We start from the raw sequence: 57671 nt of genomic DNA, 5'->3' as shown, positions 1-57671 counted from the left end.
AGGTTGGTGGCGGCGATGAGGTTATTCCGGCGATCAACCGGTATCACCCGGATGTGGTGCTTCTCGATATCGAAATGCCCGGTTCTGAGCTTTCCAGCGGTATTGATGTGGCGGCCGCGATTCGGGATGCGAAACTGGTGACGCTTACCGGCGAGCCGGTGCGTTCACTCATTGTGACGACCTTCGGCAGACCGGGGTACTTGCGGCGTGCTCTCGCCGCCGGGGCGAGCGGGTTTATGGTGAAGGATACGAGCGCATCCCAGCTTGCGGAAGGCATTCGGCGTGTTCATGCGGGTATGCATGTGGTGGATCCGGCGCTTGCGGCAGAGTCTTTGGCGTATGGGGAGTCTCCACTGACCGAGCGCGAAACCGAGATTCTGCGGGTTGCCGGTCATGGCGCTACGGCGCGCGCTATTGGTGAGCAGCTGTTCCTCTCCCCCGGTACGGTGCGCAACCATCTGTCTTCTGCGATGGCGAAGCTTAACGCCTCGAACCGGCAGGAGGCGATACGTATAGCCGCCGATAACGGTTGGCTTTAGGGCTTCCTGCGGTTGTACCGCTAATCCGGGAGCGTTTTCTTCATTCGGGAGCAGTTTAACTGCTCCCGAATGAAGAAAACGCTCCCGGAATCGTAAGTTCGTGTAAGGCGCGAACTATCGCGTGGGTTTTGCCCCGCGGCCTCCCAGCTGGCGGCCCGTGTTTTCGTCATTTTTCAGGGCGGCACGCAGCTCTTTGGGCAGGGAGAAGAGAATGTCTTCCTTCGCGGTTTCTACCTCTTCGATGTTCTCGTACCCGTATTCAGCCAGTAGCGTCAGCACCTCTTGCACCAGCACCTCGGGCACCGATGCACCAGAAGTTAGCCCTACGGTCGCCACACCTTCAAACCAGGATTCGTCCACCTGATGCGCGAAGTCCACACGTTCGGCACGCTTGGCACCGTACTCAAGCGCGACTTCTTTGAGCCGCACAGAGTTTGAAGAGTTCGCAGACCCGACCACGATCACCAAATCTGACTGCGGGGCGATCTCCTTGATAGCGCCCTGACGGTTTGAGGTTGCGTAGCAAATATCGTCTGAGGGCGGGTCTTGAAGGGAGGGGAACCGTTCGCGCAGCCGCGCCACGGTTTCTAGGGTTTCGTCCACGGAGAGGGTAGTCTGTGAAATCCACACGACCTTCTCTGGGTCGCGCACGGTAACCGAATCCACTTCGTCAGGCGAATTCACAATCTGAATATGTTCGGGTGCTTCACCGGCGGTACCTTCTACTTCTTCATGCCCGGTATGCCCGATGAGCAGAATATCGTAGTCCTGTTTTGCGAAACGAACAGCCTCACGGTGCACTTTATTCACCAGCGGGCAGGTCGCATCAATCGTGTTCAGCTGCCTGTCCCCTGCGGCAGATACAACCGCTGGAGAAACTCCATGCGCCGAAAATACGGTCACGGACCCTTCGGGCACTTCGTCCACTTCATCCACAAAAATAGCACCCTGCTGTTCGAGGGTTTCCACCACATGACGGTTGTGCACAATCTGTTTGCGCACGTACACCGGGGCACCGTAGTGTTCGAGAGCCTTTTCAACGGCGATCACGGCACGATCAACGCCAGCGCAGTACCCGCGTGGGGTGGCCAGCAGTACCTTTTTGGCACTCGTGACGGGGGTTGCAGCCTCAATATCGGCGCGGCTTCGGCGGGTGCGCGGCAGCGGCGGCAGACCGAGGGAAATGGTTTCAGTGGACATGACTACTATCCTACGTTGTTTGTTCCTCTAGTGTGTGCGTACTGTGGTGCCGCTCGCAGTGAGCGCAATGAGTTTGGCAAGAATACCGCCCAAAAGCGAGACCACGGCTGCCCATGCACTGTAACTTGCGAGCGAATTGAGATGACCTGTCAGCATGGGGCGCGCCGTATTGACTAGGCCGTCCAAGAAAACAGTTCCCACCGTGCTGTCGGTACTGAGCCCAAGTGTCTGCGGGGTTTGCTGCGCCATGACCGCACTCAGAATCCACAAGCCCGCCGCAAGAATCAAGAACGTACAGGTCAGAAGTACAAAGCGTCCGCGCGGAAGCAGAATCAGGGCGATCACTAGACCGATAATACTTGCTGCGATCAGTGCTCCGGACATACTTCCAACCCACTGCGCCCGCTGCACCGCATGCTGCACGGGGTTTCCGTCACGGTCAATAGGTATCAGGTGTTTTCCCCAGGATGAAATATCGGGGTCGTATATGCCGATGCTGCCCACACGCGCATCAAGCTCACGGTAGAAGGCGCTGATGTCGAGTGCTGCGGGGTCGTCAGGATGCGCCAGGTTGTAGGTGTGCGTATCCGCCGCAACCTGCCGCCACATGGTGCGGTATTCGGAGGTTCCAGTGAGCCTCTGTGCATTCTCGCTCAGGCGTTTTTTCACCTCGCCGCGGCTTGTGCTCAGAATCTGTGTGAGAAAGTTATTGCCGGATTCGGGGAAGACTCGTTTGACCGCATCAGAGTTCATAACATCGATGACGGCGGCATCGGCAATTCGTTTTTGAAAGTCTTGGTCTTCCACCAGCTGGGTGCTGAGCTGGTTGAACCCGGATTGGCTGATGAGGTTTTGATTGACCCAGCTGGCAACCGAACCCGCTAGCGCGCACAGAATACTCAAGGATGCAGCAAGAATCGCCAGAGCGTACCGCAGCTTTGAGACGCTGGTGGGCTCCAGTACGTGCCGCTGCGGTTTCTGATTCGTCAGGTTCGCCACGGGGGCACCCGTCGGTTCCGGGGTTTCGCTGTGCGGGCGCGGCACGTCCGAGGACTCGTTGAGCACTCGCGTCTGCTGGTTTATCTCGGGGGCAGATAAGAGCGTGGTGGTTTCATCCGCGCCCTCAAGATCATGCGGTTCGCTGGAGATAACCCGGTAGTCATCGCGCGGAGGTTCGGGCAATACGCGGGTGGTGTCTGGTGAGTCCTCTGGAACCTCAAGTTTAATCGTACGCTTGGGTTCGTGGGGTTGGGGGTCGTCATGTGCACCCATAGGTTACAGATTACCGGGTTCGGCAGAAAAGGTTGAATGAGTGTGCCCTCAGCGGAAACTGTGACGTGAAGAGTACGCGCATGACCGAAAGATGGGCAAAATCGCAGGCTGTGGGAGAGAATGGGGTTATGACTGATTTTTCGGCAGCGCACCATGAATACCCGCACTCGGCTCCCCCGATTGTGCCGCCTGCGGCTGAGCGGCAGCTTCCTGCAAAGTCGCAGGAGACCACACCGCAGAATCCTTGGCCTCTGGCACTTTTGGCTCAGAATATGAAGAACTATATCGATAAGGTTCCGCAGCTGTGGGTTGAGGCGCAGGTTGCTTCCCTCAACGGGCGCGGCGGGAACGTTTTTATCGAGCTGAAGGATCTACAGGAAGATTTTTCGTTTACGCTCGCCCTGTTCGGTCAGGCGGGGCGCGGCCTGGGTTCGGATGTGAAGGTTGGCGCGCGGGTGGTGACCTTAGCGAAGCCCAGCCTGTGGAAGAACGGTCGGCTCTCCCTGATTGGGCGGCGTATCTATGCGGTGGGCACGGGTAACCTGCACGAACAGCTGCAAATACTGCGTGAAAAGCTGGCCGCCGAAGGGTTGTTTGCGGATGCTCGCAAGAAGCCGCTCCCGTTGCTGCCGCATCGTGTGGGACTGATTACCGGGCGTGATTCCGATGCCGAAAAAGACGTGATTCGCAATGCTTCGCTGCGTTGGCCCGGAGTGCAGTTTGAGGTACGGAACGTGAAAGTGCAGGGCGAAGGCTCGGCGAGCGAGGTGATGGCGGCGCTGAGTGAGTTGGATGCGCATCCTGAGGTTGATGTGATTGTGATTGCCCGCGGCGGCGGTTCGTTTGAGGATTTGCTCTCGTTCTCGGATGAGGCTCTAGTACGTGCCGTGGCGGCGGCGCAGACTCCGGTCGTTTCGGCAATTGGGCATGAGGCAGACAGTCCGATTCTGGATGCCGTCGCGGATGTTCGCGCCTCTACCCCCACCGATGCGGGTAAGCGTATTGTGCCCGATGTCGCCGAGGAACTAGCGGTTATTCGTGAGGCGCGAGCGCGTGCCGACCGCGCGGTTTTGGGTTACCTGAACTATCAGGAGCAGTATATTCGGCAGCTGCATGAGCGCCCGGTGCTGACCCAGCCGGAAACGGATTTAGGGTGGCGCAGTGAGGATATTTTTCGGCTGCGGGAGCGAGCCGCCCGTTCGGTGGAGTACCGTGTGGCGCGCGAACGGGACGCGATTTCGCATACGATTGCTCGGGTGCGGGCACTCTCGCCTATGGAAACGCTCAAGCGGGGGTACACGATTGTGCAGCGTGCCGATGGTGAACTGGTACGCGATGCCACGACTCTATCGGCCCATGACAAGCTGACAATGCGCGCGGCGGTGGGCGGCGCCGAGGTCAGCGTGGTCAAAACATACGACTCAAATCTTGATCTATAACTCTCTGGTGGAAGGTACATCATTGTCTGAGAATATTAGTTTTCATACGGAAGAGCTGGGCGCTCCCGTCGAGACCCTAAGCTATGAACAGGCGCGCTCCGAGCTTGAGAATGTGGTGCGGCAGCTGGAATCTGGCACCTCAAATTTGGAGTCTTCGATAGCCCTGTGGGAACGCGGTGAGGCGTTAGCTTCCCGGTGCGAAGCCTGGCTTGAGGGCGCCCGAGAACGCCTGCACGCGGTGCGTAACACTCAAGATACAACGGATGAAGAAGCTGAGTCTGAGGGTTCCGGGTCCGAAGACTAAGGCGTAAAAAGCTCTTGATGTGTTACCAGACGTGAAAAAATCCGTTTGATAACACATCAAGAGCAGTAGGAGTGGGCGTGAACTAGCGAGGGAAACCGCCTAGCAAACCCCGCTAATTCTTTTGTTTATAATCCGCCATGAAGTTACCCAGCCGCTCAAGTGCGCTCTTGAGGGTCTGCACATCCGGCAGGAAAACCAGGCGGAAGTGGTCGGGCTTATGCCAGTTAAAGGCGCTGCCGTGGCTGAAGAGAATCTTCTGATCTTTGAGCAGGTCAAGCATGAACTGTTCGTCGCTCTTAATGTTGAACTTTTCGGTATCAATTTTGGGGAACAGGTAGAGCGCGCCATCGGCCTGTTCACAGGTAATACCGTCGATTTCGTTGAGCATACGATACGCCAGGGTGCGCTGCTCGTAGAGACGCCCGCCGGGAGCAACAAGCTCGTCAATGGACTGGTAGCCGCCGAGTGCGGTCTGAATTGCATGCTGGGCGGGCACGTTGGAACACAAGCGCATCGACGCAAGCAGGGTAATGCCCTCGATATAGTTTTTAGCATCCTCTTTCGGCCCGGTAATGGCGAGCCATCCGGCGCGGTAGCCGCATACGCGGTATGCTTTGGAAAGCCCCGAGAAGGTCATGCAAAGCACATCATCACCGGTGATGGTGGCCATGTTGATAGCCTCGGCGCCTTCGTAGGTGATCTTCTCATAGATTTCGTCGGCAAAGACCACGAGCTCATGTTCGCGCGCCACATCAGCAATCTGCTGCAGAATCTCGCGGGAGTACACGGCACCGGTGGGATTGTTGGGGTTAATAATCACAATGCCCCTGGTGCGCTCGGTAATCTTCGACTTGATGTCTTCAATATCCGGGTACCAGTTGTTCTCTTCGTCGCACAGGTAATGCACGGGGTTGCCGCCTGCGAGCGTGGTGGAGGCGGTCCACAGCGGGTAGTCGGGCATTGGAACCAGAATTTCATCGCCCGGTTCGCATAGCGCCTGCAAGGTCATAGGAATCAGTTCCGAAACGCCGTTGCCCAGATATATGTCGTTGGTGTCAAGGTCAAGAATCCCGCGATTCTGGTAGTACTGCACAATAGCGGTACGCGCCGAGTACAGGCCGTGGGAATCAGAGTACCCCTGTGTTACGGGCAGGTGGCGGATGATATCCATCATGATCGCATCCGGCGCTTCAAATCCGAAGGGGGCAGGGTTACCAATATTGAGTTTGAGGATGCGGTGGCCAAGCGCTTCCATGCGGTTGGCTTCTTCGAGAATAGGTCCGCGAATATCGTAGAGGACGTTGTTCAGCTTTGAGGACTGACGGTACTTCGTCATAGTTACATTACTTCCTTGGATGCTCTAATAAGAATTTCGCGGCCTCGTCGTCAGCGATGGGGTTAGTACCGCTCGTAAGACGAAGCAAGAACGATAGGTTTCCCGTATCTAATGTAGATGATACGCGGTTTATAGCTTCGCGTGCACTATCTGGCAGGTTACGACGTGCAATCGGAAGAAGTTGCTGGTTCAGCTGCGTAGTCTGTGGGTCTTCGAGAGTTGTGAAGCGGTTATCCTCAATCGCCGGGTCTGCGCTGTGCAAAAGGACCACCTGCGCGGTGTCTTTGCTGAGCATACTCACGCGTTCTGCCGAATTTTCGTTGAGAATAGGGTTTTCGACCGTGTATTTGTAGACAGTTTTGAGGCTTGCAACGCCGTAGTTGCTGCTGGTGTATCCGCTGGTAAGAGCAAAACTCAGGGTAGCTTTTACATCCGCAAGGTTGGCGAGACTGCGAAGTTTATGCTGCACTTCATTTTGGCGAGTGGTTACGAGAACATCGCGGTTTTGGGCATTAGCAACGTCTAGAAGTTCCAGGTGTTCGGGAAGCACACGGTTAATAGCGGCAACGGTATCGGTAATATTCAGTGCGCGCGCGTTAATGGCTCCACTGGGGCTTGCGGTTGCGCCTTCGGAGGCAGACGCATCATGCGAAGGCGTGTTGGTGGGGGTTGGCGGTAGTGTGACCCCGGCACTCGCCGCGGATGCGCTGGCACTGGCGGCCTGGCGTTCCGCCTGAATTTGTGCGGGGCTAAGTTTGCCGTCGTTCGTAAGATGCAGAAGCAAATCGCCGCTGTAATCGATGACAAGGTCCAGCGTGTCTGGTTCGGGGGTGTTCGCTTCGGTCTGTTTGAGCGCATCCAGAAATTTGCTGCGGCTGTCTTCGTTGGTGACAACCTCAACGTTATATCCCACGTTGCGAAGCGCCTGAGCGTACAGGTATGCGACCGCCCGCATCTCGCGCAGGGCACCGATGCCCACGCGCAGGGTTCCGTAGCTTGATGCTGAAGGATCAACTTTCGGTTTATCGTCCTCTGACGAGCAGGCGGCAAGAAGCGGAGCTAGGGCTAAGGCGCTTATCATGGTGCGGCGGGTAGGTGCGGGGCGGTTTGGGTAATGCACTAGATTTTCCTCGCGTTCTCATCGGCAAGAAATTCTTGGTATTCACGCGACCAAGCGGCGGCATTTTGAAAGCCCATCATGGATGCGACCTCATCGATGAGGGTGCCGTAGCGCAGGGTATCGAGTTCGGCGATAGGCACCCAGCAGGCGCTGTCGGAAGAACCGTTCTCTTCGGCGCGCAGCTCGCCGGTGACCACGTGGGCGCGGTAGACGATGCGCAGGGCGCAGAACGGCAGCGTGCTGTCGGAGAGCCCGTTACGTGCGGGAAAATGCCCGGCGTGCACTCCCAAAATATCTTCGATGGCAACGCTGTACCCGGTTTCTTCGAGGGTTTCTCGCAGGGCGGTTTCATCGGCCTGCTCGCCCGGTTCCATGCCTCCGCCGGGCAGCGACCAGAGCGGGCTTTGGGCGCGGTCCTCGGGCACCCAGCGGGTCATGAGCAGTTTGCCCTGCTCGATAATGACCGCGTAGGCTGCGGGACGGGTTTCCATTACCAATGCCATGATGTTAAGTTTACCGCTTTAGCGTTTCTTTCCGGCACGCCGCGCACGGGCGGCTTGAGCGTTGTGACGGGCATATTCTCGGAGATTTCCGCTCTTTTTGGCGTTCGATTTCTTCCGATCACGAGCCTCACGGCGGGCATTGGCGGCACGGTTTTTCGCTTTCGTCTTTGCTTTCTCATCAGCAATGCGCTTAGCGCGGCTCTGTTTCGTCTCACTTCCTCGCTCACTGGATGCGGTTCGCCCGCGCACAATACCGATAAAGTCCTGGATCAGGGTTTCTTCTCTTTCGGGGCGCGGATGCGCCCCCGGTGCGCGCCTCCAAGTGAGGGTCACAGGGTAGGGTTCAAGGCCGCGCATCGGGCGATAGGTGAGATCTTTGCGATGGTAGAACCGCGCCACGGACATGGGGGCAATGTACAGGCCAATTCCTGCGGCAACGAGCTCGATAGCCTCACGATCGCCGGTAAATTCGGGCAGGAACCTTGGGTTTTCGGCCCGCCATGTGCTGGAGGCTTCAGCCCAGGCGGGGTAATCGGCGGGGTCGTGAAGCAGAAATTCTTCGGCAAGGTCTGCAAAACTCACCTCATCAAGCACTGTGAGCACGTGGTCGCTGGGCATGATCAGCACGGGTACTTCCTCGTACAGTCTGATGCTGTGGTACTCGTCTGTGTCTCTGCTGCGCGGTTCGTGGTTGGGGCGCACAATCGCCATGTGTGCAAGCGGTTCTGCACTTTGGGAGGTGGAAAGCTCTGTGGTAAGGGCCTGAATTCCCAGGCCCTCCCCCACCGGAATTTCAGCTAGGGGCGCGCGGTCGCCGTAGCGCTCATGCCAGCGGGTGAACCATTTTCCGGGCATAATTCCCGGCACATAGGCAATGCGCAGCTCAGAGCGTTCAAGCACCTGGGCGGGTAGGGCCTGCGGAGTGTAGAGAAGATTTGCGATATGGTGCGGAAGCTCGTTGGTTCTTGCTTCTTCCTCTGCCCGTGCGGTGGTGCTGTTTTCACTCATGCCACCACGCTAGCACAGCTGGCGGGTACGCGGGGTGTATCCGTGGAATATAGGGTAAAAACGGGCTAAGACTGCCGCTTATCAGCGATATAGGTGCGAATCTTTGAGGCTGTCAGGCTGATCAGAATAAGCGCGACAAAGATGAGCGGCACCATCCACGGCTCAAATCCGAAGGCGGCAAGGAGGGTAAACCCGATAGTGACGTAGATAATCGCCCATATCAGGGTGCCCAGAAGCATGCCGGGCAGCCAGCGGCGCATCGGCATTTTCGTGAACCCCGTGGTAATGATGACGGCGGTCTGCAATCCGACCGTCAGGAAACAGAGCGGCACGGCGTAGGCTCCCCACCGGTTGATCATGGCGGTGGCTCGTGTGTAGAGCGGGGTCTGCATGGCGTTACGGATGCGCTCTAGGCGCGCGCTTCCCGTGGCGGCAAGGTAGCCTAGGGCGTAGACGATGCTGGTGCGCAAAATACCGATGCCCCACATGATGACGACAGCAAGTTCGAGAGGCAGAGCCGCAAACCATTCTTTCACCCCCTCATTCTCTCATGTTTTGGGTATGGTACTCATCAGCTGAGGGTGTACATATGTTGCTTTGAGGTTCTGCGTAGTGCACATGGTCCCGCCATCAAAAAAATTTAAATTTTTTTCTGCACCCTATTATTTGAGGTCTATCCCCGTAAACACGGGGTTTTCGGTTAGGTAACCCTAAATATACTGACGGAGTGTCGTTATTTTTCCGGGATTTGCAGTTGGCAGACACCTAGAAATTAGGTTATATTTTTATTACCAAATAGGATACGCCTTGTGGGAAGGCCTCCTAGATACGGTTTTGAAGACTTTTCTTCCTGTGTGTGATGCGAAGGAGGAGGTTCCATCTGGGACCTCCTCCTTTCCCTATGCGCGCATCCTTACTGAATTACTCACTTCATTCTTTTCCCAAGGCACGTAAAAAGGCTCCCCATATATCTGGGGAGCCTTTTTACTCTGGTGCAGAAATAATCTAGAGATCCAACGACCCGTTACTTCTGCTCGCCGTTCTTCGGGCCGCCATCGCTTCCATTGGGCTTCTTCTGATGCAAAGAGCTCAGCGGCTTCGGAAGCTGCGTGGGGGTCCATGTTTTCTGTGATACCCCGGTGAAAGATGCTCCCGTCCCCGGCATGTTCCCCCGCTTATAGGACGCGGATGCGTTCGAGGAGGAGCCCGAACGCTCGCCGGATTCATCCACGACCGGAATAATATCAAGAGGCTCGAACTCAGAATCATCGAGATCAAGCGGAACCGGAACATCGAATTGGCTCGTATTCGTAAACCCAGACCCGCCTCCTACCGGAACAGAACCGGTCGCCGGCCCCTGCTGGAAGCGTGTATTCTGCGCACCTGAGCCTGTGGTGGTTCCCATCGGACGCTGCGACCGCGGAGGTTCCTGGTTCATGGGGCGGATAGCTCCCTGCGGGGTGAACCCTGCAGGAGGAAGATTCTTCTCCTCCGCTACAGAGCGCGAAGGCGCAAATCCAGGCCCGGAATTCTGAGCGCTCGTATGCTGAGCCGTGGAGGTCTGGTGCTTCTGGTTTTGCGGTGCAAAGTTGCGCTGACCGTATCCCTGCTGCTCGCCGAGACTCTGCTGTCCTAAGCCTGTCTGAGCCGCCTGCCGGTTCTGGCCTGCGTTTTGGTTTTGCTGCATACCCTGATGCTGCCCCACACCCTGGCCCTGGTGCGTACCGTAGCCCTGAGCTGGCGCAGCATACGGATTTTGCGCGGTATTCTGCGGTTGCGCAAGGTATGGATTATGCGCTGCACCACGATACGGTGCGGAACGTGCAGAGTCATCCGCGCGATCCTGCATGCCGGGGCCGAACGCCGCATCCTGAGCAGAAGTATTGCTCATACCGGAGGGTGCGGAATGACCCTGAGTCTGGTTTGTATTCGCAGGAGCCGATTCTAAGAATCCGTTCCTAGGCACAGCACCTTCGCGTTGTGGAGCATCCGCAGTATTTCCGGGTGCGGGAGTCACCGGAATTTGCCCGGTTGGAGTGGTCTGAACTTCCTGGTCGAAAAGTTCGCTCGTGCGTTCCAGCGGGCGCAGATGCGTTCCCGGAATGCGTGCCGGACGGCGCGGGGTCTGCCCCTGAGCAGATGCAGACCCGACAAAACGGGTTTCGTGCCGCTGCGCCTCGGGCTGAGGTGCGGGCGCGCGGTGCAGGTTCTTCGGCTGCACAAAAACATCCTGTGCGGGAGCCTCCTCTGCCGATACTGAAAACGTGTGCGCGGAAGGAGCTGATTCGTATGAAGCTTCGTGACCTGCATCCTGGTCATCGTCGTACAGGACGGGTTCGGGGGCCTGCTGCGGAGGGTACTTAGGGTGCAGCTGCGCCGGAAGCCTGCGGGCGTGCGAAGTACCGGAAAAGTGCTGCTGCGCGTCCTCAGCTGAGTACGATTCAGCGTATTCGACGTATTCCTCATGCACCGGCTCTTCGCTCAGTTCATGAGGCTCTGGTGCGAATTCATCGGCACCGATCTGTGGCGCATGGTCTGCGGGAACACCCTGTTCTGAAGACTCTTCCTCCAGCGTAGATTTGCGGGCACGCCCCGAGTTCCAGCGCAGCGAGCCCCACCTGCTGGCCTTGGAAGAACGACTCGGTGAGGTTTCTTCTGGTTCCTCGGCGTCTAACTCGTGTGCCTCATCCTGCGCGAATTCCTCTTCGGCAGCCTCACCCTCGATGGGCAGCGCATTATGCCCGGAGGTTTCGGGATACGCCGCATCAGGTTCTTCGTGCCCATCCTTGGGCTGCCCCAGGTAGTAGAGGGCACCACCGATCCCCGCGAGCGCCACGAAGGAAACTGTGGGTGCGCTCCACGGCAGCCACCCCATGAGGGAGAGAATCAGCGAGAAAATCAGAATAAGTGCCACCAGCGCGCCGATACCGAGCAGAGTCAGACGCAGGGTTCCTAGGCGATGCAGGCGTTCCGGCAGCCAGGGTTTCTGTTCTAAAACGGGCACAGGGCTGGTAAAAGGTTCGACCGGCGAGGCTTCGCGCAGATCGGAGAGCGCGGCGCTCGTCTCTTCTTCACTGAGCGGGGGCACGTTTCCGCTCGCGGCGTTGGATTTCTTGGGGTCAGAACCGGGCACTGCGGACTCCTCAGAAAAAAGAATGGAATGCGAAGTCAGAACATCATCAGTCATGGAATGCGGGTTTACAACCGTCTGTTCGGGGGTGTCTGCGGCGGATGCACGACGCATATTCCGCGGTATAAACCACAACAGCATGACGACCGCTAAAACTACGAGAACACCCGACGTGCTCAAAATCGTCATGTGTATCTATCCCTTCAAGCTAACATTTATAAAACCTAGGACTTTTCATCTTACCTAGTACAGGACAGTGTTCGCATTCATCTACGTATACCGTGCGAAAATATACCAAAGAAACCTGGATTATTCAGGGCTCTTCTAGAAAATATGCGCTCAGCACATTTCCCGTGCATGTATAAATACTATCGAACACAGTCGAACATTACGTAAATGAATCAGGGGCGACAGCAGGTCATAAAACCGAACTATCGCCCCTGATAGGACTAGAGATTATGCAAAGAGTGATTAGCAGTTCTTATCGGCAAATTCTTTCAGCCATTCACGAAGTTCAGGGCCGAGATCTTCGCGTTCGGAAGCAAGAATAACGTTTGCCTTCAGATACGAGAGCTTATCCCCCGTATCGAAGCGACGCCCCTTGAAGACCACACCGTATACGCCCTCACCTTCGCCGGTGCCGACTGCCAAAGTCTGCAGTGCATCGGTCAGCTGAATTTCGTTGCCGCGACCCGGAGCCGTGTTTTCCAGCACCTCGAATACCTTCGAGCTGAGCACGTAGCGACCAATCACCGCATAGTTGGAGGGTGCTTCCTCGGGGGCGGGCTTCTCAACAAGACCGGTGACCTTCACGTAGCCGTCCTGACCTTCAACCGCCTCAATAGCGGCAGCACCGTAGGCTGAGATAGACTCGCGGGGAACCTCCATAAGAGCGATCACGGAACCGCCGGTAGCCTGCTGAACCTCGACCATTCGCGAGAGCAAATCCTCTTTTTCGTCAATCAGATCATCACCCAGCAGAACCGCGAAAGGTTCATCCCCTACATGTACCTTGCCGCGCAAAACTGCATGGCCCAGACCTTTAGGGTCGCCCTGGCGTACATAGTGCAGTTCGCCCAACTCATTCGTTGCTTCAACAGCCTTCAGAAGGGCGTCTTTACCCTGCTCGGCCAGCTGACTTTCTAGAACCGGAACACGGTCAAAATGGTCTTCAAGCGCACGCTTGTTACGGCCGGTAATCATAAGAACATCGTTCAGGCCGGCGCGGATTGCCTCTTCTACCACGTACTGAATTGCGGGGCGATCAACGACCGGAAGCATTTCCTTAGGAGTCGCCTTCGTTGCGGGCAAGAACCTGGTCCCCAGACCAGCCGCCGGAATAACAGCCTTAGTGACAGACTTAGATACTTTAGTCATACCAATAAGCATAACTCATGCACCCTCTTTCACAGCCTGTAATACTACAATTTGACACGTACCTTCGTGCAAGAATTTAAAAATACCCCGCTGCACCTTTGCAGGTTAGGCACTATAAGAACCCGCCGAGCATCACACTAGCCACACAGCATTATCGCAATGGTGAAAGTACTCACCCAGGAGAACCATGAAACCCGAGCCCAGCACCGTATCCGCCCCGCACGAGAGCAATGATGCACCCCACAGCAAAACTTCCGAAGATATCGCCCTCAACAAGCAGATACTGCGCTCCCAAATTCGCCCGCAGCGCCTAATCGCCAAAAACGCCCGCACAGCGGCGGAACACGAGCAGATGACACAGCAGTACCGCGACCATATTCTTTCGCTGATCCCCAAGGACGCGCAGGCGCAAACTATCGCGGCGTACCTGCCCACCGCCTCCGAACCTCCCATCACCGCAGCGCTTCACGACCTGCACGCGCGCGGGCACCGCATCCTGGTGCCCGTAGTACGCCCGGCACGCACTCTCGCTTGGGTTATTTGGGATCCGCACGTGGAGCATCCGCTCAATGGCTTGGGCATTGCCGAGCCCGAAGGCGAAGAGTATGACACCCAAGCTTTTGTTGCCGCCGATCTACGGTTAGTTCCGGCACTCGCCTATGCACGCAACGGCCGCCGTCTGGGGCAGGGCGGAGGCTACTATGACCGCATCATCCCTGCCCTTTCGGCAGATAAACTGCGTGAGAGCACCGTAGGCGTGGTGTTTTCCCATGAAGTGCTCGAAAGCATTCCCTACGATGAATGGGATGCCGTGCTCCCCCGCGTGCTGACCGAGACCGGTATAGAACCCCTCGGTAATTCCGCGCTCTAGACCGAGAACTCAAGAACATTTTGCCTGCGCTAAGCCCCGCGCGGCACGCCACCCAAGTCGAAACCGGGTGAGGTTCGCGGTACACTCTATACGCAACACACGGCAGCCGCCGCGCTCGCGGCTGCCCTAGGATCTGTCATTCAGGAGAACCATGCCGGTCTACGTTTACCAGTGCAAAAACTGTGGGCACGCTTTCGAGAAACGCCAGTCGTTCAGCGAGGACGCCCTGCGCACCTGCCCGCAATGCGGTGAAGACACACTTCGCAAACGCTTCAACACCGTGGGCGTCGTCTTCAAAGGATCCGGGTTCTACAGCACCGATAAAGGTTCCAGCTCAAGCTCGTCTCAAGCAGAGTAGTCACCCGAAGAATCGTTCCCGCCCCGTACTGCGGCATTAGCCCCAGTGCGGGGGTTTTTGTTCGCGCATCCACTCTAGGCGGGCGCGTTCTTCGGGGGTCAAATGCTCCTGCGCCGAGCCGCGGGCATGCCGTAGGTTTCCTCGATTCGCGGCTGACTTCCCGGAGGTCTCTTTGCGTGCAGGCGTTGGCGTATGTGCGTGAAGCGGTGCGTTCACGCCCGCGATGCGCGGCTCGTCCCCTGCTAATGCGCCTCCCCCGCTGGCGCGTCGATGGCCTCTGCGCGGTTTCGGTGTTGGAGAATACTCACCCATAGAGTCGTCCTTTCAACTCTGCGCTGCTGGGAGGGTGCAGAAGCTTCTAGTCTGCATATATGCCCAAATACCGTAGGATGCGCGCCACCACTGCCTCGGGATCGGCGAAAACCTCCAAGGTGTTGAGGGTTACGTAGTTCCAGCCCGTGCGGCTCAACCTTTCAGGAACCAGGCGAGTATGCTCACGCACGCTCTCGGTCGTGTAATCAAACAGCACATCCGACCCCACCATGAGCGGCATCCGCTGTGCGCTCTCCTGTTCAGATTTGGTGTGAATGAGCTGTTGCGGTGCCAGCGCGATAAAGGCGATCTCGTCTTCGCCGGGCCGCACCCGAACGCCGCGTTCGCGCAGGCGTGCTACTGCATCGTTAAGCAGCCAGTCCTGAGTTACCGGGTCGGTTGGCTCATCCTCAGTCTCTAACCAGGCGTTAGACGCAAGAACGTCCTCACGTGGAGTCTGTGCCGCAATCTGCTGCTGGTTCTCCTCATAGGCGAGCATCAACCGGTACAGATCCAGCGCACCCTCGTGGAGTTTCTGCGCGTTCATATCGGCTGGGCTCACGCAGCTGACAATATGCGTGGCGCGCCGTGCGCGAGTGAGCCCCACTACGAACCCTTCACGACCGTGCGGGCCCGACAGCAGCCCCAGATTATGGGAGCTCTGCCCCAGCCGGGCACGCCCCACACCCAGCGAAAAAATAACGGTATCGCGTTCCAGCGACCCCGCGCGGTTCACATCCACCACCCGGAAAGACTCGGTACCGGGCTTGAAAAACTCAGCAAGCTGCGGGTACGTATTCAAGGCTTGGCGCACCGCCCCGGCAATCCGCTGGGCGTGCTTCGGGCTCGCCGTCACCACCGCCAAAGAACGTTCGGGGCGGCGGTAGGCGTGCTCAAGCACCAAACGGGTTACACGGTCCACTTCAACGCTCGGGGATTCCAGGTTCGCGTTATCGCTCACCTTCCCGCGCGTATCAATATACTCAATACTCAGCGTGCTCACGGGCTTGCGGGATGCCGGGCTCACCGGAATTTCGCGCAAGTGAGACCCATAAAATTCCCGATTCAGGTAGTCGAAAAGCACGCGGTCAAAGGGACGGTGCATGAGCGAGAGCGTGCGGTTCGGAAGCAGACGTGAAAGCGCCCCAAAAGTGCTCTCCAACCGGTGAGAATCCGATGCTGGTGCACCCGAGGTTGGCGCCGAAACAATAAACGGCGCAGGGAACCCGGCATGAGGATCGCCCACAGCAATTACCTGATCCGCGCGCGTAATCGCTGGAAGGTTAGCCGCCAGCGGGGTGGACTCAGCATCCAGCAGGATAACCGTATCAAAACGCATCGACATGGGAACCCGGCGCGCCAGCGAAAACGGGCTGGCCGTCCATAACGGCAGCAAAGTACGCGCCATGACCGGGGCATTCACCAGAAGCGATTCGAGATCAAACTCACGGCCGCGCAGTTGACTCTTCAGATACGAAGCCTGCTCGGGGAATTCTTCGATACGTTCCGTCCACAACCGTGCCGTATGCGCCAGCAAACGCGCCTGGGCGCTCGACATATGGGCGTAGTCCGCACGGCGGAAACGAGCCTCAATATCGCGCAGCTCGTCGCCGTCAAGAATTTTTTCGGCGTGCTGCTCCAGAAGCTCTTCAAGCGCAGACTGCCACCACGCAAGTTCGAGTTCCGGTGTCACCTCGGATGCGTTTGCCTCACGCTCACCCAGCTCGTCCAGAAAATCGCTCAGACCCGCATTCGTGAGCCGCCCTAAGAGTACGTCACGTTCGGGCAGGCTCATGAGCACTTCGCGGTCGGTGAGCAGAGCATCCAGGCGGGCTTCGAGCTGGTCAAGATCCGTATGCACAAAGTCGACGCCTTCGGCGGTATCGGGGAGTATGATCTCAAGCCCCGAAAGCTCCGAGCCCAGCGAGTGCAGGGCGTTCGCCAAAGCATCCAGGTTCTCGGGAATCTTCGGGGTGCTGGGCGAATCAAGAAGCCGAATCCACTCGGCGCGCTCGGTCTGCACAACTTTGAGGTGTTCATGCAGATCGCCAATATGCACTCCCGGCAAAATATACTCTTTTGCCGCTCGACGCAGGCGCGAACGCTGCATACTGCTCATGTCGATACGGTTTTCCCGTCGCCATGAGCCGGATGCGGTAGCCGCAATCAGGTCGGTCACCGGGCGGTCGTACACCTCTGCCCGGAAGCGTTTGAGGGTTTCCCGAATGCGAATCAGAATAGCAAGCTGCGCATCCCAATCGGCTATAGTACGTGCCCGGCGCAGATGCAGATCCGCGTTCATGGCGTTCATCGCCTCGCGCAGGGAAAGAAGTGAGGAACGCAGGGTAATGACGAGGGCGTAGGCGTCCGCCGCCTCGTCTTCGTTGAGCAAACGGGCACGATGCCAGGGCGAGGTGCGAGTCGCGCGTGTGAACCCGTTCAGCTCCGCAAAACGCACAATATCGGCGGTAATGGCTTCGCGGTCTTGCAGGGTATCAAGTAGCTGACGGCTAAAACGCACCTGGGTCTGCGGCGCGCTCTCCTCAGAGGCGAGTTGGGCCACTCGCTGCAAGGCTTCACTGATAGAAATATGCCACAGCGGGTCGCGCGCCGTCAGTGCATGAGTGTGATCTGTGAGCGCCGTGCGGGTTTCGATCAGCTCACGATTAAGGTTTGTGGAATTAGGCTCTGCGGTATTCTCGTTACGCACGATAGCGCGAATAAACTCGGTTCGCTGATCTTCGGCAGTGTGTTCTGCCAGCAGATCGTAGCGCAGATCGTTAAGCCCGGTGCGTCCCAGAAGCTCGCTAAAGGATGCGAGGGTCGAACGTTTTTCTCCCACGACCAGAACCGATTTTCCGCGCCCCATCAGGGTTGAGGCAATATTTACGGCGGTGCGTAACGGTTCTGTTCCGGGCGCTGCGGTCACGGTCATCGAAAATCCGCTGGCGGCGGTATCAATAATATTCTGCGCTACGGGGTCTGCATCGAACAGCAGCGTTTCTTGGGCAGGATCGCGCTGGTTGAGGGGCTGCAGCAGGTTGTGCGCGTTCATCTCGCGCGGCTGCGCACCGGGAACTTTGAGCGCCGCAAGATCACGCACGAGCGGGGTAAGCGCGGTGTGCGGAAGCTCCCCCATGCTTTCCTTCAGGTCTGCAAAGGTTGAGATAAAATACTTTGATTCTATGGTCATCCCTGGAATACGCCCGGCGGAAGCACGCATCCGCTCGATCACGGGTTCAGGATCCAGGCGTGACATTGAGTTGGCGAGCTGCGCAACATCCATAGTGCCCAGGTCGATCTCATATTCCTGTTTGATTTGGCGCACCATCGCGGGGTTCAGGCGTGCAGAACCAGCTAGCTGCAGCTCAAAATCATCGCTCCTCGGATGCGGCGTCAGGTTCAGCGGTGCCATCAGAATTGGCGCGATAAACCGCTTTTCAGAGGCTTTGGCATCATCGCGCATCGCATGCGATAACCATGATGCGGTGCCCGCCACAAAATACCCGGCATCGAGCCCGTGCCCGGTCGAGAGCTCATAAATTTTGGTGCGCAGGGTACGCGCGGCACGCATCTCATGTCCCAGCAGAGACTTATCGCGAATCAGGGTGGAAAGACGTGTTTTGCGTCCGGCCAACAGCTGCGCAAGCCCGGAAGGGTTAGCGTCACTGAGATTGATGTGTACATAATCGACCTGGTTGAAGTCGAGCATCGCATCCGGCCCGGTATACACGTCCATCTGCTGCGCCCAGCGTTCAAGACCCGCCGAGGGGTCGAAAGCGGGTGAGCTGGGATCCAGGTATTCCGGCTGGAATTCGGCGCCGCGGGGTTCCTTGGCAGCGGTGTTCTCCAGTGTATCCGGGGTTTCGTTCACAGTGTGCTCGTCCTTGGATGATTCGTGGTGAGTGTGGGGATAATCTTACATAACATCATACGGAGGCTCTAGCTAATTCCCGTGTAGCCGGTGTACTTTTCCATGGGTTAGGCCAGGGAACGGGCGTTTCTCGCGTACCGTTATCATGCCGACCAGAGGCGTATATTTGCGAAAAGTACGAGAAGGGTTACCAGCCCGAGGAAAATCATCGAGGCGATAAAAACCCATCGATAATTGGGGGCGAAGGGTTCCTCAGGAGCCTCGCGCAGTGCCCACCAAAGGAAGAACGCAAGCAGGGCACCGGGCAGGTTCCCTGCAAACACCAGCATCACCAGGGTGTAGAAGGCAATCATGCGTTCGGTGTGTTCATTCTCGCTCGCAGCAAACTTGAGTAGTCCCGCGAATAGAATCGATAGGCACCCGTTCAAAAATGCTACAGCATAAAACGGAATATTGATCGCAGCTTTGAAATCCAAGCCGGAGTTGGCGGCGCCTAACAGAATCCACGCAAAGAGCGCCAGGGGCATGATAATGAGATACCAGAAAAGGTATCGACGCATTTTCTGCGGATTATTGATAAGTTCGAGGATTGCGATCACGGGCTAGGTCTCCGATGGGTCTGTGTGCTGCCGATCGATAGCTGCTGCACCAGCTTGGGCACGTATACCGGCGACGTCGAGTGCCCCGGTTTCGGCGCTAAATTCAGAACTTTCAAGAACCTGCGCTGTTTTGGTGGAGTTGCCGCGCTGTTGGGTTTCAACATGGTCTATATACCGGCGCACAATATAGTCCAAAAGCACTGAGAGCGCCACGAACGAGTGGTAAGGCTTGCGCTGGGTACTCAACTGGGTGGGGGTGGTTTGGTAGTGCAGTGAGTACTCGGCGTAGGAGGACATAAAGTTCACGCCAATAGCGGTAATTGCGATCATGGGGATTTTCCGCAGTGCTAGCATTTTGACGTGTTCGCGCATATTTTCAGTCTGTCCTGAGAAGGAGACAAGAATCACGACATCGTCCTGATTCATAGCGCTCATGGTGCTTTCAAATTCATTGCGTGCAGGAATCACATGGCAGAATTTGCCGCAGACCTGCATAGACTTAGCAAATTCTTGTACCGCGTTTCGTTGCGCGTACCCGGTTCCGAAACAGTAGATTGTGCGCGCCGTATGAAGTTTCCTCAAAAGACCGGAAAGCTCCATATGTTCCAGGTAATCATAGGTGCGCAAAATATCTTCGCGGCCGCTTTCGATAAAACGCGGGTTATAGGGTTCCGACTTCGTCAGGGAAGATTTAATGAAGTATTTCAGCTCGGCAAAACCCGAAAAATTGAGCTTCTTGGTGAGCCTGATAATGGAGCTGGTTGAAGTGTAGGTCTTGTGCGCGAGGGAGTTGATAGTCGCCTCCGCAACAAATTCTTCGTTTTCAAGCATGAACGCCAAAATATCGCGTTCGGTATCGCTGAACCTGTGTTGGTTCGCGTTCACCACATCTTGTAAATCCACTCAAAAGCTCCTGAATCGAAAACGCGCAATACATAAATATTACAACGTCTTCGATTCAGGAGCTCAGTAGGTTTCCCTAGAAGGTGAATATAACCTTACTCTTTGGTGTTCACCATGGTTTCAAAACGCTCGCGAACCTGCGGAACGTCCATACCCACAATCACCTGGAATGCCTTGCCCTTGCGCACAATACCGAGGGCTCCGGCATCCTTGAAGGCGGCATCCGAAGTATCAACCAGGGATTCATCCGCCACCGAGACACGCAGGCGAGTAGCACAGTTGTTCACCGTGGTGATGTTATCGGCACCGCCAAGCAGTTCGAGGAATCCTGCCGCACGCGGGGCATACAGATCTGCATCGCCAGCGTCATCTGCGGATGCGGCCCCCTTCTTCTCGGCTGCCTTCGCGGCCTTGTATTCGGCCTTCGAGTACAGCTTCGTTTCGCCGCCCTCAGCCTCGCGACCCGGGGTCTTGAAATCGAACTTCAGAATGAGGAATCGGAAGAGCAGGAAGTAGATGACGGTGAAGGACAGACCCACGCCGATCTGCATAAGGTAGGTAGGCCAGTGGTTCTGCCACAACGGAACCCAGTTGAGGAAGAGGAAGTTATCAAGCAAACCACCGCCCATGTTGCCTGAGAGGCCAAGCATGTACATGATCGACGCCATCGAAGCTGCCAGCACCGCGTGAACAGCAAACAGCGGGGGTGCCACGAACAAGAAGGTAAACTCCAGCGGCTCGGTAATACCGATCAGCATTGCGGTGAGGGTCACCGGGATCAGCAGGGCGAGAACTTCTTTACGCTTCTCACGGCGTGCCGTGGTGTAGAAGGCGGCCGAGATACCGAGGGGCGCGAAGATCTTCGAGTTACCGTGCAGTGCGAAACCGCCGCCGGGGAAGAGCTCGCGCAGAGGCTTATCGCTCTTGGCAAATTCACTGATGTGGGTCGGCCAATCCTTCACGATACCGTTCGGGGTCACAGCGTTACCGAACATGAACGGCGAGTAGATGAAGTGGTGCAGGCCGGTTGGAATCAGGATGCGCTCCAAGAAGGTGTAGATCCACACGCCTAACGCGCCGGAGGCGATGAAGAAGCCCTGCATGCTTGCGATACCATGCTGAGCGTAAGGCCACAGCCAAGCGAAGATAAAGGCGATGGGCATCATCAGGAAGAAGCAGATCGCGTAGACGAACTGGGTGCCCTGGAAAATACCGAGGAAGTCGGGCAGCTTCTTATCGAAGTATCGGTTATGGACCCACACCACGATCGCGGAAATGATGATAGCGCCGAAAATACCGGTATCGATTGTCTTAATACCGGCGATAATTTTCAGGCCGGTACCGTAAGAATCCGAGTTATCCAGAGAAATAGAGGTGTTGTAATCCAGCTGGAAGAATCCCGAACCGCCTTGGCCCCAGAAATTCAGCATACCGGCCACCAAATAGTTGAAGGTCAGATACACCATACCGGCTTCGAGGACGGCACGAGCGTTTGCGGTCTTTGCGAGCGCAATCGGCAGGCCCAGCACGAAAAGGAGCTCTATTTGCCGGAAAACGGTCCATGCGCCGTCAAGCCAAACAGTCCACGCTTGGTACCAGAAGGTATCTTCGTTCGCGAGATCGCCAACAATATTTGGGAGGGTGGCAACGGTGCCGATACCGACCGCTAGGCCAGCGAAGGCGAAAAGAAGCACGGGCGCCAACATGGCGGACCCGAACCTCTGAATTTTTTCCATCATAAGGCTGACGCCCTTTCTGGTTGAGAGTGAGCGGGCGCCTAGGTGTCTGCCGTGTGTTGGCTAGGAGTTACCGCGCGATGCGCCCGCGCGTGTTGTGTAATGTTTTATTTAATAGCAATATCATGTCATCTTTTACGACCTAAAACCTCCTTGAGCGGGGTTTTTGGCATAGTTTTTCAGAACCCGAAACATGTCCCAGTACCGGGTAAAAGTATTGGTGTTTCCGGTGGGTATTTTGCTGTGTTATTGACCATGCAAATGGTTAGCATATAAAAGTAGTTTTCCACCGACATTTTCACGAAGTGCAGAGGGCGATAGCCACGTGTTCCCCCTCGCCTTTATATTTCTAGAGACGATGCGTTTTCTTACTCTTAACACTCACAGCTGGTGTGAGCCTCACCAGATCGTTAAAATTCACGAGCTTGCCCGTTTCATCGCCCACCATCGGGTTGATGTTATTGCGTTGCAGGAGGTGAATCAGTACCTGCACTCCCCTATTGTGGATACGCCACTGGGGTACCAAGGCGGGGCCGGTATTCCTATCCGCGAGGATAATTATGCACTTCTGCTCGTGCGATTCCTGGCCGATTTAGGGGTTCAGTACGAATGGGCGCTGACCGAAACCCATATTGGATGGGAACGGTATGACGAATGCGTAGCTGTACTTTCTCGTATGCCTATCGAACGCATCGAACCTATTGTGATGAGCCCGCAGTATGACTACGATCGGGTTGAGCGTAGGTCTTCTCTCGCGGTTCGGGTTGGTACTGATGCGGGTTCCGTGTGGTGTGCAAGCACCCATATGTCGTGGTGGGATTTTCAGGGCGAACCACTTTTCGCACAGGAGTTTGCGCGGCTTTCGCAGGCTCTCACCGAGTGCGGTCAGGGTGCGCCCGTTCTGCTGGGCGGCGATTTCAACACGGCGGCGCAGGCGCGTGGCGAAGGGTACGATCTTGTGCTTTCTTCCGGCCTGGTGGATACCCGTGAGATCGCCGAACGTACCGATGGTGAGTTCACCGTGCATCGTGGTATTGCCGGGTGGGAAGGGCAGGAGGAAGCCAAGCGCATTGACTTCGTATTTGCCGACCGCGCGGTGAAGGTACTTTCGCATGCGGTGGTATTCCGCGATAATTCTCCTGAGGCGATTTCCGATCACAGTGGCGTGCTGGTGGAGCTTGACGAGTTGAGTTTCGAGCCCACTGCCCGGATGCACCCCGTGCAGCTGCCGTCGCAGGTACAGCCCGGATAGTAAGGCGTCTCCAGGGTGCCGCAGCTTAGCGCGTTCCCGCCTCCAAACTTTTATGTGACATGTATTCCGTGGAAGGACAGCTCATGAAAACCGAAATTCAGTGGTGGCAACAGCCCGTTGTGTATCAGATTTACCCGCGTTCCTTCAACGACTCCAATGGCGACGGCATCGGCGATCTGCCCGGTATCACCGAGAAAATCCCGTACCTGGCGAAGCTGGGTATAGATGTTATCTGGCTTTCCCCGATTTACGCCTCGCCGAACGACGATAATGGCTACGATATTTCGGACTATCGGGCGATTATGACCGAGTTCGGCACAATGGCTGACTTCGACGAGCTGCTGGCGACCGCACATGAGCACGGCATCAAGCTTATGATGGATTTGGTGGTGAACCACACCTCGGATGAGCACGAATGGTTCCGTCAGGCACGTTCTGCGAAGGATAACCCGTACCGCGACTACTATGTGTGGCGTGACCCTGCCGGGTTTTCCGAAGACGGCACCCCGATTCCGCCGAATAACTGGATTTCCTGTTTCTCACCATCGGTCTGGGAATGGGACGAGGGCACTCAGCAGTTCTATCTGCACTATTTTTCGGTGAAGCAGCCCGACCTCAACTGGGAAAACCCGAAAGTACGTGAAGAGGTCTACGACATTATGCGGTTCTGGCTTGATAAGGGTGTCGACGGTTTCCGCATGGATGTTATCAACCTGATCTCTAAGGATCTTTCCTTCCCGGATGACCCCGCCGTCACCGCTGGAGGGCTAGATAATTCTCTGGCGGTGGCCGCGAACGGTCCGCGCGTGCACGAGTTCCTGCGCGAGATGAACCGCGAGGTGCTCAGCAAGTACCCGGTGATGACCGTGGGTGAGACTCCCTGCGTGAGCGTGGAAGATGCCGCCCTGTACACAGGTTTTGACCGCCACGAACTGCAGATGGTGTTCCAGTTTGAGCATATGGATGTGGATGCCAGCGCAGGCGGCGCCACCGGCAAATGGTCGGATACTCGTTTTAACCTGGTGGATTTGAAGAAGGTTCTTACCCACTGGCAGACGGGGCTGCACGGTCGCGGATGGAATTCGCTGTACTGGAATAACCATGACCAGCCGCGCACGGTTTCACGTTTCGGCAATGACTCCCCCGAGTTCCGTGAGGTCAGCGGTAAGATGCTCGGCACGGTTCTGCATATGATGCAGGGAACCCCCTACATCTATCAGGGTGAAGAGCTGGGTATGACCAATGTTTTCTTCGACTCGGTAGACGACTACAACGACCTTGAAATCCATGATTCCTGGCGTAAATACGTGGTGGAGTCCCAGCGGGTTAGCCCCGAGGATATGCTGCGGTACATCAGTGCTTCGGGTCGAGATAACGCGCGAACACCCATGCAGTGGGATGCGAGCGAAAACGCGGGCTTTACGACCGGCACCCCGTGGCTGAAGGTGAACCCGCGGTATACCGACATTAACGCCGCCGAAGAATTGGCGAACGATGATTCTATTTTCTATCACTACAGCGACCTCATTCACCTGCGCAAAGAGCACCCCATCGTGCTCACTGGCGAATACCGTGTGCTCAACCTCGAGGATGAGCAGGTGTACGCTTACCTGCGTGTGAATTCAGCGGAGGATGCCGCCGTATCCGGCGAGCGCGCCCTGCTGGTGGTTGCTAATTTCACCCAAGAAACACTGTCTTTGCCCTATGCAGACGGTCAGCTCGCTTCCTTGGCGCTCAAGAACCCGGGTGTGCTGAAAATTGAGGAGCTTGCGGCCATGGGAGAAGCGCCCGAACTGATCAGCTCAAACTACCGAAATGAGCACGGCGAGTTCACGGACGAAGGCACCACTCTGCGACCCTATGAGGCAAAAGTGTATCTGTACCGGTAGGGCGTAGAGTGCGCGGCGAGTGGCGCGCTGGCGCATCCTGACTAAAAATTTTACAGACATACCTGCGGCAATGCGGCTTACGGGGTTCCCCACTAAGCCACACGACGCAACCCTTAACGAAAGGCTTCTGATGAGTAGTGAAACCACGACTGAAGAGCGTGCGGTTCCTTCCTACGCCGGGCGGCAGTGGTGGAAGGAAGCGGTGGTCTACCAGGTGTACCCGCGTTCCTTCAACGACTCTAATGGCGACGGTATCGGCGACCTGCCCGGTATTACCGAAAAAATCCCGTACCTGGCGAAACTGGGCATTAATGTTATCTGGCTCTCCCCCGTGTTTGATTCGCCGAACGTTGATAACGGTTACGATATTTCCGACTACTTCGACATTATGAGCGATTTCGGAACAATGGAAGATTTCGATGAGCTGCTGGCGACCGCACATGAGCACGGCATTAAAATTCTGATGGATTTGGTGGCGAACCATACTTCGGATCAGCATCCGTGGTTTGTGCAGTCTCGTTCCTCAAAGGATAACCCGTACCGCGACTACTACATTTGGAAAGACCCCAACGGGTTTGATGAGAATGGCGCCCCGATTCCTCCGAATAACTGGGCTTCCGAATTCGGTGGCTCCGCCTGGGAGTGGGATGAAGCCACGCAACAGTTCTACCTGCACATTTTCTTCAAGGAACAGCCCGATCTGAACTGGGCGAACCCGAAGGTGCGCGAAGACCTGTATGCGATGGTGCGCTGGTGGCTCGATAAGGGCGTGGATGGTTTCCGGCTGGACGCCATCAACATTATTTCTAAGCCCGAAGGTTTCCCGGATGATCCTTCCACCGATTTTGAGAAGCATACGTCGTCGATCCCGTTTGTGATTGCGAACGGCACGATGGTGCATCCGTGGATGAAAGAGCTCAACCGTGAGGCGTTCTCGAAGTACGATGTGATGACCGTGGGCGAAACGAGCGCGACCAGCCCCGAGGACGCGAAGCTGTGGGCGGGCTACGATGCGGGCGAACTGCAGATGCTCTTCCACTTCGACCACATGGGCGTCGATAACGACCCCGAAGGTTCGCTGGGCGGCAAGTGGTCGTATGCGCCGTACAAGCTGACCGAGCTTAAGCGCATTCTGAACGAGTGGCAGACGAAACTTGAGGGCAAGGCGTGGGGTTCGCTGTACTGGAATAACCACGATCAGCCACGCGTGGTCTCGCGATTCGGCAACGATTCCCCCGAATTTCGGGTACTTTCAGCGAAGCAGTTGGGAACCACCTTACATTTTATGCAGGGAACCCCCTATATTTATCAGGGTGAGGAACTTGGGATGACCAATGTGCGGTTCGAGTCGATCGACGACTACCGCGACGGCGATTCGATTCGTTTCTACGAGGATATGCATGTGGATCATCAACGACTCAGCCATGAGGATGCGATGCGCGCCATCTACATTAAGGGTCGCGATAACGCCCGCACCCCCATGCAATGGGACGACTCGGCGAACGGTGGGTTCACGAACACGGGAGTCGAGCCGTGGCTGAAGGTGAACCCGAACTACCCGCAAATTAATGCGCAGGCTGCCCTAGACGATCAGGATTCGGTGTTCTACCACTATCAGGAATTAGCGAAGCTGCGCCGCGGTGAGCTCAAAGATTTGATGGTGTACGGTTCGTTCGCACCCGTAGATTCGGTTGAGGTTCCGCACTCCGAGGATGAGGCAGTGTACGCCTACACCCGTACCGGCGGCCCGGACGGCACCGACGCGAACCAGTCCCTGCTCGTGGTTTCTAACTTTACGTCTGATTCGGTGGAGCGCACCTTCTCGCTGCTGGATGATGCGCGTGCAGCCGGAGCGTCCGTCGAACTGGTGCACTCCAACTACCGGGATGACACCGGCGCCCTGACCGATGCGGGCACCACCCTACGCCCCTACGAAGCGAAGGTCTACCGTATCGTGAAGTAGGTTATCCTCTGTTCCCAACTCGAATAACGCAGCTTTGGGCGTATTACCCACCCTCTAGGGTCTCGTAATACGCCCAAAGCTGCATTATTCAGAGTTCAAAGACGTTTTGCGCATGTCCAGCCGATACTGCTACTCCCGCCGATTACCGGAAAGTATTGTTCTCAAAGCGCTTCTCGGGGTTCATTTTTATAATGTTCGTTCAGTATGACAAGAGTTACGATTCGACGAAGTCGCGCACTATATCCACAAACCGTTCGGGGCTCTCTTTCTGAACCCAATGCTTATGATGCTCAAAAATTTCGACCCGTGTATTCGGCATAGAAGCGGCTGCCTGCTTCACATCCCCGACTTTGACGCCGGGGTCCTGAAAAGACACACATACGATAGTGAGTCCCCGAACCATTCAGGGTTTCGGTTGGCAGGATGTATGTACGTAAGCTAGCCATACACAAGTTTTGGCAGGTGCTGGGCTATACCCAGCGCCGCACCCGCTGGCGGTACTGCCGGTATTCTGTACCGAACTTCTGGGTGAGAACCCGCTCTTCGGGAATAATCTGGAAACGCGTTATCCAGGCGACGAAAAGCACCACCCCGAGCACAGCCTGCACCTGCCACAGCCACACCGCCCACCCGGTAAGTATGCAGGCCATACCCAAGTACATGGGGTTGCGGCTTAAACGGTATATTCCGGAGGAGACAATGTTTACGGTGCGTTCGGGGGCGAACGGGTTCACTGTGGTGCGGGCACGTCTAAATGACAGCACCCCCACCGCGTCCACCGTTAGGCCGAGTACAACCAGTGCAAGGGCAGGAACCAGCAGCAGCGGTGGTCTTCCTGTCAGCGGCGGCATCCCGCAGATGAGCCACATCAGTGAGGCGCACAGTGCCCCAATAAGTGGCGGTGGAACTTTATATTCAAGGGCTGCAGCTAGTCTTTTCATGAGGAGCAAGTTATTTATTTCGGTCAAGAAGCGGGGTTTATGCGGGAAGCGGCGGCGCTAACACTGCCTCTACCGCCGCGAGCGCGTGAATGGTGGTGCTGTCAAAGACCGGCAGCGGGGTCTTGTCCGCTTCTACTGCCAAGCAAAGTTCGGTGCACCCCAGGATCACGCCTTGGGCGCCCTGCTCCTTCAGCCCTGTAATGACCTGCTGAAGATACTGCACGGCTTCAGGCTCGACGCATCCCAAACACAGCTGCTCAAAGATGATGCGGTTAATCTCTGCCTGTTCCGGTTCGGCCGGCACGATCGTCTGGATTCCTTGCACCGCCATGCGCTCAGTGTAGAACCGGTCGCTCATGGTGAAGGTTGTGCCCAGCAGCCCCACCCTCTGCAGCCCTTGCTCTCGGATGGCGGTGGCGGTGGTGTCAACTACGTGCAGTAGCGGTACGGTGGTGGCACGCTCTATCGCGGGGGCACCCTTGTGCATGGTGTTCGTGGCCACCAGCAGCAGCTGCGCACCCGCACCCTCAAGTTTTGTGGCGCTTGCCACCAGCAAAGCCCCAGCGGCTTCCCAGTCACCGCTTTTTTGCAGGCGCACGACTTCCTCAAAATCTACACTGTGCATCACGATGTCGGCGCTGTGGTTGCCTCCGAGGCGGCGGTTGACTTCACGGTTAATGATCCGATAGTACAGGGTGGTGCTCTCAGGGCTCATGCCGCCGATAATGCCTAGAGTTTTCACGGTGCACGCTCCTTTTGTGTCTTCTGGCGGGTATTCCTCATTGTAGGGTGAGCCCTGTAACCCCGTCTATAGAGAAGGTTTTGCATTCAAAATGCATATAGAATGTGCAAGATACTTCTGAATAGAAAAGCGGCATCCCACCATATACGGGGCGGCAAATCGGAGATCTTAAGGTTGCTCTGAGGGAGGGGCATTCCACACCGTTACGCGCTCCGCCTCATGCCGTAAAGTACGATGTCCTTCTCGTGTTCCGGAGCCTACAGCAATCATCATAATGTCAAGATATCGGCTTGGCAGGCGCAGCATCTCACGCAATTCTGCACGCTGATACCCCGTCATAGGTACCGTATTCCACCCGGCTTCCTGCGCCGCCAACATAAAAGTCATCGCCCAGAGCCCGCAGTCTAAACCTAAAAATTTCTGTATTTCCTGCTCGCTACGCGGCTCATAAAATTCAATAGCGGCGCGGGTCAGCCTCTCACAGATTTCTTGGGAGAAGCATCCAGCAATATATTCTTCGTGATGTATTCGACTCAAATTATCCGCGCAGTATGCTTGTCGATCACCCAGCAGAATCAACACGGCCGATGCAGTCATAATCTGCTGCTGGTTATACGCAATAGGCAACAGCTTTTCGCGTGAATGCTGCTCGGTTACGATCACAACCCGCCACGGCTGCGAATTATTACTGCTGGGAGCCTGGTTAGCAAGATCAATAAGACGGTATATTTCCTCGTGGCTTATCAGGCAGGCCGGGTCAAAATATCGAGTAGAGCGACGGTCACGTATAAGGTCTTGCAAAGTCATGGGTAACATTTTCTCTTCGGGTGATTACAAAATTCAGTATAATGTACAAAAAATGCATTAAAACATAACTTACTTATAGGTTCTATACATACTTTTAGGTAAGTTTTAAGTATTTACGGTAGGTTTTTAATGAAAAAAATTTCTGCAATAGAGATGGCAATGAATCTGGTGGGAGGCAAATATAAGTGCCTCATTCTCTACCACTTGAGCGGTGGGGCAAAACGCACCCGCGATCTACTTCTGCTACTTGAAGGGATCAGTTCAAAAGTGCTAACTGAGCAGCTCCGTCAGCTCGAAGAAGATGGGCTCATCGAACGCACTGTATATGCGGAAGTACCACCAAGAGTGGAATACACACTAAGCGCGGAAGGGCAAACATTTCTACCGGTGCTACAACTCATGTGTGATTGGGGATGGGAATACGACTCTAGGCATCAAGGTATTGTGAAACCTTGTACATCACGCATAATTGAGTAAAAATATAGATATTCATATAGCTAAAAATCTTCGTCACACTTTTCGATCAAAAAATGCCTTTATGTGAATAATGCGTTAGAAAATGTTTTATTCACATAAAGGCACTTTTTAGCGCTTACCGAGGGCTAAACAGCTATGCACGTATTCACGCACCGCCTAGCAGCAAAACACTACTGCATGATCAGACCGCCGTCTACCGTATACGAGCTGCCGGTCACGTAGCTGGCCTCATCAGAGAGCAGGAATAGCGCGACCGCGGCGGCTTCACGCGCATCGCCCACACGTTTGAGGAGAACGGCCTCGGCAAGCCGTTCCTCGAATTGGGCGCGCATCTCATCGGGAAGAACCGACCGCAGGTTGCTCGTAATCGGCCCGGGAACCAGGCTATTCACCCGAATATTGCGCGGTGCAAGCTCGGAGGCCCATCCACGCGCCGCCGCCAGAATAGCAGCTTTTGTTGCGGCATAGGCAGAGACTATAGGCGCTCCCTCATAGGCCGCCGTCGAAGACGTCACTAGCACCGAACCACCTTCCTTCACATATGGAGAAAGCGCGCCCATTTGGATCATCGGTGCCACCACGTTCACCTTAAATATCTGGTCGAGAGTCGCCTGATCCATCTCTTCCAAAGGACCTCCGGCTGCGTATGCGGCGTTGAGCCACAAACCATCCAACGCACCGGCTCGCTCCACCACAGGCACGATGCGCTCCAAAGTGTTGCCATCTGAAACATCATCCAGAACGGCGGTAGCGTGATCGCCCAGCTCGGCTGCTGCAGCCTGCACATGGCTTTCGGTGCGGCCCGTAAAAATAACGTGTGCACCCTCTTCGATCAGACGTTTTGCGCCCGCCAAACCAATACCGCTGCTCGCGCCGGTAATCAGAATGGTCTTGTTTTCAAAGCGTTTCATGGGTTTCCTCCTCGTTTTTATGTTCACTCGATGACTAGATTCACGAAGTATTTGGGAGTACAACGCTCTTTTTAACACTACAGATTGAGGACAGAAATACCTAGAGTTTTTACTTAGAAGGACCGAGTGGTCAGAGTACATTCGGAGCAGGTTTCCTCTGTGATGCACAGCTCCGCGTCCCAGTACCGCTGGCTGAGCCGGTGCACATGGGGGCGCATATCCTGCGGGCAATCCTTCCCTTCATTGAGGGCTATCCCTATACGCCCGGAACCGAAAATGCGACGACCGTATGGACTGCCGCGCTGAGCGAGGGGAAGAACACCATGCCCCATTCTTTGCGGGTCCAGCCGATAAATGCATCACCCGCCTGTACGACCGCAAAAGTCACAAGAAGCAGGGCGACGGCACCGCCTCGAAAATAGAAGGGTGCAATAAGAACGGCTATTCCAGCCGGTATGGCGCGCACAGCATACATGTATACGTAGAAACGAGTATTAGCGTCAACGGAAGAAGCGTGAACCATAAGCCCGGGGCGGCACAGAGCCAATACCGCACTGGCGATTGTTACGAGTGCAGAAATAGTATTTATAGTTAGCAAAACGGGATTCATATCTAAGTCTCCGTCGGTAGCTTTTCGTATTTGTTTTATTCCTTAATTTGTTCAGATAAAACATCGAGAACTTCAAGAGCGGCAATAACAGATTCATACTGATGTACCCCGCTCCATTGCTGAACCTGTTGGCGCCAACGTTTTCGGATTTCCGCTAATTTCTGCTCGCCGTGTTCGGTCAAGGAATACCGCGGGGAACGTTTATGCGCGGGATTTTCGACGGACATAACCAGCCCCTCATCCCGCAGGAGGTTGAGCTGCTTTTGCACACCCTGCCGGGTTATTCCCATACGTTCGGCGATTTGAGGAGAAGTACTCGGTTCTTTCGCCATCGAGATTGCACCTAATACTTGCCAGCGTGCAGTTGTGAGACCGCTTTCGGCGGCGAACCGGTCTCCCCATGCGGTGAGTGTTCCGTTCACACGGAAGATCTGCACCACGAGTTCACTCAGTAATGAAGCATCCATTTTTCCTCCAGCGGCAATTATGACAACCAGTTTACACATATGACAACTGGTTGTCAATGACTGACGCGAGGGCTCATTAAGACAGAACACCATAAAGGACAAACATACAGAGCAGGAGTAAAAACTTACAGCAGGAGTATGGACCCCTCTCCCAAAGAAAATCTGCGCTCCTGATTTACTATCACCTAAAGAGGCACCCCTAATGAATAACCCTCAACAAGGCGTTAGAATCCTAATGCTTTTAGATAAAGATTATTTTTCTTGTTAGATAAATTCAAAAATGTTTTTTGAGAATATTCAGGGAGCTTCCACAGAATACCCAGGCTATAAGCTTAGGGTGAATCCATGACTATTGATGAGAACTTTCCAAAACCTGAGCATGGAACGATCCAGGCTCAAGATGTTCATGAGATAGAGAAAGAATCTGAAACGGATTCGGCTGAGAAGCAGAATTCGTTTCCTCCTGCTCTTATAGCTGTGCAGACCATAAGGACTGCTCTTGAGTTCATGTTAGTAATGCCATTACTCCCTTTGCTCACTATTGGTCTTGGAGGTTTCCTTCTCTTCCTGCCTTTTGGTTTGCATTTTATTTTGCAAGCTGTGGCATGGTCACGGGCAAAGAAAGAAACTCGGATCGCTTGGATTGTAGGAATCAACATTTATAGCCTGATGATTGTTGCGCCTATTGGTGCTTTCTATACGTGGTTCATGATGAAGCTGCAGGTGGCAGCTCCAGACATAACAGGTGTTGATATTGGACTATTATGGTGGTTTCTAGGTGCCTGCGTTCTTGAAGCTGTTATCAGCATCGTCATGATCGTCGTGATGAATGTAATCAAGAGGAATGATCTTCGTGATTTTCAAGGCAAAAGGATTACTGTCGCTAAACCTCGAATATATGCCGATACTCTACACGGTTCTCAGGGAAGGGTGTACGAGTTGGTTGATGATTCAACACCTTTGAAGGAACATCGTAAAGATTTAAGCGTTGAAAATCCCCGGCAGCACGTTAACGTTAGGTCGCAGAAGAAAGATTAGGGTGAGCACTATGAGCACCGATAAGAATTTTCCGATAGTTAATGATGAGTTTGCTATAGGCCGGGCTCAAAACGTTCATGAAATAGAGAAAGAATCTGAGGCAGATTCGACTGAGAAGCGGAACTTGTTTCTTTCTATCTTTATAACTGTGCAGATTATTAGGCTAATGCTCGAAACCACGCTTCTCCAGGGCGTGATGATTTCCGCCCTTCCCAATGATTCTGGTTATGTTGATTTTCGAGTACTTCTTCTTACGCTCATCCTTTTTTCGCCCTTTATCGTTTATATTCTGCTGCAAACTGTGGCATGTATAAAGATGATTCGGGGAACCAAAACCGCATGGGTTTTGGGGACAAACATCTATAGTCTGCTCATCGTTGCGCCCCTTGCTGCTTTTTATACATCGTTCGTTATAGAGGTGACGGCTTCAAATGTCGATATCCGACCATTACAGTGGATGCTAGGTGCCTGCGTCCTTGAAGCGATCATGAGTATCTTCACGATTATTGTAGTGAGTATATATAACTGGAAAAAGAAAAAACTATCCTCTCATAATAAAAATATGGATACTGATAAACGCCCAACGCCAGATAATACTTTATCTGGTTTCAAGAATGCAATATACGAAACGGATGATTTAAAAACCCTGAAGAAGCACCATGAAGATCCGATTGTAGAAATTCCTTGGCAGCACGTTAACGTTAGGTCGCAAAAGCAAAATCAGGGTGAACAGCAATGAGCACCGATAAGAATTTTTCAACCGCTGATAATAATGACCCGCAGCCTCCCGTGGAAAAGCAAAGTACATTGGGTAATAATCCGGAGAATGCCCATCAAGAGCCTAAATATACACAGCTGTATGGTGTAGAAGGCGCAGACGGTAAGATGTCCTTGGATCCCCAGGCGTCCCGGGGGTCTCAGGGCGCTGAGGGAAAGGAAGAGCCTCATAAACGCATATCACAACAGTTTGATATAGGTCCCAACACCCGTGAGCCTCTTCTCATAGCACAGGCCATCAGGAATGTTCTAATTATTATTCCTGTGCTCATCATGCTGGTTGTTTTTGTCTGTGTATTCATTAACGTTTTGGTATCTGCGCCCAGTGGATATGATGATCTTATCTTGGCGGGTATGTTTATTATTGCCGTTATTGCACTTCCTTACATGATTCACGTTATCTTGCAGGTTGTCGCGTTTATGCGGTTTAGGAGATCAGTCAAGTTTCGGTGGATACGAGGCGCCAATATTTACGGCCTTATTGTTGCCCCAGTCTCCGAGGTTACCTATGTGCCGTTTATGCTAGTGCAGATTCTTGATCCATCTTCATCTACCGAGAGCTCTTTTACAATAGTGGGGGTTATAGTAGCCCTCTACGAGGTTATTTTGGGCATCTTAATGATTGTTGTCACGACAAATAGTATTAAGAAGACCACCCAGCTTTCAGGACAAAAACACTGAGGGGCATTCATTAGGGGCGCCCCTAAACCGAGTACGCTCCAGACTTTCATATTCCCGTCATGGGCATCCGAAGCTGTGCTCTGTTGCAGAAGGACTTGATGAAATGTTCCGTTTCGAGAAGGTCATGGCGTAGCTTCTATATCTTTATGACCACAGCAAAGCCGCCCGGCGTATCCTGACAGCTCAGAACACACCGGGCGGCTTATCTACTCAGAACTGGGTTGATTCCTAGACGGCTACTCCCCCGCCTGGCTACTCCCACTCAATGGTTCCCGGGGGTTTGGAGGTGACATCCAGCACCACACGGTTCACGTCTTTGACTTCGTTCGTAATCCGGTTCGAGATTTTTGCCAGCAGATCATAAGGCAGGCGCGACCAGTCGGCGGTCATCGCATCCTCCGAAGAAACCGGGCGCAGCACAATCGGATGCCCGTAAGTGCGGCCATCGCCCTGCACGCCCACAGAACGCACACCGGAGAGAAGAACCACTGGGCACTGCCAAATATGCTCGTCCTGACCGGCGGCGGTCAGCTCTTCACGCACAATCGCATCCGCCGCGCGCAGGGTCTCAAGGTTCTCGCGGGTCACCTCACCCACAATACGAATACCCAGACCCGGGCCGGGGAACGGCTGACGCGCCACGATCTTCTCGGGAACACCCAGCTGACGACCGATAGCGCGAACCTCATCCTTAAACAGGGTACGCAACGGCTCGACTAGCTCAAACGCCAGATCCTCAGGCAAACCGCCCACATTGTGGTGCGATTTAATATTCGCTGCGCCCTCGCCGCCGCCGGATTCGACCACATCCGGGTACAGGGTGCCCTGCACCAGGAACTTGATCTGTGCGCCCTCTTCGCCCGCTTCCTCAATGAGCTTGCGCTCGGCCTGCTCAAAGGAGCGGATAAACTCGCGGCCAATAATCTTACGCTTCTGCTCGGGATCACTCACGCCAGCCAATGCGGTGAGGAAACGCTCTGACTCATCAATGGTAATCACGCGGATACCCATTGACGCGGCGTAATCCTGCTCAACCTGTTCACGCTCACCCGCGCGCAGCAGCCCGTGGTCGATAAAGAAGCAGGTCAGCTGATCGCCCACGGCCTTATGCACGAGAGCCGCAGCAACAGAAGAATCCACGCCACCAGAAAGCGCACAAATCACGCGGTCTTCGCCAACCTGCTCACGAATCTTCGCAACCTGTTCCTCAATGATATTGTCAGTTGACCAGGTGGGTTTAAGCCCAGCAATGTTATACAGGAAGTTCTCAAGCGCAACCTGACCGTAGTCGGAGTGCTTCACCTCGGGGTGCCACTGCACGCCGCCCAGTTTGCGGTGCTCATCCACGAACGCCGCCACGGACGCACCCGGGGTCTGCGCCAGAACCTCAAACCCGGCGGGGGCTTCGGTCACGGAATCGCCGTGCGACATCCACACGTTTTGCGTCTGCGGGGTTCCAGTGAGGAACGAAGACTCAACTGCACACAGGGTCGCATCGGTTGCGCCGTATTCGCGGGAACCGGTCTGCGCCACGGTACCGCCCAAGGTTTGCGCCATCACCTGAAAACCGTAGCAGATGCCGAAGACCGGCACGCCAGCCTCAAATAGTGCCCTATCGCCGCGGGGGGCGCCATCGGCATACACCGATGAAGGCCCGCCCGAAAGCACAATCGCGGCGGGGTTTTTAGCGAGCATCTTTTCGGTGCTCATAGAGTGGGGAACGATTTCAGAGTAGATACCCGCCTCACGCACGCGACGAGCAATAAGCTGCGCATACTGGGCACCGTAATCTACCACCAGAACCGGACGCTCTTCGAGCTGATCCGGGTGTACAGAGTCGGTCACGGATTTTCCTCACGTGTCAGGTCGAAATTCCGCGCGAGCGCGCGAAGTCTTGTATTTCTATTCTACGGGAGAGATAAAGGTTTTATGTGGCGCCCATTCACGGGTACTCGCCGTTGGGCTTTCACCGATGCTGGGGGCTAGTATCGTTTGGTTGCCTGCGGGTTTGCCTCAAGCTGTGCCAGGGTTTCTGCGTGAATGCGCTTCTCAACAATGAATGAGAGGAACGGCACCACGCCGCCGAGCGCCATGACGATAAGCTGGGCAATGCCCCAGCGCATGAGCAGCCAAATACGAATGCAGGAGAACAGATAAATAATGTAGAACCAGCCGTGAATGATAAGCACCCATGTGGAGATGTTTACTCCGCCGGTAAGGTTTTCGGTTTTGCGGTTAAGGACGCCGAGCGATACATCGGAACCGGTTGCGACGTCTTTTGCACCCGCCACCAGGTCATAGCCCATCCCGTGGTGGGTAATCATCTCAACCACCAGCAGCAGTAGAAAGGTACCGGATATCCAGGCGCACCATTTATAGAAGGTGAGTGCGGAACGAATCTGCGTTTCGGTACCGCCAAATTTTTTGCGCACCGTAAATCCGCCCTGGGGCGCGTGTTCTGCCCCGTCTGCTGATGCTTTTGAGGCATTCTGCGATAGGGTAACTTTGCGCCCGTCGGTACGTTCTACCGGGGTGATTTTTGTGTTCTTCTCGGGATTCTCTGACATGCTGTGCCTCTCGTGTGTGCTGATGAGTTTAGCTGGCGTTAGTCTTTTATATCTGCAGGTTTCTGAGGATTACCACTCTCCGGTGCGTTGCGCGGTGTATCTTCCATACGCACGGATGCTTCTTCGGGAGCTTCATCAAAGAAATAGTACTGTTCGTCGGCAGGGTCCCAATAGTAGGGGCGTCCGGTGGCTTCGTCCACAAAGTATTCGCCCTCGTACTCAAAATACTGGGTGTATTCGGCTGGTTCGGCGGCACGATGTGCCGCATCCTTAAGCATGCGTCCCCACAGGTAGAGGGCGAACGCCGCGAAAATCAACCATTCGAGCGAGTAGAAGATGTTGAGCCAGTTGATGTTGGCATCATTGGTCGCCTGGGCTGCGCGAATAGGGCGCAGATTCTCGGACTGTCCAATAATAGTGGCATTTTCTGCGATTGTGTGCTGTTCGGTGAGGGGTATTTTTTGGTTCTCAGGTACTTCGGCAGAAAGCGTGAGCACGCCGTCATAGAGGGGTGAATCCCACAGATTCGTCAGCTGCGCCGGGGATGCGCTTTCCAGCACCTTCTCAGCCGTGCGCGTGTACGGGGCGGCGCCCTGGGCATTTACTACACGACCGGCGATCTCAACTGTCCCTGTCGGTTCGGCGGGTATGCTCGGCGCATGATCATCCTCGCCCGCTATCCAGGCACGTGCCACCGTGATGGCACGGGGCTTGGTACTCCCCAAAGCAGCGGCTTTATCGGTTCCTTCGGGAATGAATTCGCTCAGAACCCAGTATCCATGCTGCCCCTCATTCAGGCGGCCCGCCACCAGCATGGAGGATCCTGGAACGTACTCCCCCTTCGCCTGCACTACGGTATCAACCGTCAAGTTCGTCACGGGCTGATGCGCCTGCAGAATCTCGGTATAGGGTCGCACTCGATCTTTCGCAGGATCAGAATGTACCTGCTGTGAGGTGGAGGCATTGAACTGCCAGCTGGAGAGCGCGACAAACCCCGTCACAAAGACGAGAGCCAGCAAAAGCCCGCCCAGCCAGCGGGGAGTAAACGCCAATTTCCACACATATCTAGGGTAGCGCGTCTGCGTGATGTGCCCCTAACGCCGTTGGTAACTTACGCGGGGAAAAATCCCGGCGAATAGTTTGCAGAGATGCGTCGTTTCCCAGTGTAGAACGCAGTCTAGCCGGTACGGTAAGGACCCAGAACCAAAAACTAGCTGGCAGCAAACCAGCGGCGCACAGCGTTAAAGCTCCCCACCCTCCGCAAAATACTTCTCTTCAGCTTCGGTGAGATCAGTCATCGCTGGCGATTCAATTGTTGCGGACACAAGTCTTGTAGCGACTCCTAAACCGACACTCGCGCGCGACGGCAAATACCAAGACAAAGTTTCTACTTCGCTGCTAGGGCCAGGGGTTGCAGTCCCGTACAGTGATGTGAGTCCGGCGATATAGTCTGAACGTGCCGACTGTATCAATGCCTTAATTTCTGGGGTTGGGTTCGGGGATGCGAGGCTGGTCAAGCGGAAAGAAATCCCGGATACGAATTGGTTGTTACTGACGTCTAGGCTTATGTGGCCATCTTCCTCTCCGTTACTGACGGGTGTAACGAAAAATCTCCCATCGTCAGGAGCGGGTATCCAGTCGAACTGATCTCGCAACGAGAATGCCTCTTCAACAGTCATGGGCCACCGATGCTCGGCTATTGCTCGGATGATGGCCACCGCTTGCTCGACCGGATACGTGCGAAAACCTGACGGTGTGGAGTTTGCTTCATTTAACATATGAGAATTCGGTCTCTCTTCTGGGATTTTTAGAGCTTGTCGATAGATTCTTAAGATGCTGAGCAGCCTCGGGCGTGAGAACCCCATAGCCCACCTAGCTATGCGAACTACGTCAGTCTTCCCCTTCATTGAGGCGGGTATCGAGGACAGCGTGAGGGACGCCGTCGGGCTTGGGGCCGAAGTCCTTTCTGAGATCGGCGGTTTCGAGCTTGTTGTACTCCATCATAGACAGGTAATAGTCCAGAAGATCGTCGTAGCGTCCTAGTACTTCACCACGCACCCACGAGGCAGTCCCCTCCGCCGGGGTACCGGGCCGCCCCATCAGAACGATGTCAATCGACCCCTTTGCGGCGGCAACCATGAAATGGTCAGCAGCGATAACACCGTCTGAAGCCATAGCCTCAATGCACTCCTCCAGCTCCAGCTGAACCCCGCCCAGCCTACGCAGTTCGCCGCCAAGAAGGTCACTAGTGGAGAAGATCGTCATGTCCTGGTAGAAACAGGGCCAGCCGTCGGCTACCTTGAGAAAATCACGATAGGACTTTGGCAAACGAAAACCCAGCTGAGCCTCAGTACGTGCCAGTGTTTCTTCAGAGGCTCCTGCATTGGGTGGCGCGTAGTCCCACAGGCCCTTCCAGTCGGCCTCCATTCGCTCTTGGTTAATCTCCTGCCCCCAGTTCAGGTAGTCCTGCCACGTCCATTCCGACATAGCCCGATTTGTCCCGCTGGGTACACCCATAGCCTCATCTGTCATGTGCATTAGCCTCTTCCTATCTCCTATCCGGCTCTAAGAACCAGCTCTGCTGCCGCAGCAACCAATCACTACTAGCTTGCCGGTATCGCCATACTCCCATGGTTTACCGCGCCCATATCAGCCTCGCCCCCTTTCACTATGACTACATCATTCACGAGAAGTACTGAGGGTACTCCACATAAGGGTCGTGTTCACGGTGATCTACCCATTGCTCAAGCACCTGCTGGGGTGTAATTCCCGGAGTCAAGACTGTGTGACCATCGAAAGCACTGGATGTAAACCATAGCACCACGTCAGGGTCTGGGTTCAAAGACCGCACCCATGCGGCAATCTCTACGGCCTCCTCAAAATCTGCCCCATCAACAGATATGAGCCGACCATCAGTGAAATGACTGATAATCGTCGATGCCCCATCAGGGATAGTAATAAGGCGAGCATCCGTCAAGCGGTCTTCCTCAACGCTCCACTGCGCCGTCTTACACCCGGGCCATTTTCGCTGCCCTTCGCGTAAGAAAGCTTCGACATCAATGAGGGTATCCTCTGAACTGAGAACGGGATATAGGTAATTAACGCCCACAATTTTTTCCTCTCGCCTTACCTGCGAAATACCGTAAACCACTGCACGCTACCCGCCTGCCCTATTCATGCTACGGGATTCTGCTCGCTTGTGCCCCGCGTATGGTCATGTACCCAGCTTCCGCGCCTGACTCGGAATAGCACAATGCGCCCCCACCGGATATTTTCACCGGTGAGGGCGCAATACGTTTTAGCAAAGAGAATGTTCGTTCGGTTCCTGTGCGCTCAACGGAACGCGAGACTGAGCGAGATTATCCCCGATATTCAGGCACGAGCGTCATCTCTGCCTTCTGGAACTTCTTCAAGTCCAGGTAACCGCAGGTAGCCATAGCACGCTTGAGTGCACCCACAATATTGCGTGTGCCGTCCACATGGTGCGAAGGTCCATACAGCACTTCTTCGAGGGTTCCAACAACGCCCAGCGGGGTACGCACGCCGCGCGGGAAATCCACCGAATGCGCTTCATTACCCCAGTACCAGCCCTGACCCGGCGCCTCGGATGCACGCGCTAGGGGCGCACCGATCATCACCGCATCCGCACCCAGAGCCAGTGCCTTCACCAGGTCACCGGAGCGGCTAAGTCCGCCGTCGGCAATCACATGAACATACCGTCCACCGGATTCGTCCAGGTAGTCCGAACGAGCCGCAGCAACATCGGCAATAGCGGTTGCCATCGGCGCAGAAATGCCCAGCCCCTTACGGGTGGTCATCGCGGAACCGCCGCCGAAGCCCACCAGAACACCGGCGGCACCGGTGCGCATCAAGTGCTTCGCCTGGGTATACCCTGCCACGCCGCCGACCATAACAGGTACATCCAGCTCGTAAATGAATTTCTTGAGGTTCAGCGGTTCATGCGAAGTTGAGATATGCTCCGCAGAGACCGACGCGCCGCGAATCACGAAAAGATCGGCCCCGGCCTGCACCACGGTCTCGTAATGTTCTTGGGTGTTCTGCGGGGTAAGCGAGCCCGCCACAATAACACCCGAATCACGAATTTCTTCCAGGCGCGCGGTAATCAGCTCGGGCTTAATCGGCTCAGCGTAAATCTGCTGCATGCGCGTAGTAGCAGAGGCAGGATCAGCTTCGGGAAGCTCAGTAATTTCGTCAAGAAGCGGCTGCGGGTCCTCATAGCGAGTCCACAGACCCTCTAGGTTGAGCACGCCTAAACCACCGAGCTTTCCAAGCGCAATCGCGGTCGCTGGAGACATCACAGAGTCCATCGGTGCGCCCACAATTGGGGTGTCAAATTTGAAGGCGTCAATCTGCCATGACGTATCGACATCGCGACGGTCACGGGTGCGGCGCGTCGGTGCCAGCGCCACATCGTCAAGCGCATAGGTGCGGCGGGCGCTCTTAGAGAGCCCAATCTGGATATCGGACATGTGTGTTTCCCTTTCGGAAGGTCTCTGACCGGTGTTTCCTGGCGCACGGCTGCCCCGCAAGACTACGCGCCTGATGCAGTATCTACTCTACTCGGCGTATAACCCGTTCCGCCGCAGATTATTCAGAAATATCACAAAATGCACGACGGAATAGATTCCCTAATGTTCGAGCCATACACACCATTGAGCCGGTCAGCAATGGTTAACGGCGGTAGTTAGGTGCCTCGACAGTCATCGTAATATCGTGCGGGTGAGATTCTTTCAAGCCCGCCGGAGTGATGCGCACAAACTTACCCTTGGTCTTAAGCTCCTCAATGGTGCGTGAACCCACGTAGAACATGGTCTGGCGCAGACCACCCTCAAGCTGATGCAGCACGGCAGAAAGCGGTCCGCGGAACGGAACCTGCCCCTCAATTCCCTCGGGAATCAGCTTCTCTTCGCTGGAAACGTCTGCCTGGAAATAACGGTCTTTCGAGTAGGACTTGTGACGACCGCGGGTCTGCATAGCGCCCAACGAACCCATGCCGCGGTAGGCTTTGAACTGCTTACCGTTCATGAAAATCAGATCGCCGGGGGCCTCGGCGGTTCCCGCCAGAAGCGAGCCAAGCATCACGGAATCGGCGCCAGCAACCAGGGCCTTACCGATCTCACCGGAGTGCTGCATGCCGCCGTCGGCGATAAGCGGAACACCGGCGGGAATAGCTGCCTTCGCGGATTCGTTAATTGCGGTTACCTGGGGTACGCCCACACCCGCGATAATACGAGTGGTGCAAATTGATCCGGGACCCACGCCGACTTTCACGGCATCTGCGCCCGCATCAATAATGGCCTGAGCACCTTCACGGGTTGCCGCCTGACCGCCGATCACATCGACATGTGCGGCTGCGGGATCTTTCTTCAGGCGGGAAATCATATCGAGCACGCCTTGGGAATGTCCGTTGGCGGTATCGACGAAGAGCGCATCCACCCCGGCCTCGACCAGAGCCATTGCACGTTCGTAGCCGTCACCGAAGAAGCCAATAGCAGCACCAACGCGCAGGCGACCATCGTCATCCTTGGTAGCGCGCGGGTACTGTTCGGTCTTCACAAAGTCTTTGAGGGTAATCAGCCCGGCAAGTTTACCGGCCTCGTCAATAAGGGGCAAACGCTCGATTTTGTTCTTCGAGAGCAGGGCGAAGGCTTCATCCTTTGAGAGGTTCGGCGAACCGGTAATGAGCGGCATCGGGGTCATAACATCGCGCACGAGAGTGCTTTCGTAGTCCGAGCGCGAGAGGTAGCGAATATCGCGGTTGGTAATAATACCTTCAAGTTTGCCGTCTTCGGTGACCACCGGCAGACCCGAAACCTTGTAGTAGCCGCACAGATTATCATATTCGCTGATAGTCGCACCAGCCCCGATAGTGACGGGATTGATAATCATACCCGATTCGGAGCGTTTCACGCGATCAACATGCGCCGCCTGGTCCTCGATCGAAAGGTTGCGGTGAATCACACCCATACCGCCTAGACGCGCCATTGCGATCGCCATTTGAGAGTCGGTGACGGTATCCATCGCCGCGGAGATAATGGGGGTGCCCAGGGTAATACGCTTGGAAAGTCGAGTGCTGGTATCGGCATCGGAGGGAATAACATCGGTGTTGCCGGGTAGAAGCAACACGTCATCATAGGTCAGACCGGTGAAACCGAAGGGATCGTCGGTCAGGGCGGTGGGGACAGTCATGTTTAGCCTTTCAAATGCTGTACCGGATGTATAGATGTTGTGTAGCGAGTGGTGCCACCGGGTGTAAAACGTCGTATCTCTATGGTAAACGCTTACGTCTGCTTCGGGGTACACGGAGTGGTTTGGATGCGCGCCTTTCCTGTAAGCAGTATCCGGTTCAAGGCTGCGCTTGCGGTTATTTCAGGCCAGTCTGCGTCAAGCACCTATAGATAGTTGTTGCCCGGTTCAACGAGATTTTCTCTCCTCGAACCGGGCAACCCATCAATTATTCGTCTTCGTCCTCTTCTTCGGGCTTGGTGACCACCAGAGTCTCGGTCGTGAGCACCAAAGCCGCGATAGATGATGCATTCTGCAGCGCAGAGCGGGTGACCTTCACGGGGTCAATTACGCCCGCCTCAAACAGATCAACATACTCACCGGTTTTGGCGTTGTAACCGTGACCAACAGGCTGTTCGGCAACCTTTGCCGCCACCACATAGCCGTCGTCGCCAGCGTTTTCGGCAATCCAGCGCAGCGGCTGTACCAGGGCGCGGCGTACAATCTGCACACCTACGTTTGCGTCGTGGCTATCGAGTTCAAAACCGTCGAGCGCCTTGCTGGCGTGGATCAGTGCCGAACCGCCACCGGATACGATGCCTTCTTCAAGAGCCGCGCGGGTAGAAGACACAGCGTCTTCGATGCGGTGCTTACGTTCCTTAGCCTCAACCTCGGTTGCCGCACCCACCTTGATCACGCCCACGCCACCGGCGAGCTTCGCCAGGCGTTCCTTGAGCTTTTCGCGATCCCACTCGGAATCGACGGCCTCGATCTCTCGGCGCAGCTGCTGCACACGGTCTTCAACCGCTTCCTTGCTGCCACCGCCGTCCACAATCGTGGTGGTGTTCTTGGTGACGGTCACGCGGCGCGCCGAACCGGTTTCTTCGAGAGTTGCCTGGGCCAGGTCGATACCCAGTTCGGGGGTAATCACGATGCTGCCGGTCAGAATGGCGAGATCCTGCATAATAGCCTTGCGGCGATCGCCGAACCCGGGAGCCTTAAGCGCCACAACGTCGAGAGTTCCGCGGAGCTTATTTACCACGAGGGTGGACAGTGCTTCACCATCAACGTCTTCGGCGATAATAGTCAGCGGTTTCTTCGCCTGTACGACCTTCTCCAGCAGAGGCATAATCTCGGCAACAGTGGAGATCTTACCCTGGTAGAGCAGAATGAGGCTATCTTCAAGAACCGCTTCGCCACGCTCGGCATCGGTCACGAACGAAGGCGAAAGGTAGCCCTTGTCGAACTGCATACCCTCGGTAATGTCAAGCTCAATCTCAGTGGAGGAGCCGTCCTCGATAGTAATGACGCCGTCCTGACCGACCTTCTCAAAAGCAGATGCCAAAAGCTCGCCGATCTGGTCGGACTGAGCCGAAATAGCGGCAACATGCGCAACTTCCGGACCCTGTACCTCGCGGGCGTCCTGAAGCAGACGCTCGGAGACCTTCTCAACGGCGGCCTCAATGCCACGTTTCACCTCCGCAGGTGCCGCACCGCTTGTTACGTTGCGCAGCCCCTCATTCACGAGTGCCTGCGCCAGCACGGTTGCGGTAGTCGTACCGTCACCGGCAACGTCGTTAGTCTTGGTGGCTACCTCTTTAGCGAGCTGCGCGCCCAAGTTTTCATAGGGGTCTTCAAGCTCAACTTCGCGGGCGATCGAGACACCATCATTCGTGATAACCGGTGCACCCCACTGTTTATCGAGCACAACATTGCGCCCGCGTGGGCCGAGGGTAACCTTGACCGCATCGGCGAGTTTATCGACGCCGGCCTGCAGGGACTTACGGGCGGCATCGTTGAATTCAAGCTGTTTAGCCATGAATATTCGCTACTCCTTGAGGGTTGTGAGCGTTCGATATCGTAGAAGGCGCACATGCGCCAAATCCAGGTCAGGTATAGCGGATGCGCCGCGCGAGAAACCGGCGGCGCATCCTGCATATATGCGAAGTTAGTCGACGATCGCCAGAACGTCACGAGCGGAGAGAATCAGGTATTCCTCGCCCTGGTACTTGACCTCGGTACCGCCATAGCGGGAGAACACGACTACGTCACCTTCGGCGATATCGACGGGAACGCGGTTGCCCTTATCGTCCACACGACCGGGACCCACGGCTACTACGCGAGCCTCCTGCGGCTTCTCCTTTGCAGTTTCGGGAATAACCAGACCGGATGCGGTGGTCTGCTCAGCCTGCTCTAGTTTGACAACTACTCGGTCTTCGAGGGGCTTAATAGCCATAGGTATGCTCCTTGTTAGTCAGCTTTTTAAGAATTTGTGAAGCGGTTTAGCCCTAGTGCCTGGGCGTTTAGCACTGCACCGCTTCGAGTGCTAAATTCAACTTTAGAATCCCGGCGGCACCCGGTCAAGAATGCGCGCCGTTTCGAGGGCGGCGTTTCGCGCACAGGATAATACGCGAGCGCCCCGTGAACCTGCTGCAGCCTCCAAACCTTCTGCATATGCTCATGCCACTACACTTAAGCCTATGGTTGATTTTGTGCCCCCGCCGCCGTTTGCATTGCCGCCCGAGCTGCCTTTTACCCGGCAGGCGTTAGATGCCGCGGATGCGCTTTTCCCCTATAGTCAAGAGCACTCGCTCGAACAGGTTACGCGGCTGCGGGCGCAGGGGTTCACGCCCGATGAAACCGCCAATATTCTCGGCCTTGTTAAGGCGCGCACTCGGGCGCTGTCAAAGTTCGGCGATAGGGCGCGCACTATGTTTTTGACCGAGCACGGCGCGCAGCAGGCGACTCGACCGGTTGTTGCTGCCGAGCACGCGGCCGTGTTTGCCCGTGCCGGGGTTCGCTCGGTTGCCGATCTGGGATGCGGTATTGGCGCGGATTCGTTGGAGTTCGCGCGCGCATCCTTAGCGACTGTTTCTGTGGAGCTTGACCCGTTGACGGCATCTTTTGCTGCCGCAAATCTGGCGGATTTTTCGGGTTCGCGGGTTGTGGTCGGTGATGTGACGAATTTTGATCCGGAGAGTTTTCGTGATGGCACCGGCGAGGCGGTACAAGGCATATGGCTTGATCCGGCCAGACGTGATCTGACCGGAGTTATAAAATCCCGTACAGAACGTATTTTTGATCCCGAAGCCTATTCTCCACCGCTTTCGTTCGTGGTGGATCTGGCCAAAACCGGTATGCCAATGGGTGTCAAACTTGGTCCGGGGATGCCGCATGAGGCTATTGCGCGCCCTGAGGATATTCGTAGTGAGGCGAACCCGCATCCGCGTGTCACGGCGCAGTGGGTTGAGCATGAGGACTCTCTCGTGGAGTTGGTGCTTTGGTTTAACGCTTTGGCTCAGGAGGGTGTTGCACGCACGGTCACGGTGCTGCGGCAGGAGGCGACGGGACAGGCTGAAGACAAGGGCCTGCGCATTCACAAAACCACGCTGAGTAGTCCCTATTCTGCGGAGCAAGTAACCCCTGTTGATGAAAAGCAAACCCGGTTCCCCTCCCCCGGTGAGTACCTCTATGAGCCTTCCGGCGCGGTAGTGCGGGCGCATCTGGTGCAGGAGTTAGCCCAAGAGCTTGGGGCGAACCTGATTGATCCGCACCTGGCGTACCTCACGGCGGTAGAAGCTGTTCAGAGTCCGCTGGCACAGTGTTATGAGGTTCTTGAGGAAATCCCGGTGCATGAGAAACAGCTCAAAAAGTGGGTGCGCGAGCGCGGTTTTACGGCTTTGACGATCAAGAAACGCGGCGTTGATCTGGTGCCCGAGAAATTGCGTGCGACCCTGCTGGCAGGCGGTGCGGGCAAGAAATCAGGTAAGAAGGCCGCGAAGAATCAGGGCTATAACCCGGCGACTTTAGTGTTTACGCGAGTGGGGTCTGGGCAGCAGGCACGGCGCATCGGGTGGCATGTGCGGCCTGTAGACTTTTCTGATGCAGCGCACGTCTCCAGCTCGGATACTAAGAATTCTGCGGTCTAGCGGGTTTATGAGGGTGACGCATCTGCAAAATTGCGATGACGGTGTGTGACGTTTTATGTCAGATACTTCATGTTCGTGTCGTATTTAGTTCATACGCACTCGAAAAAGCGTTGTTGTGGTCACCAACACCGTAAAATAAATGCAGTCACCCCAAGAAGGAGAGAGTTTTGATTCCGTTCGCTTCCTCGGCGCAATCCACTCTAGGCGTAGAGTGGGAGATCGCGCTGATTGACCAGCATACCGGAGAGCTGGTAGCGCGCGCTCAAGAGGTACTTACCCGTGTGGGCGAACGTTATCCTGAACTTTTGGAACCTTCCCTGGATCATGCTCATGTGACGGGCGAATTTTTGGAAAATACGCTTGAGATTATTACCGGCGTGTGTACTACGGTTCCGCAGGCATGCCAGCAGTTGATCTCGGTGACCGATAAGATCCGTGAGGTTACTGATGAGCTGGGGCTTGATTTCTATGCGGCGGGCACGCACCCCACGGCGCATTGGCAGGAACAGCAGGTTTCCGCAAAGAAGCGGTACCAGCGTGTGGTGGGTCGCGGCCAGTACTGGGGCAGGCACATGGTTATTTTTGGCGTGCATGTGCATGTGGGCGTCGATTCACGCGATAAGGCATTACCGCTTGTGGATGCGCTCACCAACTATTGCGCGCATCTGCTGGGGCTTTCGGTGTCTTCGCCCTACTGGGACAGCGTGGATACCGGTTATGGTTCGCACCGCACGATGCTGTATCAGCAGCTGCCTTCAAATGGTCTGCCTTTTCATTTTGAAAACTGGCAGGAGTACAGTGACTATTTGCATGCTTTGGTGAAGACGGGCGCTATTTTAGAGGTCAGCGAGGACCGTTGGGATGTGCGCCCGGTCCCCCGCTACGGCACTTTAGAGATGCGGTACTGCGACGGCCTTCCGTCGATTCGGGATGTTGCGGCGGTTACGGCGCTCACCCAGTGTTTAGTGGAGTTTTTCTCGCGCAAAATTGAGACCGGCGAGAAAATTGAGGTGTTAAACCCCTGGCATGCGCAGGAGAATAAATGGCGTGCCGCCCGCTATGGTTTAGACACCGAGATTATTGTGTCTAACGAGCCGCAGGTGCGCCCGCTGCGCGAGGATATTGAGCTTCTTGTTACTCAGCTAGAGGATGTTGCCCGGGATTTGGATTGTTTGCCGGAGCTGCAGCATGTAAGGAATATGCTGGCGGAGGGCACTGGCGCCGACCGGCAGCGCGCTATCTACGAGAAAACTGGCTCTTTCCACGAGGTTATTCGAGATGTCGCGCTCCAGTCACGGGCGCGTCCCATCCGCTAGGGGCCGATAAAGTTCCAGCCCGCTCTCCCGAATTTTCTCAGGAGGCAGGCTGACGGATCCTTCTAGTCTAAGCAAATGCTCTAGAAACACACCGTCGTGACCGGCAGCGAAGAATCGGTCGTAAAATCGATTCCCGAAGGTTCATACCCGGCCTCGACAAGGCGTGCCCCAAGCGCCGCCACCATTGCACCATTATCGGTACACAGCGTAAATTTCGGGATAATGAGGCGCACCCCAGCTGAAGTGCATCGTGCCGAAAGCAGCTCACGCAGCCGCGAATTTGCCGCAACGCCGCCGCCGAGTAAGAGGGTGTGCAGTCCCTGTTCCCGGCAGGCCAGCACGGCTTTCTTCGTTATAACATCGACAACCGCTTCCTGGAAAGATGCCGCAATATCGGCGACCGGAACCTCTTCACCGCGTGCCTCAAAGCCTTCAATCACACGCGCTACGGCGGTCTTGAGCCCTGAAAACGAGAAATTATACCGGTGTGCCCCCGGAGCTTCGGCGGTACCCATGAACTTACGGTTTGACAACCCGCGCGGGAAAACAAACGCCTTAGCATTCCCCGCATGCGCGGCGCGGTCAATAGCATGGCCTCCCGGGTAATCGAGCCCCAGTAAGCGGGCAACTTTATCGTAGGCCTCACCGGCAGCATCATCAAGGGTGGCTCCGAGCAGACGCACATCCTGAGTAATATCGCGCACCTGCAGAATTTCGGTGTGTCCGCCAGAAACCAGCAGTGCCCCAAGCCCGCCATCTCGCGCGTGCTCAAGCAGCTGCGCCCCATCCTCGGTACCGTTATCGTCGAGTAGCCCCACGCCCACATGCGCCACCAGGTGGTTAATGCCGTAGAGCGGCTTTCCGGTAGCGATAGCCAGCGCCTTCGCGGCAGAAACACCGACCATGAGTGCACCGGCGAGCCCAGGGCCGGCGGTGACGGCAATCGCATCTATATCGTCGAGGGTCACGTGAGCATCAGCGAGTGCGGCTTCGAGAGCCGGAATCATGGCATCAAGATGCGCCCGCGAAGCAATTTCGGGGATCACCCCACCGAACCGCACGTGCTCTTCCATAGAGGATGAAACCGTGTTGGTGAGCAGACGGGTGCCGCGTACAATGCCGATCCCGGTCTCATCGCAGGATGATTCGATACCTAATACAAGCGGTTCAGCCGCGGCAGAAAGTGTTTGTTCAGTCATCATTTCTCAGGTAGTTTCCGTTGTTGTGGAGGCATCGGCGGCGAAGTCCTTGAGCATGATCAGCGCATCCGTGCCGTCGTCATAATAGCCAGGCCGTGTGTGAATATGCGTGTATCCGGTGCGCAGGTAGAGGTTCTGGGCTCGGGGATTATCGGCCCGCACCTCCAAAAGGATGCGCTGCGCCCCTAAATCCTGTGCCCGGCGGTGCATTGTGGCGAGCATGGCTCTTCCGTATCCATTGCCTTCGTGCTCGGGCAGCACGGCGATGGTCTGCACGTCGGCGGTGTCTGCTACCGTCATAACCCCGCAGTATCCGATAATATTCGGGGCGTTCTTTTCATCGAGGTTTTCCCAGGAATTTTCACCGGAATGCGCCCGCTCAAGTATGTAATAGGTACGGGTGGGGTGGGTTATTTCGGCGAGGAACATGTCAAGGTTCCAGGCGTCGAGGGGGAAAAGCTCTTGTTCGAGAGTGAACAGATGCGGTACATCGTTGATATCGGCACGGCGCAGGCGAGCGCCGTGGGCGAGCGCACCGGGAAGTTCTGGATGCTGAAGTTTCGAGTGCATATTTACGCCCCCCCTATCCCTTAGACGATGCGGGATCGCTCGGAGCGCTCTGGCTCTGCCGCGCAAGCATAGCGGCTGGAACCTTCGCGTCCGAGTCACGCAGGTAGAGGGCGCGGGTGTCGGTGCTAAGATTTTTTACGCCCAAGCGCGCGGCGGCGCGCACGAGGTCGCTTGCGTTGGGGTGCAGCTGCGATAATTCGGAAGAAATTTGCGCCCCCGATTGTTCCAGCTGTTCGCGGTAAAGCTCGGCACCGTAACCGTAGGCACGGTAACCTGCGGTATTCTGTCCAGAAACGCTGCCGGGTGCAGGCGTACTTTCGCTTGCGGGTGCCACCTGCGGACCGGTTTTTATCGTGTATCCGTTCTCGGTGACGGTGAAGATCGCGGAGTAGATTTCGCGGCGGCGCGCATCGGAGGCTACCAGAATATCGGTCTTCTGCGCGGCTTTGCCCTGGAAATCCTGAACGAATGCTCGTTCTGCCAAGGCTGTTAGACTCATAAGTCCATAGACAGGTTTGTTCCAGGCAAATCCAAGAGTTCGGGCGGTGACGATTCCGGCGCGCAGCCCGGTGAAAGGGCCCGGCCCGGTTCCGGTGAGAATCGCATCCACGTTCCGCCCATTTACCTGTGCTTCGTCGAGTACCTGGGATACGAAGGGCGACATCACTTCGGCGTGTGAACGTGTATCGGCGCTTTCGCGGGCAGCGAGAATAGTTGCGGTCGAACCGGGATTTTCGCCGTCGAGGCGCGCCAAAGCCACGGATGCGGTGGCTGATGAATCTAGAGCAAGTATGAGCACCCTATCATTCTAACGTGCTGCCGTGTACCCGCTATTGCGACGGGTTCTCGCTTCATAAATGCCCTAAGGCGGGCTCATGAGGTGCGCTTCCGTTCGCTCCCGGCAACTCTTAAACAGGTTACTCGACGCCGAGTTTGAGCATGGCGGCTTCGAGACTGCGATACGCTTCGCCTTCCCATCGTGGGCCGTAAGCGGTAATGCGCAGCAGCCGCGGTTCTGAGGCATCAGCGCTCTCCTCCTCACGATCGTCAAGCGCATCCCAGTCGAATTCCCCCTCCCCTGTGGGCGAGTAATTCTCGGCGGCGTAGGCGATGGAGGCGTCCGCGCCGGTGAGTCGCGTGAAGTCTAGTTCCAGGCGGGAATCGCTCAGATGCTCGGCTTTACCGCGTCCCCATTCGATGACGGTCACGGATTTTTCCAGCGAGAATTCTAGATCGAGGTCGTCTAATTCTTCGGCGCTAGAGAGCCGGTATGCGTCCACGTGCACGAGATCGGGTCCGCCCGGGCGGGTGCCGTCCGACAGGTTGGGATGCACCCGCGAGAGCACAAAAGTTGGTGAAATAACGCCCTCACGTACTCCAAGCCCCTCGCCTAGGGCACGAGTGAAAGTGGTCTTCCCGGCACCAAGCTCTCCCGAAAGTAAGAGCAGGTCCCCGGCGGTGAGCAACGGTGCAAGCGCATGCGCCGCCGCGCGTGTATGCGCAAGATCGGCAAGATCAACTTCTAAAACGGGATGTGCGTGCATGGGCTTCTTTCCGGGGAACGGTACGGGTTAAACAGGGATGCGAAGACTCGACCTCATATATCGATTAGACGGTTTCCGGTGTCTGTTCCTCGTCGAGACCGAAGAGGGATCCCAGAGCGTGCAGACCATCTACTTCGCGTTCCACCCAGGCGCCACCGCGGTAGATGCGTATCACGCGCGGGGAAATACGAGTCACAATCTCGTAGTTAATGGTCTGCGCTGCAGCGGCCCATTCTTCAACGGGAGGGTTATCTCCCGAGCCGAAAAGCACGGCAGAACCACCGAGAACACCGCGCGCAGGATCGGCGAGTCCGGGCTCTTCCAGATCAACTACAAACTGGTCCATAGCAATCCTACCCACGGCACGGTACGTGCGCGGTTCCACGGGGTTCGCGGCATCAGCTCGCGGGTAAATACGCACCGGAGCCCCATCAGCGATGCGCGGCACGCCATCGGCGTATCCGAGCGGAATGAGGGCCAGCGTGGTGGGCTTATCGGTGCTGTACCGCAACCCGTATGAGACCCCCTGCCCGGCGGGTACCTCTTTGACATTGCACACATGGGTTCCCAGGGTCATAACGGGTCGCAGATTAAGATCTTTGGAGATCACACCCGCGAGCGGGGACAGACCGTAAAGGGCGATTCCGCAGCGTACCGCATCGGCGAGGACCGCCTCGTTCGTGTTATATAGGGGGCTCGCGCCGGTGATCGTTCCCGGGGAGTTCGCCAGGTGAACAAGCTCGGGGGTGAGACCCGCGCTGCGGGCGACGGTTACGAATTCGTTGAGTCGGGTGATCTGCCGTGCGGTCTCGGGGCGTTCGGGTTCATCGGCAACCGCCAGATGCGAGAAAATGCCCTCAATGCGCACCAGCCCTGCGGCTTCAAGTTCAAGGGCGCGCGCCACTAGCGCGGGCCAGTCCTCAAAGGTGGAGCCGTTACGCCCAAGCCCCGTGTCTACTTTCAGATGTACACGAGCACGCTTCTTGGTGCGATTGGCAGCTTCTGCTATTGCTTCTAAGTCCCAGCCGGAGGCACCCAGGATAATATCTGCTTCGAGTGCTTCGTCGAAGTCCGTCTGCGGGGTGTGCAGCCAAGCTATAATCGGGGCGGTAATACCCTCTGAGCGCAATTCCAGGGCTTCGGTCACATGCACAACGCCCAGAATATCGGCACCGGCTTCGAGTACTGACCGTGCCACGGGGTAGGCGCCGTGACCGTAGGCATCCGCCTTCACCACGGCAATGAGTTTACGTTCGCCGATCATATCTTTGAGCACGCGCGTATTGTGCTCAAGAGCATTAAGGTCGATGATAGCGGTTCGCTCCGCCTCACCGGGCTGCAGGTTCGGGGTGTAGAGGGGACGTGTGGGAACAGTCATTTCTATATACCTCCGGTACTCGGTGAACGCGGGGAGCGTCTAGTTACACTCATTCTAGCCCGTCTTTTCATGTATTTTCGCTCTTCTTATCCCGAGTTAGGGAGCGTTCATCAACAGTTCATGTTCTTACTGTGCGAATGCGCCTCTTCGATACCGTCGAAGCTTACACGTTCACCCTTAGGTGCACTCGGCTTGCAGAACGCACTGTCTCATAAAACCGCGCGTTAGACTAGGATGGTGAAGATTCCCGAGAGCTCGCAGTCCCGCTTGCCCCTGCCCCAGCCTGTTGTGCATGTCTATTCTCTACATACCGATCCTTTTGCGCAGCCCGGTCGCGGCGATGCCGGGGGCATGAACGTTTATATTGCGCGTTCGATTGCAGCTATGCTGGCGGCAGACGATACTCTACGCGTCGAGGTTTTCACGCTTCTTACCGATCCCGATTGTGAGCATGCAAAGCCCGGCGTGCAGGTTCCGCTTCTTCTCAACTCATATCGTGATCGGGTGCGGGTACACCAGGTGTTGATTCCGCAGGCTTTAGGTGCTCGTAAAAATCAGCTCGCCGAGTTTACGGCCGGATTTGCGGCGCAATGCGTCTCATTGGCGTGCTGGCATCCGCAGGTTATTCACGCACACTATTGGCTTTCGGGCGTCGCTGCGCTGGGGGCTGCCCAAACCTACGCTGCCGAAGGAACAGTTATTCCCGTAGTATTTACCCCTCATACGACCGCCGCAGCGAAGGATGCGCGCCGCTCCCCCGACGAGCCCGAAGAACCACACACACGTTATGAAAGTGAGCATCGAGTTCTTGAACATGCCGCTTTGACGATCGTCAATACTTCTCTTGAAGGGCAGCAGCTGCAGGACTACTATGGGGCAGATTCCGCACGCATGCGTGTGATTGCGCCGGGGGTTGATACCGGTATTTTTCACCCACTGCCGGGGGTGCACGCCGAACATGAGGGTTCGGATACGCACGCTCGGGTGGTTTTTGCTGGGCGTCCTCAGCCGTTAAAGGGACCTCATATTTTGGTAGAGGCCCTTGCGCTTCTTCCCGCGGATCTGCATGTTGAACTGGATATTATCGGCAAGTCTTCTTCCAGATACGAATTAGATCTTCTTGCCCGTGCCCGCGATTTAGGCATCGCCGATCGGGTGCATCTGCACAGCCCGGTTCCTGCCGATATTCTTGCCGATATTTTTCGCCGCGCCGATATTGTGGCTTCTCCTTCCTCGTCTGAATCTTTTGGGCTAGTGGCTTTGGAGGCGCAGGCTTCGGGGGCTGCGGTACTTGCTACCGATGCGGATGGGTTGCGTTTCGCTATCGAGAACCATAAAACGGGGTTGCTTGTGGCGCCGCGTACCCCGCAGCGTTGGGCGGTTGCGATCGAGCGGCTGGTGCGTGCCCCGCGTCTGCGCTTAACACTGGGGGCGAATGCGGCAGCTCGTGCACGTTCTTTCAGTTGGGAAGCGACCGCCCGAAAAACCTTGTGCGTCTATTCTGAGGCGATAACCGGTCGTCATTTAGCACAAGAGCGGGCCGAGGGTTCCGCATAGTTTATTGCCGAATTACTCTGCTCTTCCCCAAAAACCTGTAGAACGCACCACAGCACGGTCTCGAAAGTTGTTCAAGCGGCTACACTTGACGTATGAGTTTTGCAATGACGCGCGACGAGTTTGCCGCTTATCTTGATTCTGCCCGCATCACGGGCGATGTTGCTACACCGCGCGAGAATAACCTTTCGCATATTCAAGGGTTTCTCGATCACAATGAGCACCTCGAGTTCGGAGTTACATGGTCGAAGGATTGGACCTATGACGAAGTTTTTGAGGTCATGGTACGCCGTGTTGGACTGAACCCTGACCGCTCGCATGTCCAGGGGCAAGATACGATTGGTTCCGCCCAGTGCATTGATGCTCTTGAAGAGTATGCCCGTATTTTTGGCGATGCGGTACGCGCCCGCCAAAAGATCCTGTTCGCCACCGGTCATCCTGCCGGACTTTTCCCCATTTATGCTGAGCTGGCGCGCATCGCCGAACGCGCCGGGGCCACGGTGCTGCGCATTGAGCAGGGCGAGCGTTTTTTGGACGGCGATATTCGCCAGATCATGGGTGTGGTGATGTTTGAGCAGTACGGGAATCTGCAGCATACGCATTTCCCGGGGCCGATGCGCATCGCCCTCGCCCAGCTTCGTGAGCGCGGTGAGCTGCCCGATCTTGTGGTTTCCGATCACGGGATGGCGGGGTATGCGGCATCGCAGCAGAAGCTGCTGACGCTCGGTATTGCCGACTGTAACGACCCGGGATTGTTTATTGCCGCAGAGCAGGGTGATTTACCGGTGTGTGTTCCGATGGATGATAATGTTCCGCCGAATCGTTACGAACCGCTGATTGATTTTTTGGTGAATCGCGCCTCATTGAAACAATTTCGGTAAAACTTTTAGGCTATAGTTTTTTATTCTTTCAAGGTATTTTATTAGTTTACGGGTATTAAAACTCTCTGACTAGGATATTTATTAAAGCTATTTACAAAAGTAAACATCCACAATAACCTTTAATAATCGTGCCTTCAGCACCTTTATAGCACATTAAGGTGATTGAATTCACTCTTTATCCTTGAAGTTTAGACCACCATTCAGGAGGACTGAACTCCTGGTTTAACCGTAAAATATAAGGACTGAGTAGTTTTGAAGAACTATCGTGAGAATCAGTTAAAGGCCAGGTTTCTCTTCCGGACTACCTCGGGGCCTCAAATCTGGTTCTCGTTCTCTCTACTTCTCGCTCACACACTGCACACATCATTCATCTGTATTCCGACTGACCACCGGGCTGCGGGTCTCAAACTCGAGCATTCCGCGCATACGCCGATATGCGCGCTCACCACGACCGGGGAAGATAACTTCATTGAAAGCAAAAGAAAGACTCAAAAAAGTTTGGGGCACCACATATGTCGCCAAACGTGAGTGGCATCCACAGGTTTTGAAATCTCTTTACCTGGGCGACTTGATTGCCATTGCCATCTCTATTTTTGCTGCGCACTTTATTCGCTTCGGCTTCGTAAACGCGGATTTACCGCCGGTGAATGTCTGGCCGCTTAACCTGCTCGATCCTTCCGTCGCACCTATCGACTATATCTTCCTCGATATCGGCATGATCATAATCTGGTGGCTGACCCTGCAAGTCAACGGCTCACGAAATATTCGCGTTCTAGGAATGGGAACCGACGAATACCGTATGGTCACACGCGGCAGCACTTACTTTTTCTGCACACTCGTGATAGTGGCGTTCTTTCTCAAAATCGACCTGACCCGCATGTACCTGCTCATCGCCTACCCGCTGGGTTTAGGCCTCATCATGATAGAGCGCTGGCTACTGCGCCAAAGACTAGTACAGAAACGTTTGCAAGGGTATTCGCTAACCCGCGTCATGATTATTTCCGACGTTCCCACCGGTAAACATCTGTATAAGAGCCTCTCCGGCGCCGTCGCATCGGGGCTTTCACCAGCTGCGTTTTACCTGCCGGGAATCTACGCCGGTACCACGATTGCAGACGTCGATCTGCCCATTCTGGGTTACTCCACGAACCCTGACGATATTATGCAGGCCGTGCAGGAAAACAATATTCAGATGGTCGCCATCTCGAACGGGCATCAGCTGACCCCGGAACAGATGCGGATGCTCGGCTGGCGTCTCGCGGATGCTCATATCGCCCTGATTATGGCTCCCGCAACCACCGATATTGCAGGGCCTCGCATGCATATTCAGCCGCTCAACGGGCTACCGCTCGTGCACGTTTCTACCCCGCATATTACGGGTATCGCTGCACTGGCGAAACGCGCCCTGGATGTGCTCGCCTCTGGACTGGGGCTTCTCGTGCTTTCCCCTGTTTTCTTGGTGGTGGGTATCCTCATCAGACGCGACGGCGGACCTGCATTCTTCTTCCAAGAGCGCGTAGGAATGAACGGCGATGTTTTTCGCATGGTCAAATTCCGGTCGATGCGCACCGACGCCGAAGAGATAAAAGCACAGCTTATGGAACAGAACGAAGGCAACGGGGTTCTCTTCAAGATGGTGAATGACCCACGCATCACCCCAATCGGCCGGTTTATTCGCAAGTTCTCCATTGATGAGCTACCGCAGCTCTGGAATGTTTTTATTGGCGACATGTCCCTGGTGGGCCCTCGGCCCCCGCTGGCGGAAGAGGTAGACCTATATGAGGATATTATGTACCGCCGCCTGCTCGTCAAACCCGGGATTACCGGGCTCTGGCAGGTCTCTGGCAGAAGCGATCTCTCCTGGGATGAATCGGTACGTCTTGACCTGTACTACGTCGAAAACTGGTCTATGACAACCGACTTTATTATCCTGCTGCGCACGGTACGAGCAGTCTTCGCCAAGGAAGGCGCCTACTAATTTTCGTGCCCGACTATGCCAAGGTCGGTATAGTCCAATACAGCGGTGGGGCGTGACATCATGTCACGCCCCA

Annotated in this window: 53 protein-coding genes (1 of these 53 running past the window's edge); 17 read left to right on the top strand and 36 right to left on the bottom strand. The window is 55.6% G+C overall.

The window, feature by feature from the left end:
* Window positions 1-539 carry the 3' portion of a response regulator transcription factor gene (locus tag HMPREF2958_RS08025; RefSeq protein ID WP_070660781.1) on the top strand. Its footprint begins 94 nt before the window's first position, so 539 of the gene's 633 nt are visible here — the last part of the coding sequence; the start codon falls outside the window, past its left edge; it ends in the stop codon at window positions 537-539.
* 114 nt (window positions 540-653) lie between these two features.
* Here HMPREF2958_RS08025 and HMPREF2958_RS08020 read toward each other — a convergent pair whose 3' ends face one another.
* Together HMPREF2958_RS08020 and HMPREF2958_RS08015 are read right to left on the bottom strand one after the other, a co-directional pair.
* A complete protein-coding gene (locus HMPREF2958_RS08020; protein ID WP_070697598.1) occupies window positions 654-1739 on the bottom strand; it encodes a 4-hydroxy-3-methylbut-2-enyl diphosphate reductase in 1086 nt (361 codons plus the stop codon).
* A 27-nt stretch (window positions 1740-1766) separates the two neighbouring features.
* Window positions 1767-3011 (bottom strand): MFS transporter, encoded by a 1245-nt coding sequence (locus HMPREF2958_RS08015; protein ID WP_070697597.1) that lies wholly within the window; start codon window positions 3009-3011, stop codon window positions 1767-1769.
* Between the two features lie 128 nt (window positions 3012-3139).
* On the opposite strand from HMPREF2958_RS08015, the gene xseA reads away from it, so the two are divergent.
* Window positions 3140-4450, top strand: coding sequence for an exodeoxyribonuclease VII large subunit (xseA, locus tag HMPREF2958_RS08010; protein WP_070697626.1), 1311 nt, complete (start codon window positions 3140-3142; stop codon window positions 4448-4450).
* Window positions 4451-4472: 22 nt separating this feature from the next.
* A complete protein-coding gene (locus tag HMPREF2958_RS08005) occupies window positions 4473-4754 on the top strand; it encodes an exodeoxyribonuclease VII small subunit (protein ID WP_070697596.1) in 282 nt (93 codons plus the stop codon).
* 112 nt (window positions 4755-4866) lie between these two features.
* Here the strand turns inward: HMPREF2958_RS08005 and HMPREF2958_RS08000 are convergent, their stop codons facing one another.
* The 7 genes from HMPREF2958_RS08000 to galU form a co-directional block, all read right to left on the bottom strand.
* On the bottom strand, window positions 4867-6090 hold the full coding sequence (locus HMPREF2958_RS08000; protein WP_070536787.1) for a pyridoxal phosphate-dependent aminotransferase: 1224 nt from the start codon (window positions 6088-6090) through the stop codon (window positions 4867-4869).
* A 7-nt stretch (window positions 6091-6097) separates the two neighbouring features.
* Entirely contained in the window at window positions 6098-7210 is a 1113-nt protein-coding gene (locus HMPREF2958_RS07995; RefSeq protein ID WP_239652910.1) for a glycine betaine ABC transporter substrate-binding protein, read from the bottom strand.
* Complete coding sequence (locus HMPREF2958_RS07990) at window positions 7210-7701, bottom strand: NUDIX hydrolase (protein WP_004005189.1); 492 nt, start codon at window positions 7699-7701, stop codon at window positions 7210-7212. Before HMPREF2958_RS07990 ends, HMPREF2958_RS07995 begins: the two co-directional genes overlap by 1 nt.
* 30 nt (window positions 7702-7731) lie before the next feature.
* Window positions 7732-8721, bottom strand: coding sequence for a LysR substrate-binding domain-containing protein (locus HMPREF2958_RS07985; RefSeq protein WP_070697595.1), 990 nt, complete (start codon window positions 8719-8721; stop codon window positions 7732-7734).
* Window positions 8722-8786: 65 nt separating this feature from the next.
* Window positions 8787-9257 (bottom strand): DedA family protein, encoded by a 471-nt coding sequence (locus HMPREF2958_RS07980; RefSeq protein WP_048751911.1) that lies wholly within the window; start codon window positions 9255-9257, stop codon window positions 8787-8789.
* A gap of 488 nt (window positions 9258-9745) precedes the next feature.
* Window positions 9746-12040: a hypothetical protein gene (locus tag HMPREF2958_RS07975; protein WP_048751909.1), complete on the bottom strand. Its 2295-nt coding sequence runs from the start codon at window positions 12038-12040 to the stop codon at window positions 9746-9748.
* A gap of 282 nt (window positions 12041-12322) precedes the next feature.
* On the bottom strand, window positions 12323-13228 hold the full coding sequence (gene galU / locus HMPREF2958_RS07970; RefSeq protein ID WP_048751930.1) for a UTP--glucose-1-phosphate uridylyltransferase GalU: 906 nt from the start codon (window positions 13226-13228) through the stop codon (window positions 12323-12325).
* 187 nt (window positions 13229-13415) lie between these two features.
* Between galU and HMPREF2958_RS07965 the strand changes: the two genes are divergently transcribed.
* Window positions 13416-14099, top strand: a complete 684-nt coding sequence (locus tag HMPREF2958_RS07965) for a 5-formyltetrahydrofolate cyclo-ligase (RefSeq protein WP_070697594.1) — start codon at window positions 13416-13418, stop codon at window positions 14097-14099.
* Window positions 14100-14250: 151 nt separating this feature from the next.
* Entirely contained in the window at window positions 14251-14457 is a 207-nt protein-coding gene (locus HMPREF2958_RS07960) for an FmdB family zinc ribbon protein (RefSeq protein WP_004005195.1), read from the top strand.
* Window positions 14458-14493: 36 nt separating this feature from the next.
* Here HMPREF2958_RS07960 and HMPREF2958_RS07955 read toward each other — a convergent pair whose 3' ends face one another.
* The 5 genes from HMPREF2958_RS07955 to HMPREF2958_RS07935 all read right to left on the bottom strand — a co-directional run bounded on the left by HMPREF2958_RS07955 (window position 14494) and on the right by HMPREF2958_RS07935 (window position 21884).
* Window positions 14494-14769, bottom strand: a complete 276-nt coding sequence (locus tag HMPREF2958_RS07955) for an ATP-binding protein (RefSeq protein WP_070697593.1) — start codon at window positions 14767-14769, stop codon at window positions 14494-14496.
* Window positions 14770-14815: 46 nt separating this feature from the next.
* Window positions 14816-18643: a DEAD/DEAH box helicase gene (locus HMPREF2958_RS07950; protein WP_070697592.1), complete on the bottom strand. Its 3828-nt coding sequence runs from the start codon at window positions 18641-18643 to the stop codon at window positions 14816-14818.
* 143 nt (window positions 18644-18786) lie between these two features.
* Entirely contained in the window at window positions 18787-19242 is a 456-nt protein-coding gene (locus tag HMPREF2958_RS07945; protein WP_004005199.1) for a hypothetical protein, read from the bottom strand.
* A 3-nt stretch (window positions 19243-19245) separates the two neighbouring features.
* A complete protein-coding gene (locus HMPREF2958_RS07940; RefSeq protein WP_070697591.1) occupies window positions 19246-20145 on the bottom strand; it encodes a MurR/RpiR family transcriptional regulator in 900 nt (299 codons plus the stop codon).
* Window positions 20146-20240: 95 nt separating this feature from the next.
* Window positions 20241-21884: an alpha-glucoside-specific PTS transporter subunit IIBC gene (locus HMPREF2958_RS07935; protein ID WP_004005202.1), complete on the bottom strand. Its 1644-nt coding sequence runs from the start codon at window positions 21882-21884 to the stop codon at window positions 20241-20243.
* A 355-nt stretch (window positions 21885-22239) separates the two neighbouring features.
* Here HMPREF2958_RS07935 and HMPREF2958_RS07930 point away from each other — a divergent pair, with 355 nt between their 5' ends.
* The 3 genes from HMPREF2958_RS07930 (at window position 22240) to HMPREF2958_RS07920 (ending at window position 26985) form a co-directional block, all read left to right on the top strand.
* The gene (locus HMPREF2958_RS07930; protein WP_070697590.1) at window positions 22240-23133 is read left to right on the top strand and encodes an endonuclease/exonuclease/phosphatase family protein; all 894 of its coding nucleotides are present in this window, start codon (window positions 22240-22242) and stop codon (window positions 23131-23133) included.
* An 83-nt stretch (window positions 23134-23216) separates the two neighbouring features.
* Window positions 23217-25022, top strand: coding sequence for a glycoside hydrolase family 13 protein (locus HMPREF2958_RS07925; protein ID WP_070697589.1), 1806 nt, complete (start codon window positions 23217-23219; stop codon window positions 25020-25022).
* Between the two features lie 130 nt (window positions 25023-25152).
* A complete protein-coding gene (locus tag HMPREF2958_RS07920; protein WP_048751928.1) occupies window positions 25153-26985 on the top strand; it encodes an alpha-glucosidase in 1833 nt (610 codons plus the stop codon).
* 214 nt (window positions 26986-27199) lie between these two features.
* Here the strand turns inward: HMPREF2958_RS07920 and HMPREF2958_RS07915 are convergent, their stop codons facing one another.
* The 4 genes from HMPREF2958_RS07915 to HMPREF2958_RS07900 form a co-directional block, all read right to left on the bottom strand.
* Window positions 27200-27361, bottom strand: coding sequence for an alpha/beta fold hydrolase (locus HMPREF2958_RS07915; RefSeq protein WP_239661979.1), 162 nt, complete (start codon window positions 27359-27361; stop codon window positions 27200-27202).
* Between the two features lie 94 nt (window positions 27362-27455).
* Window positions 27456-27926 carry a methyltransferase family protein gene (locus HMPREF2958_RS07910; RefSeq protein WP_048751895.1) on the bottom strand — a complete coding sequence of 157 codons (471 nt, stop codon included), beginning with the start codon at window positions 27924-27926 and terminating at the stop codon, window positions 27456-27458.
* A 37-nt stretch (window positions 27927-27963) separates the two neighbouring features.
* Entirely contained in the window at window positions 27964-28668 is a 705-nt protein-coding gene (locus HMPREF2958_RS07905) for an aspartate/glutamate racemase family protein (protein ID WP_048751893.1), read from the bottom strand.
* 168 nt (window positions 28669-28836) lie between these two features.
* Window positions 28837-29475 carry a nitroreductase family protein gene (locus tag HMPREF2958_RS07900; protein ID WP_070536805.1) on the bottom strand — a complete coding sequence of 213 codons (639 nt, stop codon included), beginning with the start codon at window positions 29473-29475 and terminating at the stop codon, window positions 28837-28839.
* A 129-nt stretch (window positions 29476-29604) separates the two neighbouring features.
* Between HMPREF2958_RS07900 and HMPREF2958_RS07895 the strand changes: the two genes are divergently transcribed.
* On the top strand, window positions 29605-29952 hold the full coding sequence (locus tag HMPREF2958_RS07895) for a winged helix-turn-helix transcriptional regulator (protein WP_070628277.1): 348 nt from the start codon (window positions 29605-29607) through the stop codon (window positions 29950-29952).
* A gap of 170 nt (window positions 29953-30122) precedes the next feature.
* Here the strand turns inward: HMPREF2958_RS07895 and HMPREF2958_RS07890 are convergent, their stop codons facing one another.
* From HMPREF2958_RS07890 to HMPREF2958_RS07880, 3 genes are all read right to left on the bottom strand, one after another.
* Window positions 30123-30863 carry an SDR family NAD(P)-dependent oxidoreductase gene (locus HMPREF2958_RS07890; RefSeq protein WP_070536809.1) on the bottom strand — a complete coding sequence of 247 codons (741 nt, stop codon included), beginning with the start codon at window positions 30861-30863 and terminating at the stop codon, window positions 30123-30125.
* Window positions 30864-31119: 256 nt separating this feature from the next.
* A complete protein-coding gene (locus HMPREF2958_RS07885) occupies window positions 31120-31473 on the bottom strand; it encodes a hypothetical protein (protein WP_070697588.1) in 354 nt (117 codons plus the stop codon).
* A gap of 35 nt (window positions 31474-31508) precedes the next feature.
* Window positions 31509-31940: a MarR family winged helix-turn-helix transcriptional regulator gene (locus HMPREF2958_RS07880; protein WP_070536812.1), complete on the bottom strand. Its 432-nt coding sequence runs from the start codon at window positions 31938-31940 to the stop codon at window positions 31509-31511.
* Window positions 31941-32285: 345 nt separating this feature from the next.
* Between HMPREF2958_RS07880 and HMPREF2958_RS07875 the strand changes: the two genes are divergently transcribed.
* The 3 genes from HMPREF2958_RS07875 to HMPREF2958_RS07865 are packed head-to-tail and all read left to right on the top strand — an operon-like array spanning window position 32286 to window position 34436.
* Window positions 32286-32978, top strand: coding sequence for a hypothetical protein (locus HMPREF2958_RS07875; protein ID WP_070536813.1), 693 nt, complete (start codon window positions 32286-32288; stop codon window positions 32976-32978).
* A 10-nt stretch (window positions 32979-32988) separates the two neighbouring features.
* A complete protein-coding gene (locus HMPREF2958_RS07870; RefSeq protein ID WP_070697625.1) occupies window positions 32989-33717 on the top strand; it encodes a hypothetical protein in 729 nt (242 codons plus the stop codon).
* A complete protein-coding gene (locus HMPREF2958_RS07865) occupies window positions 33714-34436 on the top strand; it encodes a uracil phosphoribosyltransferase (protein WP_070697587.1) in 723 nt (240 codons plus the stop codon). Before HMPREF2958_RS07870 ends, HMPREF2958_RS07865 begins: the two co-directional genes overlap by 4 nt.
* A gap of 252 nt (window positions 34437-34688) precedes the next feature.
* Here HMPREF2958_RS07865 and guaA read toward each other — a convergent pair whose 3' ends face one another.
* From guaA to groES, 10 genes are all read right to left on the bottom strand, one after another.
* On the bottom strand, window positions 34689-36281 hold the full coding sequence (gene guaA, locus HMPREF2958_RS07860; RefSeq protein WP_013397572.1) for a glutamine-hydrolyzing GMP synthase: 1593 nt from the start codon (window positions 36279-36281) through the stop codon (window positions 34689-34691).
* 137 nt (window positions 36282-36418) lie between these two features.
* The gene (locus tag HMPREF2958_RS07855) at window positions 36419-37003 is read right to left on the bottom strand and encodes a DUF3817 domain-containing protein (RefSeq protein ID WP_070697586.1); all 585 of its coding nucleotides are present in this window, start codon (window positions 37001-37003) and stop codon (window positions 36419-36421) included.
* A gap of 38 nt (window positions 37004-37041) precedes the next feature.
* Window positions 37042-38064: an SURF1 family protein gene (locus tag HMPREF2958_RS07850; RefSeq protein WP_070697585.1), complete on the bottom strand. Its 1023-nt coding sequence runs from the start codon at window positions 38062-38064 to the stop codon at window positions 37042-37044.
* Between the two features lie 180 nt (window positions 38065-38244).
* Window positions 38245-38721: a DUF6301 family protein gene (locus HMPREF2958_RS07845; RefSeq protein ID WP_210400887.1), complete on the bottom strand. Its 477-nt coding sequence runs from the start codon at window positions 38719-38721 to the stop codon at window positions 38245-38247.
* Between the two features lie 172 nt (window positions 38722-38893).
* A complete protein-coding gene (locus HMPREF2958_RS07840; protein WP_246828083.1) occupies window positions 38894-39541 on the bottom strand; it encodes an SMI1/KNR4 family protein in 648 nt (215 codons plus the stop codon).
* A gap of 145 nt (window positions 39542-39686) precedes the next feature.
* The gene (locus tag HMPREF2958_RS07835; protein ID WP_070534511.1) at window positions 39687-40112 is read right to left on the bottom strand and encodes a hypothetical protein; all 426 of its coding nucleotides are present in this window, start codon (window positions 40110-40112) and stop codon (window positions 39687-39689) included.
* Window positions 40113-40362: 250 nt separating this feature from the next.
* On the bottom strand, window positions 40363-41493 hold the full coding sequence (locus tag HMPREF2958_RS07830) for a GuaB3 family IMP dehydrogenase-related protein (RefSeq protein WP_070534510.1): 1131 nt from the start codon (window positions 41491-41493) through the stop codon (window positions 40363-40365).
* Between the two features lie 202 nt (window positions 41494-41695).
* Window positions 41696-43213 carry an IMP dehydrogenase gene (gene guaB / locus HMPREF2958_RS07825; protein WP_070697584.1) on the bottom strand — a complete coding sequence of 506 codons (1518 nt, stop codon included), beginning with the start codon at window positions 43211-43213 and terminating at the stop codon, window positions 41696-41698.
* A gap of 265 nt (window positions 43214-43478) precedes the next feature.
* On the bottom strand, window positions 43479-45068 hold the full coding sequence (groL, locus tag HMPREF2958_RS07820; RefSeq protein ID WP_013397584.1) for a chaperonin GroEL: 1590 nt from the start codon (window positions 45066-45068) through the stop codon (window positions 43479-43481).
* Window positions 45069-45197: 129 nt separating this feature from the next.
* Complete coding sequence (gene groES, locus HMPREF2958_RS07815; RefSeq protein WP_004005229.1) at window positions 45198-45485, bottom strand: co-chaperone GroES; 288 nt, start codon at window positions 45483-45485, stop codon at window positions 45198-45200.
* 130 nt (window positions 45486-45615) lie between these two features.
* On the opposite strand from groES, the gene HMPREF2958_RS07810 reads away from it, so the two are divergent.
* Together HMPREF2958_RS07810 and HMPREF2958_RS07805 are read left to right on the top strand one after the other, a co-directional pair.
* Complete coding sequence (locus HMPREF2958_RS07810) at window positions 45616-47178, top strand: THUMP-like domain-containing protein (protein WP_246828082.1); 1563 nt, start codon at window positions 45616-45618, stop codon at window positions 47176-47178.
* Window positions 47179-47345: 167 nt separating this feature from the next.
* Window positions 47346-48494: a glutamate--cysteine ligase gene (locus HMPREF2958_RS07805; protein WP_070697583.1), complete on the top strand. Its 1149-nt coding sequence runs from the start codon at window positions 47346-47348 to the stop codon at window positions 48492-48494.
* A gap of 80 nt (window positions 48495-48574) precedes the next feature.
* Here HMPREF2958_RS07805 and tsaD read toward each other — a convergent pair whose 3' ends face one another.
* The 5 genes from tsaD to alr form a co-directional block, all read right to left on the bottom strand.
* Window positions 48575-49693, bottom strand: coding sequence for a tRNA (adenosine(37)-N6)-threonylcarbamoyltransferase complex transferase subunit TsaD (gene tsaD, locus HMPREF2958_RS07800; RefSeq protein WP_070697623.1), 1119 nt, complete (start codon window positions 49691-49693; stop codon window positions 48575-48577).
* Window positions 49694-49699: 6 nt separating this feature from the next.
* The gene (gene rimI, locus HMPREF2958_RS07795) at window positions 49700-50263 is read right to left on the bottom strand and encodes a ribosomal protein S18-alanine N-acetyltransferase (RefSeq protein ID WP_048754747.1); all 564 of its coding nucleotides are present in this window, start codon (window positions 50261-50263) and stop codon (window positions 49700-49702) included.
* Window positions 50264-50276: 13 nt separating this feature from the next.
* On the bottom strand, window positions 50277-51062 hold the full coding sequence (tsaB, locus tag HMPREF2958_RS07790) for a tRNA (adenosine(37)-N6)-threonylcarbamoyltransferase complex dimerization subunit type 1 TsaB (protein ID WP_070697582.1): 786 nt from the start codon (window positions 51060-51062) through the stop codon (window positions 50277-50279).
* Between the two features lie 118 nt (window positions 51063-51180).
* Window positions 51181-51807 (bottom strand): tRNA (adenosine(37)-N6)-threonylcarbamoyltransferase complex ATPase subunit type 1 TsaE, encoded by a 627-nt coding sequence (gene tsaE / locus HMPREF2958_RS07785; protein ID WP_070697581.1) that lies wholly within the window; start codon window positions 51805-51807, stop codon window positions 51181-51183.
* A gap of 64 nt (window positions 51808-51871) precedes the next feature.
* The gene (alr, locus tag HMPREF2958_RS07780) at window positions 51872-53185 is read right to left on the bottom strand and encodes an alanine racemase (protein ID WP_070697580.1); all 1314 of its coding nucleotides are present in this window, start codon (window positions 53183-53185) and stop codon (window positions 51872-51874) included.
* 234 nt (window positions 53186-53419) lie between these two features.
* Here alr and HMPREF2958_RS07775 point away from each other — a divergent pair, with 234 nt between their 5' ends.
* The 3 genes from HMPREF2958_RS07775 to HMPREF2958_RS07765 all read left to right on the top strand — a co-directional run bounded on the left by HMPREF2958_RS07775 (window position 53420) and on the right by HMPREF2958_RS07765 (window position 57598).
* Window positions 53420-54742 (top strand): glycosyltransferase, encoded by a 1323-nt coding sequence (locus tag HMPREF2958_RS07775; protein WP_070697579.1) that lies wholly within the window; start codon window positions 53420-53422, stop codon window positions 54740-54742.
* A gap of 92 nt (window positions 54743-54834) precedes the next feature.
* Entirely contained in the window at window positions 54835-55620 is a 786-nt protein-coding gene (locus tag HMPREF2958_RS07770; protein WP_070697578.1) for a phosphatase, read from the top strand.
* A 469-nt stretch (window positions 55621-56089) separates the two neighbouring features.
* On the top strand, window positions 56090-57598 hold the full coding sequence (locus tag HMPREF2958_RS07765) for a sugar transferase (protein ID WP_037231129.1): 1509 nt from the start codon (window positions 56090-56092) through the stop codon (window positions 57596-57598).
* The last annotated feature ends 73 nt before the right edge of the window (window positions 57599-57671 follow it).

This window comes from Rothia sp. HMSC036D11 (genome assembly GCF_001814205.1).
GTDB lineage: Bacteria > Actinomycetota > Actinomycetes > Actinomycetales > Micrococcaceae > Rothia > Rothia dentocariosa.
Note: the sequence above shows the minus strand (reverse complement) of the source record. Positions and strands in the feature narration are given on the sequence as shown.

Excerpts from the sequence above, each read along its gene's own strand:
- HMPREF2958_RS08020 (WP_070697598.1), bottom strand. The coding sequence starts at position 1,739 with ATGTCCACTGAAACCATTTCCCTCGGTCTGCCGCCGCTGCCGCGCACC.
- HMPREF2958_RS08015 (WP_070697597.1), bottom strand. The coding sequence starts at position 3,011 with ATGGGTGCACATGACGACCCCCAACCCCACGAACCCAAGCGTACGATT.
- xseA (WP_070697626.1), top strand. The coding sequence starts at position 3,140 with ATGACTGATTTTTCGGCAGCGCACCATGAATACCCGCACTCGGCTCCC.
- HMPREF2958_RS08000 (WP_070536787.1), bottom strand. The coding sequence starts at position 6,090 with ATGACGAAGTACCGTCAGTCCTCAAAGCTGAACAACGTCCTCTACGAT.
- HMPREF2958_RS07990 (WP_004005189.1), bottom strand. The coding sequence starts at position 7,701 with ATGGAAACCCGTCCCGCAGCCTACGCGGTCATTATCGAGCAGGGCAAA.
- HMPREF2958_RS07985 (WP_070697595.1), bottom strand. The coding sequence starts at position 8,721 with ATGAGTGAAAACAGCACCACCGCACGGGCAGAGGAAGAAGCAAGAACC.
- HMPREF2958_RS07975 (WP_048751909.1), bottom strand. The coding sequence starts at position 12,040 with ATGACGATTTTGAGCACGTCGGGTGTTCTCGTAGTTTTAGCGGTCGTC.
- galU (WP_048751930.1), bottom strand. The coding sequence starts at position 13,228 with ATGACTAAAGTATCTAAGTCTGTCACTAAGGCTGTTATTCCGGCGGCT.
- HMPREF2958_RS07965 (WP_070697594.1), top strand. The coding sequence starts at position 13,416 with ATGAAACCCGAGCCCAGCACCGTATCCGCCCCGCACGAGAGCAATGAT.
- HMPREF2958_RS07960 (WP_004005195.1), top strand. The coding sequence starts at position 14,251 with ATGCCGGTCTACGTTTACCAGTGCAAAAACTGTGGGCACGCTTTCGAG.
- HMPREF2958_RS07955 (WP_070697593.1), bottom strand. The coding sequence starts at position 14,769 with ATGGGTGAGTATTCTCCAACACCGAAACCGCGCAGAGGCCATCGACGC.
- HMPREF2958_RS07935 (WP_004005202.1), bottom strand. The coding sequence starts at position 21,884 with ATGATGGAAAAAATTCAGAGGTTCGGGTCCGCCATGTTGGCGCCCGTG.
- HMPREF2958_RS07930 (WP_070697590.1), top strand. The coding sequence starts at position 22,240 with ATGCGTTTTCTTACTCTTAACACTCACAGCTGGTGTGAGCCTCACCAG.
- HMPREF2958_RS07925 (WP_070697589.1), top strand. The coding sequence starts at position 23,217 with ATGAAAACCGAAATTCAGTGGTGGCAACAGCCCGTTGTGTATCAGATT.
- HMPREF2958_RS07920 (WP_048751928.1), top strand. The coding sequence starts at position 25,153 with ATGAGTAGTGAAACCACGACTGAAGAGCGTGCGGTTCCTTCCTACGCC.
- HMPREF2958_RS07910 (WP_048751895.1), bottom strand. The coding sequence starts at position 27,926 with ATGAAAAGACTAGCTGCAGCCCTTGAATATAAAGTTCCACCGCCACTT.
- HMPREF2958_RS07900 (WP_070536805.1), bottom strand. The coding sequence starts at position 29,475 with ATGACTTTGCAAGACCTTATACGTGACCGTCGCTCTACTCGATATTTT.
- HMPREF2958_RS07895 (WP_070628277.1), top strand. The coding sequence starts at position 29,605 with ATGAAAAAAATTTCTGCAATAGAGATGGCAATGAATCTGGTGGGAGGC.
- HMPREF2958_RS07890 (WP_070536809.1), bottom strand. The coding sequence starts at position 30,863 with ATGAAACGCTTTGAAAACAAGACCATTCTGATTACCGGCGCGAGCAGC.
- HMPREF2958_RS07885 (WP_070697588.1), bottom strand. The coding sequence starts at position 31,473 with ATGAATCCCGTTTTGCTAACTATAAATACTATTTCTGCACTCGTAACA.
- HMPREF2958_RS07880 (WP_070536812.1), bottom strand. The coding sequence starts at position 31,940 with ATGGATGCTTCATTACTGAGTGAACTCGTGGTGCAGATCTTCCGTGTG.
- HMPREF2958_RS07875 (WP_070536813.1), top strand. The coding sequence starts at position 32,286 with ATGACTATTGATGAGAACTTTCCAAAACCTGAGCATGGAACGATCCAG.
- HMPREF2958_RS07870 (WP_070697625.1), top strand. The coding sequence starts at position 32,989 with ATGAGCACCGATAAGAATTTTCCGATAGTTAATGATGAGTTTGCTATA.
- HMPREF2958_RS07865 (WP_070697587.1), top strand. The coding sequence starts at position 33,714 with ATGAGCACCGATAAGAATTTTTCAACCGCTGATAATAATGACCCGCAG.
- HMPREF2958_RS07855 (WP_070697586.1), bottom strand. The coding sequence starts at position 37,003 with ATGTCAGAGAATCCCGAGAAGAACACAAAAATCACCCCGGTAGAACGT.
- HMPREF2958_RS07840 (WP_246828083.1), bottom strand. The coding sequence starts at position 39,541 with ATGCACATGACAGATGAGGCTATGGGTGTACCCAGCGGGACAAATCGG.
- HMPREF2958_RS07830 (WP_070534510.1), bottom strand. The coding sequence starts at position 41,493 with ATGTCCGATATCCAGATTGGGCTCTCTAAGAGCGCCCGCCGCACCTAT.
- guaB (WP_070697584.1), bottom strand. The coding sequence starts at position 43,213 with ATGACTGTCCCCACCGCCCTGACCGACGATCCCTTCGGTTTCACCGGT.
- groL (WP_013397584.1), bottom strand. The coding sequence starts at position 45,068 with ATGGCTAAACAGCTTGAATTCAACGATGCCGCCCGTAAGTCCCTGCAG.
- groES (WP_004005229.1), bottom strand. The coding sequence starts at position 45,485 with ATGGCTATTAAGCCCCTCGAAGACCGAGTAGTTGTCAAACTAGAGCAG.
- HMPREF2958_RS07810 (WP_246828082.1), top strand. The coding sequence starts at position 45,616 with ATGCGCGCCGTTTCGAGGGCGGCGTTTCGCGCACAGGATAATACGCGA.
- tsaD (WP_070697623.1), bottom strand. The coding sequence starts at position 49,693 with ATGACTGAACAAACACTTTCTGCCGCGGCTGAACCGCTTGTATTAGGT.
- rimI (WP_048754747.1), bottom strand. The coding sequence starts at position 50,263 with ATGCACTCGAAACTTCAGCATCCAGAACTTCCCGGTGCGCTCGCCCAC.
- tsaE (WP_070697581.1), bottom strand. The coding sequence starts at position 51,807 with ATGCACGCACATCCCGTTTTAGAAGTTGATCTTGCCGATCTTGCGCAT.
- alr (WP_070697580.1), bottom strand. The coding sequence starts at position 53,185 with ATGACTGTTCCCACACGTCCCCTCTACACCCCGAACCTGCAGCCCGGT.
- HMPREF2958_RS07775 (WP_070697579.1), top strand. The coding sequence starts at position 53,420 with ATGGTGAAGATTCCCGAGAGCTCGCAGTCCCGCTTGCCCCTGCCCCAG.
- HMPREF2958_RS07770 (WP_070697578.1), top strand. The coding sequence starts at position 54,835 with ATGAGTTTTGCAATGACGCGCGACGAGTTTGCCGCTTATCTTGATTCT.